This window comes from Streptomyces sp. Wb2n-11, from assembly GCF_001049855.1.
Taxonomy (GTDB): Bacteria; Actinomycetota; Actinomycetes; order Streptomycetales; family Streptomycetaceae; genus Streptomyces; species Streptomyces altiplanensis.
Map to the genome: position 1 here is coordinate 397,521 of NZ_CVPB01000001.1, position 56,451 is coordinate 453,971.

General features: G+C 70.6%; 46 protein-coding genes and 12 pseudogenes (2 of these 58 running past the window's edge). 34 read left to right on the forward strand and 24 right to left on the reverse strand.

Annotated elements, in window-relative coordinates; all coding sequences use genetic code 11:
* The 3 genes from BN1555_RS01585 to BN1555_RS01600 form a co-directional block, all read right to left on the reverse strand.
* Positions 1–1,090 carry the 5' portion of a site-specific integrase gene (locus tag BN1555_RS01585; protein ID WP_218058165.1) on the reverse strand. Its footprint begins 257 nt before the window's first position, so 1,090 of the gene's 1,347 nt are visible here — the first part of the coding sequence; it begins with the start codon at positions 1,088–1,090; the stop codon falls past the left edge of the window.
* A gap of 123 nt (positions 1,091–1,213) precedes the next feature.
* The gene (locus tag BN1555_RS01595) at positions 1,214–1,540 is read right to left on the reverse strand and encodes a helix-turn-helix domain-containing protein (RefSeq protein ID WP_093797192.1); all 327 of its coding nucleotides are present in this window, start codon (positions 1,538–1,540) and stop codon (positions 1,214–1,216) included.
* On the reverse strand, positions 1,540–2,613 hold the full coding sequence (locus BN1555_RS01600; protein ID WP_255305824.1) for a tyrosine-type recombinase/integrase: 1,074 nt from the start codon (positions 2,611–2,613) through the stop codon (positions 1,540–1,542). The genes BN1555_RS01595 and BN1555_RS01600 overlap by 1 nt, the downstream gene beginning before the upstream one ends.
* Positions 2,614–3,446: 833 nt before the next feature.
* Here BN1555_RS01600 and BN1555_RS01605 point away from each other — a divergent pair.
* From BN1555_RS01605 to BN1555_RS01625, 5 genes and pseudogenes are all read left to right on the forward strand, one after another.
* Positions 3,447–4,472, forward strand: coding sequence for a pentapeptide repeat-containing protein (locus tag BN1555_RS01605; protein ID WP_093797196.1), 1,026 nt, complete (start codon positions 3,447–3,449; stop codon positions 4,470–4,472).
* Positions 4,473–4,930: 458 nt separating this feature from the next.
* Positions 4,931–5,116 (forward strand): hypothetical protein, encoded by a 186-nt coding sequence (locus tag BN1555_RS01610; RefSeq protein WP_093797198.1) that lies wholly within the window; start codon positions 4,931–4,933, stop codon positions 5,114–5,116.
* Between the two features lie 257 nt (positions 5,117–5,373).
* Positions 5,374–6,170 (forward strand): annotated as a pseudogene (locus tag BN1555_RS01615) (IS5 family transposase).
* A 231-nt stretch (positions 6,171–6,401) separates the two neighbouring features.
* Positions 6,402–6,749 (forward strand): hypothetical protein, encoded by a 348-nt coding sequence (locus tag BN1555_RS38395; protein WP_141662797.1) that lies wholly within the window; start codon positions 6,402–6,404, stop codon positions 6,747–6,749.
* A 703-nt stretch (positions 6,750–7,452) separates the two neighbouring features.
* Positions 7,453–8,460 (forward strand): recombinase family protein, encoded by a 1,008-nt coding sequence (locus BN1555_RS01625; RefSeq protein ID WP_093797200.1) that lies wholly within the window; start codon positions 7,453–7,455, stop codon positions 8,458–8,460.
* A gap of 307 nt (positions 8,461–8,767) precedes the next feature.
* Here BN1555_RS01625 and BN1555_RS01630 read toward each other — a convergent pair whose 3' ends face one another.
* The gene (locus BN1555_RS01630; protein WP_093797202.1) at positions 8,768–9,493 is read right to left on the reverse strand and encodes a dienelactone hydrolase family protein; all 726 of its coding nucleotides are present in this window, start codon (positions 9,491–9,493) and stop codon (positions 8,768–8,770) included.
* A gap of 686 nt (positions 9,494–10,179) precedes the next feature.
* Between BN1555_RS01630 and BN1555_RS01640 the strand changes: the two are divergent.
* Positions 10,180–11,619: pseudogene (locus BN1555_RS01640) on the forward strand (GMC family oxidoreductase).
* Between the two features lie 177 nt (positions 11,620–11,796).
* Here the strand turns inward: BN1555_RS01640 and BN1555_RS01645 are convergent.
* Positions 11,797–12,210: a DUF4190 domain-containing protein gene (locus BN1555_RS01645; RefSeq protein ID WP_093797206.1), complete on the reverse strand. Its 414-nt coding sequence runs from the start codon at positions 12,208–12,210 to the stop codon at positions 11,797–11,799.
* Between the two features lie 275 nt (positions 12,211–12,485).
* Here BN1555_RS01645 and BN1555_RS39955 point away from each other — a divergent pair, with 275 nt between their 5' ends.
* From BN1555_RS39955 to BN1555_RS01670, 6 genes and pseudogenes are all read left to right on the forward strand, one after another.
* Positions 12,486–13,220 (forward strand): PAS domain-containing protein, encoded by a 735-nt coding sequence (locus tag BN1555_RS39955; RefSeq protein ID WP_255305825.1) that lies wholly within the window; start codon positions 12,486–12,488, stop codon positions 13,218–13,220.
* Positions 13,187–14,583, forward strand: a pseudogene (locus BN1555_RS01650) (PP2C family protein-serine/threonine phosphatase). The gene BN1555_RS39955 and the pseudogene BN1555_RS01650 overlap by 34 nt, the downstream one beginning before the upstream one ends.
* A gap of 190 nt (positions 14,584–14,773) precedes the next feature.
* A complete protein-coding gene (locus BN1555_RS01655) occupies positions 14,774–15,205 on the forward strand; it encodes a VOC family protein (protein WP_093797208.1) in 432 nt (143 codons plus the stop codon).
* Positions 15,206–15,841: 636 nt separating this feature from the next.
* Entirely contained in the window at positions 15,842–16,201 is a 360-nt protein-coding gene (locus tag BN1555_RS01660; RefSeq protein WP_093797210.1) for an STAS domain-containing protein, read from the forward strand.
* Positions 16,201–17,130, forward strand: a complete 930-nt coding sequence (locus BN1555_RS01665; RefSeq protein WP_093797212.1) for an anti-sigma factor RsbA family regulatory protein — start codon at positions 16,201–16,203, stop codon at positions 17,128–17,130. The genes BN1555_RS01660 and BN1555_RS01665 overlap by 1 nt, the downstream gene beginning before the upstream one ends.
* Positions 17,131–17,481: 351 nt before the next feature.
* Positions 17,482–18,011 (forward strand): annotated as a pseudogene (locus tag BN1555_RS01670) (GNAT family N-acetyltransferase).
* Positions 18,012–18,281: 270 nt separating this feature from the next.
* Here BN1555_RS01670 and BN1555_RS01675 read toward each other — a convergent pair.
* From BN1555_RS01675 to BN1555_RS01680, 3 genes are all read right to left on the reverse strand, one after another.
* Complete coding sequence (locus BN1555_RS01675) at positions 18,282–19,085, reverse strand: maleylpyruvate isomerase family mycothiol-dependent enzyme (RefSeq protein ID WP_093797214.1); 804 nt, start codon at positions 19,083–19,085, stop codon at positions 18,282–18,284.
* A 321-nt stretch (positions 19,086–19,406) separates the two neighbouring features.
* A complete protein-coding gene (locus BN1555_RS38765; protein ID WP_176709913.1) occupies positions 19,407–19,562 on the reverse strand; it encodes a hypothetical protein in 156 nt (51 codons plus the stop codon).
* A gap of 47 nt (positions 19,563–19,609) precedes the next feature.
* Positions 19,610–20,218: a CGNR zinc finger domain-containing protein gene (locus BN1555_RS01680; protein ID WP_218058235.1), complete on the reverse strand. Its 609-nt coding sequence runs from the start codon at positions 20,216–20,218 to the stop codon at positions 19,610–19,612.
* 394 nt (positions 20,219–20,612) lie between these two features.
* On the opposite strand from BN1555_RS01680, the gene BN1555_RS01685 reads away from it, so the two are divergent.
* Entirely contained in the window at positions 20,613–21,524 is a 912-nt protein-coding gene (locus BN1555_RS01685; RefSeq protein ID WP_093803101.1) for a helix-turn-helix domain-containing protein, read from the forward strand.
* 530 nt (positions 21,525–22,054) lie between these two features.
* On the opposite strand, the gene BN1555_RS01695 is transcribed toward BN1555_RS01685, so the two are convergent.
* Positions 22,055–24,151 carry a SpoIIE family protein phosphatase gene (locus BN1555_RS01695; protein ID WP_093797218.1) on the reverse strand — a complete coding sequence of 699 codons (2,097 nt, stop codon included), beginning with the start codon at positions 24,149–24,151 and terminating at the stop codon, positions 22,055–22,057.
* Positions 24,152–24,768: 617 nt separating this feature from the next.
* Complete coding sequence (locus tag BN1555_RS01700; protein ID WP_093797220.1) at positions 24,769–25,407, reverse strand: class I SAM-dependent methyltransferase; 639 nt, start codon at positions 25,405–25,407, stop codon at positions 24,769–24,771.
* Between the two features lie 456 nt (positions 25,408–25,863).
* On the opposite strand from BN1555_RS01700, the gene gvpO reads away from it, so the two are divergent.
* The 4 genes and pseudogenes from gvpO to BN1555_RS39965 form a co-directional block, all read left to right on the forward strand.
* The gene (gene gvpO / locus BN1555_RS01705; RefSeq protein WP_093797222.1) at positions 25,864–26,217 is read left to right on the forward strand and encodes a gas vesicle protein GvpO; all 354 of its coding nucleotides are present in this window, start codon (positions 25,864–25,866) and stop codon (positions 26,215–26,217) included.
* 113 nt (positions 26,218–26,330) lie between these two features.
* Positions 26,331–26,771 (forward strand): gas vesicle protein GvpJ, encoded by a 441-nt coding sequence (gene gvpJ / locus BN1555_RS01710; RefSeq protein WP_176709914.1) that lies wholly within the window; start codon positions 26,331–26,333, stop codon positions 26,769–26,771.
* Between the two features lie 3 nt (positions 26,772–26,774).
* Positions 26,775–27,420, forward strand: a pseudogene (locus BN1555_RS01715) (GvpL/GvpF family gas vesicle protein); the annotation flags it as partial.
* 91 nt (positions 27,421–27,511) lie between these two features.
* Positions 27,512–27,745 (forward strand): annotated as a pseudogene (locus BN1555_RS39965) (gas vesicle protein GvpG); the annotation flags it as partial.
* A gap of 12 nt (positions 27,746–27,757) precedes the next feature.
* Here BN1555_RS39965 and BN1555_RS39970 read toward each other — a convergent pair.
* A pseudogene (locus BN1555_RS39970) lies at positions 27,758–28,252 on the reverse strand (GNAT family N-acetyltransferase); the annotation flags it as partial.
* Between the two features lie 688 nt (positions 28,253–28,940).
* Here BN1555_RS39970 and BN1555_RS01725 point away from each other — a divergent pair.
* Positions 28,941–29,858 carry an NADP-dependent oxidoreductase gene (locus BN1555_RS01725; RefSeq protein ID WP_093803104.1) on the forward strand — a complete coding sequence of 306 codons (918 nt, stop codon included), beginning with the start codon at positions 28,941–28,943 and terminating at the stop codon, positions 29,856–29,858.
* A 311-nt stretch (positions 29,859–30,169) separates the two neighbouring features.
* Here the strand turns inward: BN1555_RS01725 and BN1555_RS01730 are convergent, their stop codons facing one another.
* The 5 genes from BN1555_RS01730 to BN1555_RS38400 all read right to left on the reverse strand — a co-directional run bounded on the left by BN1555_RS01730 (position 30,170) and on the right by BN1555_RS38400 (position 34,479).
* On the reverse strand, positions 30,170–30,508 hold the full coding sequence (locus BN1555_RS01730; RefSeq protein ID WP_093797224.1) for a MerR family transcriptional regulator: 339 nt from the start codon (positions 30,506–30,508) through the stop codon (positions 30,170–30,172).
* Positions 30,509–31,193: 685 nt separating this feature from the next.
* Positions 31,194–31,613: a hypothetical protein gene (locus BN1555_RS01735; RefSeq protein WP_093797226.1), complete on the reverse strand. Its 420-nt coding sequence runs from the start codon at positions 31,611–31,613 to the stop codon at positions 31,194–31,196.
* A gap of 282 nt (positions 31,614–31,895) precedes the next feature.
* The gene (locus tag BN1555_RS01740) at positions 31,896–32,171 is read right to left on the reverse strand and encodes a hypothetical protein (protein ID WP_093797228.1); all 276 of its coding nucleotides are present in this window, start codon (positions 32,169–32,171) and stop codon (positions 31,896–31,898) included.
* Positions 32,172–32,645: 474 nt separating this feature from the next.
* Positions 32,646–33,338 carry a GAF and ANTAR domain-containing protein gene (locus BN1555_RS01745; RefSeq protein WP_093797230.1) on the reverse strand — a complete coding sequence of 231 codons (693 nt, stop codon included), beginning with the start codon at positions 33,336–33,338 and terminating at the stop codon, positions 32,646–32,648.
* Positions 33,339–34,278: 940 nt separating this feature from the next.
* Positions 34,279–34,479 carry a hypothetical protein gene (locus BN1555_RS38400; RefSeq protein WP_141662798.1) on the reverse strand — a complete coding sequence of 67 codons (201 nt, stop codon included), beginning with the start codon at positions 34,477–34,479 and terminating at the stop codon, positions 34,279–34,281.
* Positions 34,480–34,881: 402 nt separating this feature from the next.
* On the opposite strand from BN1555_RS38400, the gene BN1555_RS01750 reads away from it, so the two are divergent.
* Both BN1555_RS01750 and BN1555_RS01755 read left to right on the forward strand, forming a co-directional pair.
* Complete coding sequence (locus BN1555_RS01750; RefSeq protein ID WP_093797232.1) at positions 34,882–35,133, forward strand: hypothetical protein; 252 nt, start codon at positions 34,882–34,884, stop codon at positions 35,131–35,133.
* Between the two features lie 365 nt (positions 35,134–35,498).
* Positions 35,499–36,347 carry a DUF2637 domain-containing protein gene (locus tag BN1555_RS01755; protein WP_093797234.1) on the forward strand — a complete coding sequence of 283 codons (849 nt, stop codon included), beginning with the start codon at positions 35,499–35,501 and terminating at the stop codon, positions 36,345–36,347.
* Positions 36,348–36,408: 61 nt separating this feature from the next.
* Here BN1555_RS01755 and BN1555_RS01760 read toward each other — a convergent pair whose 3' ends face one another.
* Both BN1555_RS01760 and BN1555_RS01765 read right to left on the reverse strand, forming a co-directional pair.
* Complete coding sequence (locus tag BN1555_RS01760) at positions 36,409–36,633, reverse strand: hypothetical protein (RefSeq protein WP_093797235.1); 225 nt, start codon at positions 36,631–36,633, stop codon at positions 36,409–36,411.
* 690 nt (positions 36,634–37,323) lie between these two features.
* On the reverse strand, positions 37,324–38,508 hold the full coding sequence (locus BN1555_RS01765; protein WP_093797237.1) for a DUF418 domain-containing protein: 1,185 nt from the start codon (positions 38,506–38,508) through the stop codon (positions 37,324–37,326).
* Between the two features lie 816 nt (positions 38,509–39,324).
* Between BN1555_RS01765 and BN1555_RS01770 the strand changes: the two genes are divergently transcribed.
* The 8 genes and pseudogenes from BN1555_RS01770 to BN1555_RS01805 all read left to right on the forward strand — a co-directional run bounded on the left by BN1555_RS01770 (position 39,325) and on the right by BN1555_RS01805 (position 46,751).
* Positions 39,325–40,731, forward strand: a complete 1,407-nt coding sequence (locus BN1555_RS01770) for an ATP-binding protein (RefSeq protein WP_093797239.1) — start codon at positions 39,325–39,327, stop codon at positions 40,729–40,731.
* Positions 40,728–41,161: pseudogene (locus BN1555_RS01775) on the forward strand (roadblock/LC7 domain-containing protein). The gene BN1555_RS01770 and the pseudogene BN1555_RS01775 overlap by 4 nt, the downstream one beginning before the upstream one ends.
* Positions 41,158–41,517 carry a DUF742 domain-containing protein gene (locus BN1555_RS01780; protein ID WP_093797241.1) on the forward strand — a complete coding sequence of 120 codons (360 nt, stop codon included), beginning with the start codon at positions 41,158–41,160 and terminating at the stop codon, positions 41,515–41,517. The pseudogene BN1555_RS01775 and the gene BN1555_RS01780 overlap by 4 nt, the downstream one beginning before the upstream one ends.
* Positions 41,495–42,094: a GTP-binding protein gene (locus BN1555_RS01785; RefSeq protein ID WP_093797243.1), complete on the forward strand. Its 600-nt coding sequence runs from the start codon at positions 41,495–41,497 to the stop codon at positions 42,092–42,094. Before BN1555_RS01780 ends, BN1555_RS01785 begins: the two co-directional genes overlap by 23 nt.
* Positions 42,091–43,533: a cytochrome P450 gene (locus tag BN1555_RS01790; RefSeq protein WP_255305826.1), complete on the forward strand. Its 1,443-nt coding sequence runs from the start codon at positions 42,091–42,093 to the stop codon at positions 43,531–43,533. Before BN1555_RS01785 ends, BN1555_RS01790 begins: the two co-directional genes overlap by 4 nt.
* On the forward strand, positions 43,515–44,648 hold the full coding sequence (locus tag BN1555_RS01795) for a cytochrome P450 family protein (protein WP_255306349.1): 1,134 nt from the start codon (positions 43,515–43,517) through the stop codon (positions 44,646–44,648). The genes BN1555_RS01790 and BN1555_RS01795 overlap by 19 nt, the downstream gene beginning before the upstream one ends.
* 479 nt (positions 44,649–45,127) lie before the next feature.
* Complete coding sequence (locus BN1555_RS01800) at positions 45,128–45,757, forward strand: histidine phosphatase family protein (protein WP_093797247.1); 630 nt, start codon at positions 45,128–45,130, stop codon at positions 45,755–45,757.
* Between the two features lie 112 nt (positions 45,758–45,869).
* The gene (locus BN1555_RS01805; RefSeq protein WP_093797249.1) at positions 45,870–46,751 is read left to right on the forward strand and encodes an oxygenase MpaB family protein; all 882 of its coding nucleotides are present in this window, start codon (positions 45,870–45,872) and stop codon (positions 46,749–46,751) included.
* Between the two features lie 198 nt (positions 46,752–46,949).
* Here the strand turns inward: BN1555_RS01805 and BN1555_RS41480 are convergent.
* The 3 genes and pseudogenes from BN1555_RS41480 to BN1555_RS01820 all read right to left on the reverse strand — a co-directional run.
* A pseudogene (locus tag BN1555_RS41480) lies at positions 46,950–47,627 on the reverse strand (condensation domain-containing protein); the annotation flags it as partial.
* Positions 47,628–47,676: 49 nt separating this feature from the next.
* A pseudogene (locus tag BN1555_RS41485) lies at positions 47,677–48,321 on the reverse strand (condensation domain-containing protein); the annotation flags it as partial.
* A gap of 166 nt (positions 48,322–48,487) precedes the next feature.
* The gene (locus tag BN1555_RS01820; RefSeq protein WP_093797251.1) at positions 48,488–48,757 is read right to left on the reverse strand and encodes a GlsB/YeaQ/YmgE family stress response membrane protein; all 270 of its coding nucleotides are present in this window, start codon (positions 48,755–48,757) and stop codon (positions 48,488–48,490) included.
* Positions 48,758–48,995: 238 nt separating this feature from the next.
* On the opposite strand from BN1555_RS01820, the gene BN1555_RS01825 reads away from it, so the two are divergent.
* Positions 48,996–49,169, forward strand: a complete 174-nt coding sequence (locus tag BN1555_RS01825) for a CsbD family protein (protein ID WP_093797253.1) — start codon at positions 48,996–48,998, stop codon at positions 49,167–49,169.
* A 274-nt stretch (positions 49,170–49,443) separates the two neighbouring features.
* On the opposite strand, the pseudogene BN1555_RS01830 reads toward BN1555_RS01825, so the two are convergent.
* Positions 49,444–51,276: pseudogene (locus BN1555_RS01830) on the reverse strand (family 20 glycosylhydrolase); the annotation flags it as partial.
* 51 nt (positions 51,277–51,327) lie between these two features.
* On the opposite strand from BN1555_RS01830, the pseudogene BN1555_RS41490 reads away from it, so the two are divergent.
* Positions 51,328–51,576, forward strand: a pseudogene (locus BN1555_RS41490) (ABC transporter ATP-binding protein); the annotation flags it as partial.
* Positions 51,577–51,633: 57 nt separating this feature from the next.
* The gene (locus BN1555_RS41495; protein WP_176709878.1) at positions 51,634–51,954 is read left to right on the forward strand and encodes an ABC transporter ATP-binding protein; all 321 of its coding nucleotides are present in this window, start codon (positions 51,634–51,636) and stop codon (positions 51,952–51,954) included.
* 104 nt (positions 51,955–52,058) lie between these two features.
* On the opposite strand, the gene BN1555_RS01840 is transcribed toward BN1555_RS41495, so the two are convergent.
* Both BN1555_RS01840 and BN1555_RS01845 read right to left on the reverse strand, forming a co-directional pair.
* Positions 52,059–52,616: a TetR/AcrR family transcriptional regulator gene (locus BN1555_RS01840; RefSeq protein ID WP_093797255.1), complete on the reverse strand. Its 558-nt coding sequence runs from the start codon at positions 52,614–52,616 to the stop codon at positions 52,059–52,061.
* A 26-nt stretch (positions 52,617–52,642) separates the two neighbouring features.
* The gene (locus BN1555_RS01845) at positions 52,643–53,221 is read right to left on the reverse strand and encodes a sugar O-acetyltransferase (RefSeq protein WP_093803107.1); all 579 of its coding nucleotides are present in this window, start codon (positions 53,219–53,221) and stop codon (positions 52,643–52,645) included.
* Between the two features lie 75 nt (positions 53,222–53,296).
* Here BN1555_RS01845 and BN1555_RS01850 point away from each other — a divergent pair, with 75 nt between their 5' ends.
* From BN1555_RS01850 to BN1555_RS01860, 3 genes are all read left to right on the forward strand, one after another.
* Positions 53,297–54,514 (forward strand): MFS transporter, encoded by a 1,218-nt coding sequence (locus BN1555_RS01850; RefSeq protein WP_093797257.1) that lies wholly within the window; start codon positions 53,297–53,299, stop codon positions 54,512–54,514.
* 327 nt (positions 54,515–54,841) lie between these two features.
* Complete coding sequence (locus BN1555_RS01855) at positions 54,842–55,327, forward strand: cation:proton antiporter regulatory subunit (RefSeq protein WP_093797259.1); 486 nt, start codon at positions 54,842–54,844, stop codon at positions 55,325–55,327.
* A 6-nt stretch (positions 55,328–55,333) separates the two neighbouring features.
* Positions 55,334–56,451 carry the 5' portion of a cation:proton antiporter gene (locus BN1555_RS01860; RefSeq protein ID WP_093797261.1) on the forward strand. It continues 127 nt past the right edge of the window, so only the first 1,118 of its 1,245 coding nucleotides appear in the window; its start codon is at positions 55,334–55,336; its stop codon lies off the right edge, out of view.

A 56,451-nucleotide genomic window follows, 5' to 3' on the forward strand; every position in this document is an offset into this window, starting at 1 on the left:
TGCTGGCGTAGGGCAGGTGCTGGCGGGACTGGACGTATGCCCGCATGAGGTCAGCGACGGGCTCTGGAAGCGGGGACGGCGGGTCTCCCAGCCGGACGGTGACGGTGGCCCCGTCGTCGATGACGTCGTTGACAGTGAGGCGGACGATGCGGGTGACGGGTTGCGCGTAGAGGAGAACGAGCGCGGCGGCGACCCGGGCCCGCAGGGACAGGGAGTCGTCGTTGAGGGTCCGCCGGAGAATGGCGAGTCGGCGGTGCTGGTGCAGCGGCGCTTGGTCCTGGTTGATGACCTGGGGTGGCAGGGTGAGGCGGGGCATCCGGCTCGTCTTCATGCACCAGCGCAGGAACGTCTGGGCCGGGCGCCGGGTGGCCAGCTTCGCGGTGTGCCAGGCGTCGAGGTCGGCCTGCTGGCAGTGTTCGAGGGCGCGGCCTCGGTCGGCGAGCCAGACGAGGAAGGCGCCTGCCTGGGTGATCTCCTGTTTCGCCTGGCTGGTCTGGGAGCGTCCCAGAGGCCCCTTCTCGGCCTTGCTCCGCAGGCGCCGCATCTGGTGCCAGGTGGCGAAGTGCTGAAGAAGCCGACAGTGTTCGGGGTCCTCAATGACGGCGAGTCGTTCGGTCAGCCAGCGCTGATAGAGCATGAGCTGCCGGTCGACGCGTGGCAGGACGCCGCTGTCCATCAGCAGGTCACGCAGGTGGGCGACGGTTCGCCAGGGTGCTTCCTGGTGCAGTCCGTCGTGGGTGAGCGGGATGGTGCCGGTGGCCAGGCCCCGGAGGAGGCGGACGACGTTGGGGTTGCGGAGCCAGATGAGTCGGCTCTTGGGCCGGTCCATCTTCAGCAGGGTGGTGACCAGTGGTTGCAGCGGAAGCGCGACGTGCCCGGTGCCGTCGTCGAGGAGGCGGGCGAGGGCGTCGGCGAGAGTGCAGCGTTCGCAGAGACGCCCGCCGAGTAGGAGCCCTTCGAAGCCGCAACGGTCGCAGAAGAAGTCGCGGGTGATGCCCGCGCAGTCGCGGCAGATTGAATTACCGGCGGTGTCCAGACCGGGTAGTAGCCGGTCGGTTCGGCAGTTGAGGCAGGAGCCGCGGACGCGCATCGCGCGGTCATAGCAGGTCCGGCAAATTGGGCCGTCCGACCATTCCGCCGACTTCGCCGCCCGACGGCCGCAGCGTGCACAGTTTCGGACATGCCAACGCTCGTACTCTTCCGGCGTCATCGCTCAGCTCTCGGGAGTCAGCCGGACCCGCGTGGGTCGTCGGGCAGCGAGGTTGATCGGTACCTCTTCGCCGGCGGCGCGACGGGCTGGGAGGTTCTGGGCCGAGGTGGCGATCAGATCGGCGGGTGTGCAGTCGAGGATGTCGCAGAGGGTGGCCAGCACCGGCAGGGACAGCCGTTCCGGGGTGCCGGAGACCAGGCGGTGGACCTGGGAGGAGGACAGTGTGATGCCGCGTTCGGTCAGGTGCGGCATGAGCTCGGCGACGGTGAACATGCCGCGGGCGGCCATCAGCTCGCGCAGGCGCCACCGGTAGCTGATCTGGCGTGGCATCAGGAGGTCCTTCCCGGCCGCAGAGCGGCCTCGATGGTGGCGTCCAGGACGCGACGCAGGGAGCGGGTGCGGAAGTCGGAGGAGACGCAGGTGTAGATCGCGGTAGTGGAAGCGTGGTCGTGGCCGACCTGCTGTTGGACGAACAGCGGGTCGTGGCCGTCCTCGATCAGGTGGGTGATGTAGGACCTGCGCAGCGAGTGGAACTCCAGCGCGGGGTCCAAGCCGGCGGCATCCCGGTAGGAGGCGAAGCGGGAGTCCAGCCGCTGGACCCCGATCCGCGGGCCTCTCTCGGACGGCCAGAGGGCTCTGCTGGTCGAATGCCGCATCCCAGGCCGGACCTCGCTGATCCACTCCTCGATCGTGCCGGGTGTCCAGTGCCAGACAGTCAGCACGCTGCGACGCTTGGGCGGTGAGCCCTTCTTGGCCTTGCCGTAGCGGACCAGCAGGGTGCCGTACTCGCCGAACTCCCGGCCTTCCGGATTGCGGCCGAAGTCGGTGAGATCCAGCATCCGGGTCTCGTTGCGGCGCAGGCCGTAGGCGTACGCAACCTTGAACAGGACGGCATCGCGGAAGGCCGGCAACCAGCCCTTGCGGCCCTTGCCGCGAACGCGCACCACCTCCTCGTCGGCATGGTCGAAGAACGCCTCCAGCTCGGGCCGGGTGAAGGCCCGTCGTTCCGGCTCGCCTTCGGCCTCGTCGGCGTGCGCCGCGGCGTTCCAGTCGTAGACCACCTGGACCGGGTGGGTGCCGAAGTGCCGCAGGCACTCGTCGGTCCAGCCGTAGGCGGGGTTGGTCAGGAAGTCGCAGAACTGGCGTACGGAGCCCTGGTAGTTGCGCAGGGTGGAGCGGACGCAGCCGTGCACGGCCCGCAGATCGGCCGACCACTCGTCGACGTGCTGCGGCGTCCACTGCCACGGCATCGCATCGGCGTGCCGGGTGAAGGCCCGGACTGTGCGTTCCTGGTCACCGACGTATCCCATCGACAGGTTCCGGGCGAGTTGCTGGTTGCGCCAGCCTTTGATCATCGCCTCGAAGACCTGCTCGTCCGGCCGCAACAACGGCAGCCCGTCCACCAAGTGCAGCCGAGCAGCCCCTGGAACAAGGCCGTCTCCACCCATCCGCCATCACTGTCCGTCTATCGCATCTGACGCGAGAATTTCGCATCAGATGCGACCGGGGGACGTCTTCGCAGTTCAATCGCTCGATGGAGTGAGACTCGCAGGCGTCCGCCGAGGAGACCGCTACCGTGGTTCCGAGGTCAGCGTCCCTGGTGAGACCACTTCCATGCGGTCGTGGGCCAATCTCCAGGACGGGTGTCGCCTATTCGCATCCGATGCAATTGGCGCCGGTAGGACCAACGGAACAGTGGTTAGCGGTAGCGACAGTTCCGCTTCCGGTCATCGCGCTCGGCGACCTCTACGACTACGTGGAGGTCGCAGGGGTGGCACAGAAGGACCACCCCTAGCACCGGGTTTCGACCAAGGTGAGTTCACCGCACACACGCTAGCGACCAAAGATCATCGTCCACACGACCCCTGCCACCAGGAGTGCAAAGCCCATCACACACCCGATGGCCGATACCCGCTCGGACCTCTGCCGACGCTCTGGGCCTTCAGTCATAGCTCCCTCTGCCCGGTATGCCGCAGAACGTGACGTTCTGCGGCAAGTGCGGCCTGATCGGTCGTGAGATCCATCCGGAAAGTCTCCCAGAAGTGCCTCGCACAACGTGCGGGTTTTGGGGGCTGAGGAACATCCCTGTCAGATCGTGCGCTAGCCTCCGTCGATCCTTGATGGGGGAGGCCGGAGGGTGTCGGCCGTCGGGCCGGCTGTGTGCGGCCCCAATCTCCCGCGCTGCGTCCGACGGAACCGCCACGGCCACCCTGACGGCTACGGTCCAATACTCCTCATGCCTTATCGACGCCGTCAGCAACTGCACCGGGTTGCCCGCCGCGCCACACAGCCCGGCCGACCTAATCCGATCGGGCGCCACCTGAGCACCGCGCCGTTACCGTCGCCCTCACCGGCCGCCGCCCGACCGGTCCCCCCGCGTGCACCCCGCGCCGACGCCGTCGGCGAACCGGAACGGGACGGTGCCACCTCGTCCCGCCAAGGGCTGGACTGGGCCCGCCGCACCGAACTGATCGCCGTCGTGCTAGGCGTTCTCCTCTCGCCCCTCATCGCGGCAGCCGGCATCTGGTACTCCAACAACCAGGTCCGCGACCAGCTCAAAATCAGCAGCCAGGAGCTCAACGTCACCCAGGAAGGACAGATCACCGACCGGTACACCAAGGCCGTGGAAAGCCTCGACAAGAAGGCTATGGATGTCCGCCTGGGCGGCATCTACGCCCTGCAGCGCATCATGGAGGACTCCCCCCGCGATCATCCCACCATCGCCAACGTCCTGGCCACCTACATCCGCACCCACACGGACAAAGCCTCCAAGGACGGAGAGGTGTCTGCCGACGTACACGCCGCCCTCACCGTCCTCGCCTACCGCGACACCACCCGCGACAAGTTCTTCTACCTCGACTTGCGACACACCCACCTGTCCGGCATCGAACTCCAGCCCCGTTTCCGTGACGTGAAGCCCAAGGAGACCATCGGGGTCCTGAGCCGGGAGCCGATCGGTGCGAAACTGACCAACGCGAACCTGACCAAAGCGGACCTGACCGACGCGCACCTGCCCTACGCGGAGCTGTCCGGCGCGAACCTCATTGACGCGGACCTGATCGGTGCGAAGCTCATTGGCGCGGACCTGATCGGTGCGAAGCTCATTGGCGCGGACCTGATCGGTGCGGACCTCACCCACGCGCGGGGTCTGCAAGTGCGTGAGGTCATTTCTGCTGTGATCGACTCAACGACCAAGCTTCCCTCCGCCCTAGCCAAAGACCCCGCCGTCACAGCACGGATTGCCGAGGTGGAAAGCAATTAGCCGAAGGTCGGAGGTAAGGCAGTCACCTTGAGCGCGGTTCAAGCGACTCAGGAAATACAAGCCATCCCATCAGGCTCGGGAGGGCTTAGCGCACGTCCTGACGTTGTTGTTCCTCAACCCCCGTTTTGAGAGGGCTTTCGCGAGTGGCGACCTGCGGAAACGTGATCACCCGGGTGTCATTCTCAGATTTCTCACAGATGGTCGTATCTGCGAGAGCCACAAGCGGAACTGCCGCTACCGCTAACCGCTGTTCCGTTGGTCCCCGACGCCGGTTCAGGCACGTACGGCATGTTCGTTACGTCGACACGGCACGCCGACTTTGGTTCGGGCGAACCGAAGTGTGGTGTCGGGGAATCTGCCCACGGGGCCCGTTCACGTACGGGTGACACAACACATTTCCACGCAGCGGCGGGGGCATACGTCGGGCGACTCATTCGCCATACATGAAAGGCCCACCCATGCGCCGTATCGGTGCCCTCATCCTCGGGACCGGAGCACTCCTCATGCTCACCACCACCACCGCAACAGCCGCACCCACCGACTCCCTCGGCGACCTCATCCGCGTCGCTGGCAGCGCCGACACCCCCCTCTCCGACGTCCTCGACAACATCCCCATCCTGGCCGGCGATCTCTCCGAATCTTGAGCTGACGGCAAGGGCATGGCCTCGCACACGCGCGGCCATGCCAGCCTCGGGGCCACCGTCATCTGTCCGCGTTCGAACCCAGAGCGATGTCCTCCAAGCCAGCGGGTACCGTCCGCCCTCGCTGAACGGGTGTCTAGGAAGTGTTTCGACCGAAATACTTCCTGGACACGTTGCCGAGCTTTGAACATCCGTCGCGGAAACGGTTCGCCTAAGAGGACGTCTCATTTGGATTGATTCGGTAATCTGGTGCCGTGGGGATTGTGGAGCGGTTGGTTCCGGATGAGTTGTGGGTGTTGTTCGAGCGGGTGGTGCCGCCTTCTCCGTCGCGGCCGCAGGGTGGTGGCCGTCGGCGGTACGGGGACCGTGAGGTGCTGGCGGCGATCGTCTTCGTGGCCACGTCGGGGTGTACGTGGCGGCAGCTGCCGCCGTCGTTCGGGCCCTCGGGGCCGACCGCTCACCGGCGGTTCACCGAGTGGAGCAAGGCCCGGGTGTGGGCCAAGCTCCACCGTCTGGTGCTGGATGAACTCGGCGCACGCGGGGAGTTGGACTGGTCGAGGTGCGCGATCGACTCGGTGAGCATGCGGGCCCTGAAAGGGGGGATCTGACGGGTCCGAATCCTGTGGACCGAGGCAAGTCTGGGTCGAAGATCCACTTGATCACCGAACGTTCCGGTCTGCCCATCTCCATCGGCATCTCGGGCGCGAACCTGCACGACAGCCAGGCCCTGGAGCCCATGGTGCGGGGTATCCCGCCCATCCGCTCCCGTCGCGGACCCCGCCGCAGGCGGCCGGCCAAGCTCCACGCCGACAAGGCCTACGACAACCGTCACCCGCGCGGATGGCTCCGATCCCGCGGCATCACCCACCGCATCGCCCGCAAAGGCATCGAGCCCTCGAAGCGTCTTGGCCGCCACCGCTGGACCATCGAGCGCACCATGGCCTGACTCGGAGGGTGCCGCCGCCTCCACCGCCGCTACGAACGCAAAGCCGACCACTTCCTGGCCTTCACCAGCATCGCCTGCACCCTCATCTGCTACCGCAGACTCGCCAAATGAGACGACCTCTTAACCGCCCTCGGCGTCACGAGCGCGGCCCCGAGGCCGTCGTGCTCCATTGTCTGCGACACGATCTGACCAGGCCGGACAGCCCGACGTCTGTCCGGGGCAGCGAAAGTATTGCAGCCACGTGATTCACACCAGCAAGGTTCGAGTGTCAGTCGAGAGATGTGTGATTCGTAATCCGAAATCTCTCGCAAAGGTCATCCAACCAACGAGGAGATACCCGAAGTGAGTTACATAAAGCGGATTACTCTGGGCACGCTTGCGGCCGGTGCTGCTGTCGCCATGTCCGTCGCGCCGTCACACGCTTCCGGCGAAACGCAGACCGTTCCGCGCTCCGCCTCAACCTCGGATGTGTCCATCATGGCCATCCCGTCGGGGTGCAGTGGCTGGATCGACTGGTACGCCGGCCGTGGTCGAGGACACCTCAACTGCGTGGGGAGCGGGCGAGACGTGCGGGTGACCGTCGCATGTGGAAACGGAAGCATCAAACGCAGTGCCACCGGCTACCAGTACGCCAAGGCTGAGTGCCCCACCGGGCTCGGCGCCGTTGGACTGAGCGGCGCCTACATCTGACAGAGAAGCCGGGCCCAAAAGGCCCAGAAGCTGCCACAGCGACAGCTTCTGGGCCTGCGGGAACATCCAAGGCCGTGATCAGCCGACTCGGCGGCGGCGATCCTGCCCGGCGGCCTTCGCAGGCCCCCCTTCACCGCCACGGCAGCGTGCTGGTGAGGTGGTCGAGTCGACGTTCACCTCCCAGGTGATCATGCCTTTCGCGTCCGCCTCGACCTGGAGTTGCGTAAGGAGGTCTGCTGACAGTCACCTGTCCGGCAGATCGCCCCCGTGGAGGACAAGCCTCATCCCGACACGGGACAGCCACGACGGCCCAGCTTCTTCTTCCTCCAGGTACCAGCAGACACCTCCGATGCGTGGAACCACCACATCCACGGGCGACGGAGACGACGCAGGCCCCACACCATCGCCTGCCGGTTCCTCCCACTTTCCCGGCCTCGCGCCGCCCTTCGTCCGGTGGAAGCTGGGAATCATCACACCACCGTACGACGGAGCGGGAGACATCCGGCGGTGTCTCCCCCGAAGCTCTCCGCGACGCGCATCGTAGTTGCCTGTAACTGACGTGACGCAGGGGCATTCTCACAAATGAACAGATGTGAGAGTTCTGCGAGAGACCCGGAAGCGATCACATTTCCGCAGGTCGCCGTTCGCAAAAGTCCTCTCAAAACCCGCATGTTGTGCGAGGCACTTCTGAGAGAATCCCGGCATGGATCTCGCGCCTGATCAGGCCGCATTGGCGGTAGAACATCACAATTGCCCGAACTGTGGCGCACCCGCCGGCAGCGCCTGCCGCACTCGGGGCGGGAAGACCGCCGCGAAGTACCACACCCCGCGCTTCCTCCTCGTCCCCGCACTCCGCGAGGAACTGGAGATCCCGGTGCCCGCAGACCGCGGCCCCGGCCGGGCGTGGAAGCAGGGACCGGCGCTCGCCGTTGTACCCGCGCCCCGTACCGAGCGTCCGGTGAGAATCGGGTACGCCCGTACGTCGACCGCCCGGCAGGAACTGGCGAGCCAGCTCGAAGCCCTCCACCGGGCGGAGTGCCACAAGATCTTCAAGGAGCAGATCAGCACCCGCGTCAAGGTCCGACCTGAGCTGGAGAAGGCGCTCGCGCTGGCCCACCAGTTCAAGGAGGCCGCGCCCGAGACACCGGTCATCGTCACGGTGCACGAGCTCAAGCGCCTCGCGCGCAACGCCGCCGAGCTGATGACGCTGTCCGCCGAGCTCCAAGCCGGCGGCATCCAGCTCGAACTCCTCACCGGCCCGCTCACCGGGATCTACGACCCCAACGGCATGGGTGCCATGTTCTTCGCCGTGCTCGCCGTCGCCGGGCAGATCGAGCGCAACTACATCCGGGAGAAGACCCTCGAAGGCCAGGTCACCGCGGCGTCCAAGGGCAACCACGGCGGACGCCCGAAGGTCATCGACGACGACATGCTCACCTTCGCCGTCGCCCTGAAGGACAAGGGCGTCCCCGTCGCCGAGATCGCCAAGAAGCTCACCATCAAGACCGGGAAGAACGCGGGCAAGTCTCCCTCGGTCGCCTCGCTCTACCGGGCCCTCGCGGAAGCCGAGGGCGCCGCGGTGGACGACGGATTGACGCTCCGGCCCAAGCCCGTACGCATCCGCCGAACCGAGGACCCGCTCACCCCCGAGGAGATCGACCTCCGCGAACGGCTCCAGGCCCAGCCCCACCCGAACGCGGAGACCCGGTAGCGGCCGCCAGTTGTTGTTCGCGAGCACTGTGCTCCCGCAGGGCTGACCTGCGGCTGCCCCGCCACGGCAGAGGACCCCGGCAGCACCGCCGGGGTCCTCTCATTGTTCAAGATCAATCTCACCGATACTGGCTGTTCCGTTGGTCCCCAAGGCCGTTCACGTCCTGCGTGTGCGGGGCTCCCGGTGTGCGGGGAGTTGCCCGCGCAGGACGGTCAGCCGGTGGGAGTGCTCGACGGCACGCGTCCCGTCGAGTGTGGTGAGGGCGGACACCGTCGTGTCATGACGACGGCAGTCCTGACGCTCTGGCTCACTCCGTTACGGGCAGGCACTCGGCGAGCAGGCCGACGACGTCGCGCCAGGCTCGCTGCGCGTGCTGCGGGTGGTAGCCGACACCGGGGACCACGGGGTGGCCGACCGGCGGGTGGTGGAAGGCGTGCAGGGCTCCGCCGTAGACCGCGAGGCGCCAGTCGACGCCCGCGGCCTGCATCTCCGCGGCGAAGGCGTCCCGTTGCGCGGGCGGCATGATCGGGTCTTCCGACCCGACCCCGGCCCAGACCGGGCAGCGGATGCGCGCCGCCTCGCCCGGTCGGCCCGTGGTAGTTGCGTTGACCGTCCCGATCGCGCGCAGGTCGACGCCGTCGCGCCCGAGTTCCAGCCCGACGGCGCCCCCGGTGCCGTAGCCGACGGCGGCGATCCGGTCGGGGTCGGTCCGCGGTTCGGTGCGCAGCACGTCGAGCGCCGCATGGCCGATGCCCCGCATCCGGTCGGGATCGGCGAGCAGCGGCAGGCAACGGGCCAGCATCTCCTCGGGGTCGCCCAAATAGCGCCCGCCGTGAAGATCGAAGGCCAGCGCTACATATCCCAGTTCGGCGAGAGCATCGGCCCGGTGGCGCTCGACGTCGCTGAGCCCCATGCCCTCTGGTCCGAGCAGCACCGCGGGCCGGCGGTCGACCCCGGCCGGGAGCGCGAGGTGTCCGATCATCGTCAGACCGTCGGCCGGGTACTCGACCGTACGCGTCGTAATCGTCGTCATGCGACTGGACTGTAGTGATCGTCGAGCCCGGTCCGGCCGCTCTTCACCGTCGGCGGAACAGCGCGGACGCGGGCCCGCGGGTGGGCGCGGTGGAAGGCCCTGGTTCCGGCGGAGCACACCGACGCCGATGCGCACCGGTCCGCCGGCCATGCCATGCCATGCCATGCCATTGAGGGAGCCCTGCCCGACCGCACTCACTCCGCCTGTGGCGGCCGTGCCGGTCGCAGGTGGAGGAAACGGCACGTCCTCGAGGCAGTACCCCGGCGGCACGACCTGGGACAACCACCCGAAGGGCGGCGGCACATCGCCCTGGGCCAGGGCGAACCCGGCGTGCTCACGGACGGCTTCCAGGAGGCCGAGCGGTTCGACGCGGCGGGCCCGGCGGTGCTGATGCCGCGCGTTCCGGGCGGCATCAGCACCGCCGGGGAGAAAAACGACCGAACCAGCAGGCGGTGTCGGGCTCCGTGGCGGTCGTCACCACTGCGTCCGGGCAGGTGCTCCTGGGCTGCTCCGCCCGGGGCAGGCGGGAGCAACCCGCGGTTCCGGACGCCCGGGTGCAGCGGCACAGGACCTGCGTACTGGACGAGCACCGCTTCGAGGCCGGGGACACACCGCCGCCGCGGGGCACACCCTGAACCCCCTGACCCGATCCGTCGATACACCGACACACCGATCCTGGAGACGCAATGCCCTCAGCACGCCCTCCGCGCCCCCCCCTGCCCGAGTACGACTGTGTCGTGGTCGGCGGCGGAACAGCCGGTGCCGTCGTCGCCGCGCGGCTGACCGAGGACCCGGACGTCACCGTCTGCGTGGTGGAAGCCGGGCCGTCGGACGTCGGTGACGACAGCATCCTGCGGCTGGACCGCTGGATGGCCCTGCTGAAGTCCGGTTACGACTGGGACTATCCGGTGGAGCCCCGGGAGAACGGCAACAGCTTCATGCGGCACGCCCGGGCCAAGGTGCTCGGCGGCTGTTCCTCGCACAACTCGTGCATCGCCTTCTGGGCACCCGCCGAGGACCTCGACGAGTGGGGCGCGCTGGGCTGTACGGGCTGGAGCGCCGCCGCCTGCTTCCCCCTCCACCGGCGCCTGGAGAGCAACGACGCGCCCGGGGACCACCACGGCCGCTCGGGTCCCGTGACGATCCGCACCGTCCCGCCCGAGGACCCGTGCGGCACGGCTCTGCTCGAAGCGTGCGTCGCCGCCGGTATCCCCGCCACGCCGTTCAACACCGGTACCACGGTCGTGCGCGGCGCCCACTGGTTCCAAATCAACTCCCGCCCGGACGGCATCCGCTCCTCCGCGCCGGTCCCGTACCTCCACCCGGTGCTCGGCAAGCGGCCGAATCTGGAGGTACGTACCGGCCTCATGGCGAGACGGCTGTTGTTCGACGACGGCCCCGACGGCGGCACGGGCAGCGCTGCGGGCGGCACGGGCAGCGCTGCGGGCGGCGCTGCCACCGGGCGGTGCCGCACGGGCGTCGAGTACCTGGAGCCCGACACCGTTCACACCGGGGCGGTAGCTCCCCGGCGCGAGGTGATCGTGGCCTGCGGCGCCATCGATTCGCCGAAGCTGCTGGCCGGACCTGATGTTCCACTACGGCTCGGTGCCGTTCGACCTGAACACGTACCGGCACGGCTGCCCGACGACGGACAACGCCTTCTGTCTCACGCCGAACGTCACACGGGCCCGCTCCACGGGAACGGTCCGGCTGCGCACCGGGGACTACCGCGACAAGCCGAAGGTCGATCCGCGCTACTTCACGCACGAGCACGACATCCGCGTGATGACGTACGGCCCGCGGCTCGCCCGCGAGATCGTCGCGCGGGCCCCGATGGCCGACTGGGCCGGCGCCGAGCTGGCACCCGGACCGGAGGCCACGACCGACGACGAGCTGTTCGCGTACATCCGCGACACCCACAACACCGTCTGCCACCCGGCGGGCACCGTGCGCATGGGCGCGGTGGACGACGCCGGCTCGCCGCTCGATCCCCAGCCGCGGGTCAAGGGGTCACGGGGCTGCGGGTGGCCGACGTGTCCGTGATGCCGCTCCTGACGACGGCCAACCCGTGCATCACCACGATGGTGATCGGTGAGAAGTGCGCCGGTCTGATCAGGACGGCCTGAACGGCCGGGCAGCGGGCGGTGCGGGAACGGCCCATCCCGGCCACAGCGCCGCTTCCACCACCGCCCGGCACGGCCGGACACGGCGGCAGCGCGCTCTCACCGTTGCGCGCGGTGCCGCCGTGTCGTCTCCCGTGGGCGCGGTGCGGCCCGTGAGGGCCGACGGGTCACTCGTTGATGTCAGTCGTTGATGTTCTTGTTGAAGTCCCGCTCGCACGCCTCGCGTTCGCTCTGCGTCCCGGCCTGCTGGACACAGTCGTCGAAGTTCTTGAACTCCTCGGAGTTGAGGACCGACGCGCCGATCGCGATGATCACGACGGACGCGATCAGCCCGAGTGCGCCGAGCACCGCGCCGATGATCGCCATCTTGCCGTGGGGCGCCCGGCTCCCGCGTGCCTTGCGCGCGCCGATGATTCCGAGAATCACCGCCAGCAGACCCAGCAGGATCCCGCCGAAGACGGTCCAGAAGAGGAGGATCGCCACGACGCCGAGAACCAGCGCGGCGATCGCCGGGCCGTTGCTCCGCTTCACGCCCGTGTCCGGGGAAGTCTGCCGGTAGTCGTCCGGCGTCTGAGGGTGGTGGGAGAAGGACACGTCATCACACTCATCTCTGCTTCCGTGCCAACGAGTTGCCGTACGTGCCCCCTTGTGCCCCGGCTCCGCCAACGAATGCGCCCCTGACCGTCCCCTCGGCCGTCACGCGGCACGAGACCCGCCGGACACGCCCCTGCGTGTGCTGTCGAAGGGCGGACCGGGGCCGGCAGGGCCAGGATGGGATATGTGGAGTGCCCTCGCGCCCGTGCTGCCGCTGGAACACTCCACCGCCGAAAACTCGTACTCCCGGCCGTTCGAGAGGGGGCGGGTTGCGGATGGACGAGCAGACCCGGATCGGGGAGCTGATCAGCGGGGCGGCCCAGGACGCCGGTGGGTGGCTGGGCGCCCTGGACATCGCGCAGGTGGCCACCGGCGCCGACGGGACGATCGTGCGGTGGAACCACGTCGCACAGGAGCTGCTCGGTTACGCTCCGCCCGAGGTGGTGGGACGGCACATCGCCGAGCTCCTGCACCCCGGGGCCGACCGCAGCCTCGGGCGGTCCCTGTGGGAGACGGCCGCCACCGGGCGGGGCGTGATGGGCACGGTGACCGCCTGGCACCGTGAGGGGCACCCGATGGAGCTGGAGATCTGGGCCTGTCCGGTGCACAGTGGGCGGCTCGGAGCCTCGGCGGTGCTGGTCTTCGCGGCCGAGGCCCATGCGGCACGCCGCATCAGGGGGTCGTCGGCGGTGTGGGACGGGCTGTTCTCCCGCTCACCCGTCGGTATCGCCGTACTCGACACACATCTGCGGTTTCTGCAGGTCAACCCAGCGCTGGAAGCGATGAACGGGCTCCCTGAGTCCGCGCACGTGGGCCGTCGCCTCGCCGAGTTGCTGCCGGAGGTGAACGCGGAGGAGATGGAGGAGGCGATGCGGCAGGTGCTGGACACCGGGGAACCGGTCCTCGACCGGCGCCGCGTCGGGCGGACCCCGCCGATCCGGAGCACGACCGGGTGTGGTCCTGCTCGTACGTACGGGTGGAGGATCCCGGCGGCCGGCCGATCGGTGTGATCGCCTCGCTGCTCGACATCACCGAGCAGCAGCGGGCCCACATCGAGGCCGAGGCGGGCCGGCACAGGCTCGCCCTGCTCAGCGAGGCCAGCGTCCGCATGGGCGCCAGCCTGGAGCTGGAGCGTACCGCCCAGGAGCTGGCCGACCTGGCCGCCCCCGGCCTCGCCGACGCCGTCACCGTCGACATACTGGACACCCTCGCCCACGGCGACGAGCCCGGCACGGGCCTCGGCGGCGGCGTCGCACTGCGGCGCCTGGGCAAGGCTCCGCTGACCGGGTCGGCCATCACCGACATCCTGGCCCCGCTCGGCAGGACCCTCACCTTCCCCGCGGCGGCCCCGTACACCCAGGCGCTCGCCGCCCGTCAGCCGTTCCTGGTCGCCCGCCTCGACGAGCGGGCCATCGCCCCCGCGGCCCGTCACTCCACCGCACCGGCCCAGTTGCTCAGGGCGGGCGTGCACTCGTTCATGATGGTTCCGCTCGTCGCCCGGGACCTGGTGCTCGGCGTCGCCACCTTCCACCGCACCCGGCCCGTCGGCCCCTTCGGATCCGACGACGTCACCCTCGCCGGCGAACTCGCGGCCCGGGCCGCCGTCAGCATCGACAACGCGCGCCTCTACCACCGGGAACACGAGACCGCGGTCGTCCTCCAGCGCAGCATGCTGCCGCAGCACATCACCCCGCCGCCCGGCATCGAAGTGGCCCACCGCTACCTGCCCGCCAGCGACGTCAACGAAGTCGGCGGCGACTGGTACGACGTACTGCACCTCCCCGACGGCAAGACGGCCCTCCTCATCGGCGACGTCATGGGGCACGGCATCGCCGCGGCCGCAGTCATGGGACGGCTGTCCGCCACCGTCCGGGCCCTCGCCCGCCTCGACATGCCCCCGGCCGAACTGCTGCACCAGCTGGAGGCCACCCTCGCCGACCTCTCCGAGCCGATGCTCGCCACCTTCCTGTACGCCGTCTGCGACCCCGCCACAGGCCGTTGCACCCTCACCCGCGCCGGACACCCGCCGCCCGCAGCGGCGGCGCCCGACGGAACCGTCCGCCTGCTCAAGACCCCGCCCGGCGCGCCCCTGGGCGTCGGCGGCATCGACTTCTCCACGACCGACATCGTCCTGCCCCGGGCAGCGTCCTCGTGCTGTACACCGACGGCCTGATCGAGGCCCGCGGCCGCGACATCGACGAACGCCTCGCCGACCTCACCCAGCTGCTCACCGAGCCTCAGCAGCCGCTCGGCCGTCTGTGCGACTCGCTGATCACCCGCCTGGTTCCGGCCTCCGCCGACGACGACATCGCCCTGCTGGCCGCCCGCATCGGCGCCACGCCCCGGCCGGATCCGGCCGACCGCCCCGGTTGACGGGCCGCGGGCGGGCGCCCCCGAGTGGGGCCGTACCGGTGAGGCCGTACTGGCGGGTCGGCGTGCGCGGCGGCTCCCTCATGGGCGACGGTGTACTCGCCCTGGTGTTCGCCGTCGCACCGTAAGGTCCTCGGCTTCACCGGGGTGATCCGTTCGGCAAGACCCGCTGGCGTTCCGGAGGATTTTTCTTATGAACTGGACACTCGAGGTCATTCCGGTCCCTGTCACCGACATGGACCGTGCGAAGGAGTTCTACGCCGACAAGGCAGGTTTCAAGGTGGACCTCGACGACGAGGTCGCCCCCGGTATGCGCATCATCCAGATGACACCGCCCGGCTCCCGGTGTTCGATCGCGATGCTCCACGGGATGCCCACGGCCCCCGGTACAAAGGAGATGGAACCGGGAACGCTTCAGGGCCTTCAGCTCTGCGTGACGGACATCGAGGCGGCCCGCGAGGAGTTGCTGGGCCGGGGCGTGGACGTCTCCCCGGTCCGCCACGTCGGCGCGACGGGCTGGGAGGACGGCAAGGGCGACACCTGGAACTCGTTCATGTCCTTCGAGGACCCGGACGGCAACGGCTGGGTGGTCCAGGAGGCCCCGTCGGAGCTGTCGGAGCGCTGAGCGGCAAGGGCGGGGCGGGAGCCGGCTGTCCGGCTCCCGCCCCGTCTGCCGGCCGCCCTCGGCGCACTCCCCCGAAGCAGGCCCGTCCCGGCGGCCGGCCGGGTGGGTGCCACAGTGGGAGAGGCCAGGACGCCATGCGGGCCTTCGCGTCATGGGGGCGTGCCCGAGAGCCGGCCACCGGCGGCGACCCTTCGGACAGACTCCGCTCCCGGAGCAGGTGGAGCAGCTGCCAAGCTGTGGACCAGTTGGGGTCGCCCGGGTGGCAGCGGCCGCAGAACCTCCCAGGGGCAGCCAGTCGCCGGCTTGGCGTTCAGTGACCATCTTCGGTGGGGTGGGCCAGGGCGCGCCGGACTCGGGTCCGGGCGCGGAAGGTCTCCCTGTCCTTGAGGACGAGCGCCCCCGGCAGCGGACTGCCGCTGTGCAGCCGGTTGCCCAGGTGCGTCCGCAGGGCACCGGCGCCGTCCTGGACGAGGGCACACGGGCCGGCGCCCGCGCACAGCTGAGGAATCGGGGCGGCGGCCCGTCGTCGGCGACGGAGCGGACTCCGGAGGCCGCCTCCACCATGCCGCCGCTTTCACACGACCTCACCGATGAGGGATACTGGGAACTCACTCGGCAGGTGCCCCGGGGGACGGCGTGGACAGTTCAGGGAAGGCGAATGCGCTGCCGGCATCGCCGGCCCGGGCCACGAGCGCTTTGCGCGTACGCCCGTTGGCGGACCGGCCGGGCTGGCAAGCGGCCGGCGAGATCAGTCTGACGACACGCCCGGCCTGGGAACAGACGTTGTACCAGTTTGCCATGAGCGACGAAGAGGTGTTCCACTTGGAGCTTTCCGCGGTCACCTTCGTCGACGTCGCTGGTGTCTCGGCTTTGGCGGTGACCGCCCAGGACCTTCCGGAGGGGCGACGCATCGTGCTCGAAGAGCCGCCCGCCGCCTTGCGGCGCGTGCTGGACATGTTCTGGCCGAACCTGCCCACCGTCGAGGTGGTGGCGTGATGACCGCCCCGGCCATAGAGCCGTTCGTTCATCCCGCCTTGTTCTACCGGGGCGAGAAGGAATACCTGCACGGCACGGTGCCCTTCATCCGCGACGGCCTGAAGGCCGGAGAGCCGGTGGCGGTTGCCGTTCCCGGGCCGAATCTGGCGATCCTCAAGACGGCTTTGGGCGAGGATGCCGCAGACGTGCAGTTCCTCGACATGACCGAGGCGGGGCGCAACCCAGGACGGATCATCCCCAGGGTGCTGCGCGCCTTCGCGGACGCCCACCGGGAGACGCGGGTACGGATCATCGGTGAGCCGATCTGGGCCGGCCGCAGCAGCCTGGAGTACCCGGCGTGCGTCCAGCACGAGGCGCTGATCAACCCGGCGTTCCAAGGCCGGGAAGTCACCATCCTCTGCCCGTACGACGCCGGCCGCCTCGACGAGCAGATACTCACCGACGCTTACGCGACCCACCCCGTGGTCATCTCCGGCGGCCGGGAGCGGCGCAGCCCCGCCTACGCCCCCGAGCATGTGATCGCCCACTACAACCAGCCCCTGGCACACACGGTGACCACCGAGGAACTCGTCTTCGACGCCGACGGCCTGCCGGGCGCCCGGCACTTCGCGGTCGAGCAGGCCGCGCGGTTCGGTCTGTCCGGTATCCGGCTGGAGGACGTGGCCCTGATCGCGGCCGAGCTGACCACCAACAGCGTGGTGCACGGCGGGGGTTCGGGCACCGTACGCATGTGGACCGCCGACGGCCAGGTGGTGTGCGAGGTCCGCGACCGTGGGCACCTGAGCGATCCGCTCGCAGGCCGTCGCCCACCCGCACGGGACCAGCAGGGCGGCCGGGGCCTGCTGCTGGTGCACTACCTCGCCGATCTCGTACGCATCCACACCGGACCCGACGGTACGGCCATCCGCTGCTACCTCGACCGCGGCTGATCCTGCCTCAGCGACTCGGGGCTTCCGCCGTACGGGCCGGTCCTCGAGGGACCCGCTCAGCGGCTCGGGGGCGGACGGCGATGACGTGGTCCCCGGGCCGGGGACCCGGAGACCGCCAGGCAGCCCGGGTCGCCGAGCGAGGCCGCCTCCCCTGCCGTGAAGTTTCCTCGTGTCCAGGCGCACAAAGAAACTCCGACCGTGCCGTCGAAGCCTTCATGAACGAGATCGAAGCCTTCGACGCCCTCCCCCAGGACACCTCAAGCCCCCGCGCCACGGGCTCCGTCCGGCCGTCGTCCAGCGTCGGGTTCACGGCTTCGCCGTGACCTTCCCGACACCGTCTAAGCTTCCTCCGTGAACACCACCGCACATGGCATACGGATCAGGCCGGGCAACCTGGCCGACGCACCAGCCGTGCTGGACATGCTCGACTCCGCGGTGGCCTGGATGAACGATCGCGGCAATACCGAGCAGTGGGGCACGACACCGTATTCGCAGAAGCCCGGCGGAGTGGCGCGGGTCGAGCGGTACATGACCGAGAACGCCCCACACATCGCGGAGCTGGCCGGAACACCCGTCGGAGCCCTCGTACTGGACTCTGGGCCCAGCCCCAGACGCCGATCGCGCCGGCCGAGGAACCTGAGCGCTACGTCCGGCTGCTGGTCTCCGACCGGCGGTACGCCGGCCGGGGCATCGGGGCGACGCTGCTGGCCCATGCCGTCGAGGAGACCCGAGAGGCCGGCGTGGAACTGCTGCGGGTGGACTGCTACGCGGGCGGCGGGGGCGAGCTCGTCGCGTTCTACGAGCGCAGCGGTTTCCTCCCCACCGATCGTTTCCTGTCCGGGACCTGGCCGGGACAGGTGCTGGCCCGACGGGTTCGCTGACGGCGGGGGCAGGACACCCAGCGACGAGGACATCCATCGGGCCCGGAACGGTTTCCCACCGATCGGTTCCGGCGCGGGCCCCTACCCCACTGCCAGGTCGTCCCGGCCCTGGGGGTACCAGCGCCTCCCCCCATCCCGTGATCATCGCAAGCAGCACTGACAGCGCCACCGGAACGCACGGCCGCTGCCACGCTGTTCAGTAACGCGACCCGATGCCCCTCGTGAAGCCACGGGGACGCCGCGACAGGGCGAATCCCTGCGGGAAGCGGGTCAGAAAGGGACCCGGGCTGCAGTGAGGGCCGCCGCCGCCTCCGTGTCGCCCTCGAACACCAGCTCACCGAGGGGCGGACGACCCGAGAGGTGACGGGCGAAAGCGATGGCATCGGCCCGTAGCGTGACCACCGGAGGACCGCTGCCGAGGCGGTAGTGGCCACCGACCGACCCCGAGAGGTCCAGAAGGCAGGAGGGGCCGGCCCAGCCGAGCGCCAGATCCAGCAGCACCTGGTTCATGATCTCGCGATCGTGCGCGTCCAGGACCAGCTCGGTACCGGTGGCATCGCTGATGTCGATGCGGTGCATCCAGGTGTCGCGAGCCAGAAGCACGTTGTTCACGTACTCCATGGAGTCCTCGGGCAGTGCCTTCGCCTCCGGGAAGATCATGCTCGTGCGCGTCCGACGCCGTACCGGAGCCGGCATACGAGCCAATGAGCGGGCTCCCTTCGGGGCGATGCGAGCGAACTCCTCCATCAGCCGCTCTCCCGGCACTTCTCCGCGATCCTCGACCTGGCTCGCGTTGTGGCCGTCGAGTGCGCCCAGCTCGGGGCGTGTACGCCGGGCTCGACGGATGCGCGTGATCATGAGCCAGGGTTTGGGCAGCTCTTCGAACTGGCCCACCTCGTGGGCGACCATGTCCCGGACGGTCCACCCGGTACACGCGGTCGGCCTCGACCACTCCTCGGCGTCCAACGAGCTCATCGTCTCGAGCGAAGCGCGTATCTCGGCCTCGTTGACCGTGCGCGCCCGAGCCGGAGCAGTCCGGGGAATGGCCTCCGCAGAGACACTGGGTCTGGCCATACGGCACCTCCTCGCCCCCTGGATCCGAGGCTAACTCGCTGGGCACCTCCTGCTCAGGGGCGCAGCAGGACGCCTGTGCGGAACATGGGCGACAGCGAGCTGCCCGCCTTCGCCCCCGCGCCACGCCGCACCGCCACGCGCGAGGCCCCCCACACACATCCCGCAGTGGCCTCCGTACGTTTCCGGCCAGCGCCGGCGCGGGGTGCGGACAGCGCGTCGCCCCGGCCGGCCGGCGGTACGGCGCGCGGCAGGCGTCACGGGGTGGGCGACTCCGAGCCGCCGGTCACAGACATCGCACCCACCGGGGATCACCCGGCAGCCTTAGGGGTCGCCGACGTCCGCCCCTTCGAGGAACACCACCGGGTTGTGGTCGCTGCGGGCGGTGCCGGGGGTCTCGTCCCGGCCGTGCGCGTACACGGTGCCCCCTGCGGCCACCGGTGCGGGACGGCCGGTGGCCGGTGATCGACGCGCTCTCACACCCCGGCGCGCTCCTGGCGAGACCGTGCGGCGAGCCGGCTGCGCGCTCAGTCCGCCGTGGGCCGGGTGCGGCGGGCGTAGGCGCGGGCCGCGCGGGCGCGGTCGCCGCAGCGGGTGGAGCACCAGTGGCGGCGGCCGTGCCGCAGCAGGTAGCGGTTGCAGGGAGTGGAGCCGCAGGCGGTGAGGCGTCCGGCGTCGGGAGAGGTGAGCAGGTCGGCCGCGTCGGCGGCGAGGGTCGCCAGAGCGTGGCCGACGATCTCGGTGGTGGGATGCGGCGCCACGCGGTAAGGGCCGTTCTTCTCGTCCCACCGCAGCAGCGGGGCCGTGGGAACCCTGGTCAGGGCGTCGTTGACGGCGGACAGGGCGGCGGGGAGAGCGGGAAGCCCGGCGACGCGCGAGGCGAACAGGGCCCTGATCTGCTCACGCAGCGAGCGCAGCTGTGTCGCGCACACCTCCCGCATGCCGACGTCCACCGGAGCGAGGCCTCGCTCGGTCAGCCACTGATTCGCCCCTGCGGGGGTCCCGAGGAAGTCGACGAAGTGCCCGCCGGGCAGCGCGACGACGCTGTTGGCGAGGGCCAGAGAGGGGTACTGCTCCGCGCCCGGCGCGGGCGGCGGGCCGGGCGCGGCACTCACGGTCTCACTCATGAACCTCATGGTACGGGTTGCGTGCATCCATGAGGAGCACCCATGGTCGCATCACGAACAACACCCTACTCATCCGTGAGGTAATCCTTCATGTCTTCCGCCGCCGAAGAGGGACACGCCGGCTTCCCCAGGGGTGAGGCGTGCGCGCGTCCCGGTCAGGAACTGCTGCACGTCGCGGCCGAGTCCGTGCTTCGCACGTAACGCTCACGTTCCCTGCGCGGGGTCCGCGTGGGGCCGAACGGCTCACCGCGCTCAGCGCCTCGACACCGGAGTACGCGGCGGACCCGAACCGGCCGACATCGCCCCCAGAACTCCGGCGTAGAAATTCCCGAGGCGCAGGAGGCGCCGGTTCACGGCAATACGCGCTTGAGTGTCCAGCGGCTGGAAGGTCCATGATCTCGCCATGGACGACGAACGCCCCGACGTGCTCACCATCGGCCGGCTCGCGCACCGCACCGGACTTCCGGTGCGCACCCTGCGCTTCTGGTCGGACAGGGGAGCAGTGCCGCCCGTGGCCCGCTCCGCGAGCGGCTACCGGCTGTACGACACCGAGTCCGTGGCCCGCGTCGAGCTGGTCCGCACCCTGCGGGAGCTCGGCCTCGGGCTCGACGACGTGTGCCGCGTCCTGAGCGGCCGCACCACGGTTGCCGAGGTCGCCGACGCACACGTGGCCGCGCTCGACGCGCAGATCCGTTCCCTCAAGGTGAGCCGGGCCGTTCTGTCCACCGTATCGAAACGTGGTTCGACCGCTGAGGAGACAGCACTGATGAACCGGTTGGCACGGCTTTCCGCCGCTGAACGCAAGCAGATCATCGACGAGTTCAAGGAGGAGGTGTTCGGCGGTCTCGACATCGACCCGCGCCTGCACGACCGCATGCGCGCCTTCAGCATCGAACTGCCCGACGACCCCTCGCCCGAGCAGGTCGACGCCTGGATCGAACTGGCCGAGCTGGTCCAGGACCCCGGCTTCCGCGCCCGGATGCGCACCGTGCTGGAGCTGAGCTCCCCGACCCCGGGGCGGAGCCGTCCCCCCGGGGCGTCCATCTGGTGGGCCAGGCAGGTCGTGCAGACCGTCGCGGAGGTCAGGGAACGCGGGATCGCTCCGGAGGGACGGGCAGCGGCCGAAGTGTTGTCCGAGCTGTTCGGCGATGCCGATCGGGCCGCCGTGCTGGTGTGCCTGGAAGCCGGGATCGAGGCAGGGATGGAGCACTACCGCGGGCTCGTCGCCCGCGTACGCGGACAGTACTCGGCTCCCGACGCGACCGGGGAGCTGGAGTGGCTGGCGCGAGCCCTGCGTACTGTGGAGCAGGCCTGACCGGCCGTACCTCCCCCGCCTCGCATGACTGGGTGCCCTTATGTGACCTGTGCGGGCCCGTCTCAGCCGGTCGGTGTCCCACGCAGCGAGGTGCGGGCAGGAGGTTTCCGCTCACTCGTACACGCGGCCCCGACCGGGTCCCCCGTTCCCTGGCCGCCCGGTCGATCAGCAGCCACATTGCCCTCGCGGCCCTGACCGCCGTGCGGGGTCCGCCGGCCCCTGTCACCGGCCCCCGCACCGCGATCGCGGTCGCCGGCGTCCTCCTCCTGGCCACCCCGCCGCTGCTTCCGCGCCGCGAGAACGCGCCCCAGAACGCGAGGGAACAGGGCGCAAGTCTCACCTGACACACCGCGGGGCGCACCGCCATACCGCCTCCGGCCGCCTCGGCGATGCGCGCCGCCGGCCCGTGGCCGGACGGCGCGAGAGCGGGCCCGTGCCGCGTTGCACGGGGCCGCTGTGAGGCGTTGCCACTCCTTTGGGGCCGGTCGGCGCGCGATGGCGTCGAAGCAGTCGGGCGGAGCTGTCGGTGATCATGTCCCCGTCGGTCGTGCCGGCGAAGACGGAGCCGGCTGGGGACTGATGAGGAGCAGGGCGATGTCGTCGGCGGGAGTGGGGGCGTGCCGGATGAGGGTGTCGGCCATGGCGTCGAGGTCGTCCGGGTCCGCGTGTTCGAGGAGTCCGGCGAGGGCTGCGGTGGCGTCGTCGAGGTCGACTCCGGGTGCTTCGATGAGCCCGTCGGTGTAGAGGGCGAGGACGCAGCCGGGCGGCAGGGGAAAGTCCAGTGTGGGGTAGTCGGCATCCGGGTCGATGCCGAGGAGGAGGCCGGGTGGGACGTGGAGGAGCTCGGTGTGCCCGTCCGTGTGGCGCAGCAGGGGCGGTGGGTGGCCGGCGGTGGCGAGACGGGCGCGGTGCTGGGCCAGGTCGAGGTGGGCGTAGAGGCAGCTGGTGAACAGGCCGGGGTCGAGGTCGGTGAGCAGGCGGTTGGTGGCGGCCAGGACGTGGTCCGGGGACGCTCCCCCGGTGGCATGGGCATGGACGGCGGTACGGACCTGTCCCATGAGTGCGGCGGCGTCGACGTTGTGGCCTTGTACGTCGCCGATGGTGGCGGCCGCGGTCTGTTCGTCGAGGCGGATGAGGTCGTAGAAGTCGCCGCCGACGCCCAGTCCCCGGGCGGCCGGAAGGTAGCGGGCGGCGACCTTCAGGCTGGGGAGATCGGGGAGGCTGTGGGGCAGGAGGCTGGCCTGCAGTCGGTGGGCGAAGTGTTGTTTCGTGTCGTAGAGACGGGCGCGGTCCAGGGCCTGGCCGACGAGACCGGCCAGTGAGGTGAGTACGGCGCGTTCGCTGGGCGGGAAGACGTGGGGCCGGTCGTAGGCGAGTACGAGGCAGCCGATGGGACGGCCGGAGGCGATCAGGGGCAGGAACGCCCATGCGGCCATCTGGTCCTGGCGTACGGCGGCAGGGTAGGTGTCCTGGAAGTCGGCGAAGGTGGCGAAGAAGCTCGGGTCGCCCGTGGACAGGACCCTGGCGCCGGGGGTGTCCGAGTTCAAGGGGACGGCGTCGAAGCGGCGCATGAGTGCGGCGCTGTAACCGCGGTGTCCGAGGATCTTCAGCCGGCCGTCCTCGGCGGCCATCAGCGCCATGGCCTTGGCACCGAGGGCCGGCAGGAGCTGGTCGGCGGTCTGCTCGACCACGTCCTTGACTCCGACGGCTTCGGTGAGCGTGGACGCCAGATGCATCAGGTGATAGAGCACGGTGGCGCGGCCGGGGCCGGCGGCGGTCACCGGCTTCGGGACATGAGCGCCCTCGGACGGGGTGCTGGGAGTGATGCGGACGCTGATGCCGGAGGAGTCGGGGTAGAGGTCGAAGGACAGCCACGTGTCCGGCGGGCGCAGGACCGTGAAGGACTGGGGTCGGCGGCTGACCAGTGCGGCCCGGTAGCGGTCCTCGACGTGGGGGACGTCCATCCACGGCAGTGCCTCCCAGGGCAGGGCGCCGAGCAGGCCGGCCTGGTCGGCGCCGACGAGTTCGGCCGCCGACGGGGTGATGAAGGTGATGCGGCCGTGCAGGTCCAGGCCGCAGGACCCTTCCGGCAGGCGGTCGAGGAACGCCGCTATCGCTGTCGCCTCGGCGGGTGAGGGCGTGCGCCCGGCCGGTGGGGGCAGGGTCCGCGGCCGGCCGGCGGGCAGCAGCGGATCACCGCGGTCGGCGGCCTGTTGCAGGAGCCTGCCCAGGCGGCGGCAGCCTGCCTCGACGACGGCGTGCTCTTCAGGGCTGAGCTGCGGTGGGTGGGTACCCGGCCACAGGAGCACCAGCCCGCCCCGGACCGTTGCGCCGCTGGTGACCGGGGCGGCCGCCAGCGCGAAGTCGTAGGGCAGCGCAAGCGCCGGACGCGGGTAGCGGCGCGCCATCTCCTCCTGCCCGCTGATCCATACCGGGCGCCGCTCGCGGACGGCGTCCGCCACCGGCACCGGGTCGGTCAGCGCCACCCGCCGCCACAGAGCGGTGATCTCATGCGGGACCCCGGTCACCAGGACCAGCCACAGAGCGTTCCCGTCCGGCGGCAGCACGTACAGCAGCCCCCCGAAGGCGCGGCTCCCGCGCACCACATCGGCCATTGCGGCGTCCATCAGTTGCTCGCCTCGACCCGTGTCAGCAGGGAGGCCGTGCCGGCCGGCACCATCTGCCGGCGTGCGTCGGCCGCGACCTGCGGGCGGCGCCGCGCCCACCGGGCCGCCTGGCGGTGAGCCTGACGGCGGTATCGGCGGCTACGGTCCGCCGACTCCGGCAGGGCCGCACCACACCAGCCATACCCAACACCGCGCATAAATGGACAATACGGCCATTCTGTCGTGGCGGCGCCCCGCCGGCACCGAGAGGGCGGGACCGCACCGAAAGGACCAGGCGACTCATCGAGCGGCATTCGGTGGATTCCACCGCGCCGGCGAGCCACCGGAAGGCAGGTACGGCACGCGATCAGCCGCGGCCGCGATCAGCCCCGGCCAGGGCGGACCGCGGCGCTTCGCCGCGGATCAGCTCTTCCCCACCCCGATCGAGCAGGGCCGGACGCCGGGGCCGCCTCCCCCGCAGGGGACCGGCGGCAGGAGGCCGACTGCGGCCCTGGGGGCCGGCATCGGCGTACAGGGTGACCTTCCGGTCAGAAGGCACCCGTACCGAGTTGATGGTGTCGTCGCCCGCGCGAGTGCGGGCAACGAGGAGGCGGGGCCTCGTTGCGTGACGTGGCGGCTCAGGCGGTACGGGTCAGTCGCCACACGTTGTCCGCCCGCGTGCCGGGCTTGCCGTCGGGCGAGGACGAGGGCCGTTCCACGGCCTCCAGAGTCTCCACCCGCCAGGCGCGCGGCAGAGCAAGCATCGCGAGCAGGCCCTGGAGCGTGGGGAAGACGACATCGAACGGGTGCTCGTGTTCTTCCATCCAGGACGGCCATCCGGCGTGCATGACGACCAGGAGGGTGCCACCCGGCGCGACCGCTTCGGCAGCACGTTTGAGCACGCCGTCCTGGTCCAGCGCGACAGGCGACTGAAGGAACTGGGCGCTGACCAGATCGAAGCTTCCCTCGGGGAAGGTCACTCCGAGTTCGTGCTGTTCGAACGCCACCTGCTCGGCGAGACCGGCCTCCGCGGCACGGGTCGCCGCCCGCTCCAGCGCTGTGGCGGAGATGTCCACGCCGGTCACCCGCCATCCGCGCGAGGCCAGCCACAGGGCGTCACCGCCTTCACCACAGCCCAGATCCAGAGCATCGCCCGACTCCAGGGCGTCGGCCTCACGCACGAGCAGTGGGTTCGGGTCACCGCTCCAGACCCGTTCGCTGGTGCGGTAGCGCTCTTCCCAGAACTGCGCCGGGGCATTGGGCTGCGGTGTCGACATCGGGGCTCCTTCGGGACGACTGCGCGGCGCCGGCGGGCACCTGGGCCCAGGGTGGCCGAACGGAAAGAAGCACGTCAAACATAGTTGCCGGTTCGGCAAAAAGAGGCACAGCGCAGGACCGGATCGTCCGCATCCCGAGCGAACCGATGGGAAAAGACCTCTGAGCCGGCCGATTCCGGAGGCGTTCACCGGAGGCCTCCGCCGGAGGCATTCAACAGGGAGGTGGGAAACGACGGGCGGCGCCGGTTCCCCGGCCCGCCGGCCGGAAGCCGCCAGCCAGAAGCCACCGTCCGGGCCGGGGGCGATACCGTCCGGGCGCCTGAACTCCCGGCGGCGAAGCGGGAAACAACGCCACGGCTTCCCATAGGGCAGCTCCGACCACGCGCCCGACAGACCACGCGTCCGATAGGAGCAAATTTAACGTTTATGCACCTCCTCAAGCCTTTTGGGTAGAGCATGGCCTCGGATCGAGACAGCGACGAAGCACGGCCTCCCAAGCGCCGGCAGCGTGACCGGCACGAACAGCGTGAGCGGGACGGGCGTCCGCAGCGGCTTTCGGCGCCCCGAGCCATGCGTTCGGCGACGCAGCAGCTGAGGGACTTGCCGGGAAAGACGCCGGAGTCCGTCTCCGCGGTACGGCCCACCGATGGCGGGTGGGAGGCCGAGGTGGAAGTGCTGGAGCTGGAGCGCATCCCCGAGACGACGAGCGTCATGGCCAGTTACCGGGCGAAGCTCGACGCCGAAGGCGAGTTCATGGCGTACGAGCGGATCCGCCGGTACACACGCGGCCAGATCGACCGGCGCTCCTGAGGGCGTGCCCCGGCTCGGCCGGGATCTGCGCCGCCACTGACAGCTGGACACCGTGGAGACAGCAGCCGGACCGGGGCGACGCGCCTGCGGTGTCGCCCACGAAGGGAGGCGCCATGACCGTGGTGCCGCGAAGTGGCGGAGGCGGCGTAGCCCAGGGCGGTGGCGGCTCGGGCTCGCTGTACGGCGTCCTGGAACTGATCCTGGACCGCGGACTGGTCATCGACGTATTCGTCCGCCTCTCGCTGGCCGGTATCGAGATCCTGAAAATCGACGCCCGTGTCGTGGTGGCCAGCGTCGACACCTACCTGCGGTTCGCCGAAGCCTGCAACCGGCTCGGCCTCGAGGCGGGCCGCAAGGCGCCGAGCCAGTTGACCGACGTCGTCGGCGAGGTCATACAGGGCGGAGCCAAGGACAAGGACAAGGGCGCTCTCACGGGCGCGGTGGAGGCGTTCACGGACTCGCTCCACCAGGGCCCCGAGGAAGAGCCCGAGCCGGCAGAGGAGCGGGAGAGGTCCCGGCCGTCACGCCGCCCTTCCCGGCACCGGGAAGAGTGAGCCATGGCGGTCGATGTCTACGCGATCACAGCCGCGGCCCACCCTCGGCGCCTGGACGGCGTCAACGGTGCGGGAGACCCGCCGGAGCGGCTGCGCGCGGTCGACGGCCGGTCACTGGTCGCCGTGGTCAGCGACGTGCCCGAAGGGCTCAAGGCCAAGCGGCGCGACGTACTGGCGCACCAGTCGGTGCTGGAGCTGACGGCCGACGGCAGCGTGCTGCCGCTGCGTTTCGGGGCGCTGGCGCCCGACGACGGGGCGGTGCGGCAAGTGCTGGACGAGAGACGATGAGTACCGCGAGCGGCTGGCGGCGCTCGACGGCTGTGTGGAGTTCCACCTGAAGGCGTCGTGCGCGGGGGAAGCGCTGCTCCGCGACATCCTGCTCCAGTCCGAAGAGGCGCGCAGGCTCAACGAGGAGATCCGCAGCGACCGCGGTGGCCAGGACCTGCGCATCGCGCTCAAAGAGCTGGTCGCCGCGGAAGTCCAGCGGCGGCACGGGTCCCTCGCGGCGGAGACCGTGGAAGCGCTGCGGCCGCGGGCCCGCGACATACGCGCCTCGGACCCGACGGGCGACGACTTCGTCAGCGCCTCGTTCCTGGTGGAGCAGTCCCGGCGGAACGAGTTCATGACCACGGAGAAGGACCTCGCCGACCGGCGCGGTGAGGACTTCGCCTTCCGCCTCCACGGGCCGCTTCCGCCGTACAGCTTCGTCTGGACACCTCAATCGCTCCGGAGGTGCGGTCATGGGTTTGTCCACCCAGCTCCTCACCCTTCCGCTCGCCCCTGTGCGGGGCGTCGGGTGGGTGGTGCAGCAGGTGGTACGGACCGCCGAGGACCAGTACTACGACCCCGGCCCCGTAATGAGGAAACTCGCCGAGCTGGAAAAGGCGTTGGAGTCCGGCCAGATCGACGAGGAGACGTTCGACCGGCGTGAGGACGAGCTGCTGGACCGGCTGGAGGAGATCCGCAGCTTCAGGGAAAACCCACGGGTTGGACGGCTTGGAGGACTCCAGACAGGCGGGCAGACCCGCCGCGTCGGCCTTGGCCAGCCCCGAGCGCAGCAGAGCGGCCCCGTGTCCCCGGCCCTGCCCGGCCGGGTCGGCCCCGATCACCGCGAGGTACCAGTGCGGTTCCTGGGGCGCGTGCTCGGCGGCCATCTCGGCAGCGCCCCTCAACAGTGGAGCCCGGTCGCCGAGGATGTTCCGGAGCTCCTGGATGGTCACCGGGCCGGGAACGGCCTTGGCCTGGGCCTCCGGCGGTACCCAGAAGGCGGCCGCCGCCTCGGTGTACTCACACACCCCGTGGTGGACGTACTGCCGGGTGAAGATCGTGGTGAAGCAACGGCCCAGTCCTGCCTCACGAGAGGCATCACCGGGGAAGAACCAGCGCATCATCGGGTCGCCGTCGAAGGCACGGGCCAAGGCGCGACTGATCGACGGAGCGTCGTCGACCGTTGCTGTCTTCGGCGTGTTCGTTATCGGCATATAGATCATTCTGCACTCCTGTGATCCTCGGTGTCGTGGTGGGTCCTGGCCCGCTCCCGGAGCCGAAGGAGCATTCTCCTGACGGGAGTTGGCGCATGGGATGGCGAAAGGACCGGCCGGCAGGAGGGCCGGGAGGAGAGACGGAGTGCGCATGTCATCGACTCCCGGAGCGTCAAGGCCTCCACCACCGTCCCCGCCATGGAGCAGGGCGTCGACACGGACAAGAAGACCGTCCGCCGCGACCCCACCACCAAGGGGTGTGCGGCCCTCTGGCCCCCTCCCCCAGCGACCTCTGACACCCGGCCGGAGGCACACGCCCGCCGGAGCAGTCCATCGCGGAGCGGCACCGCGCGCCCGGGACCGGGCAGCTGGCCGGGCAAGCATGCGGAGCGGCCGGCCACGGCCTGGGACGCGGCCGACACCCCGTTCAAGAAGTACCTTGCCGCGCCCCGGGTGTACTACGAGCGGAACTGCTCGTGCGCGGCGGCCCCGGGGTGTCATGGCAGATCCCAGAGGGCTCAGCAGTGCTGTGTCCCGGTCGCAGGTCTTTCTTTCCCCTGCCCCCGTTTCACCATCGCTCTCCCCGGCAACCCATGAACAGCGATCAACCGGGCGAGACCCGGAAACCACTGAGGAAAGGCATGCCATGGGACACGACGGCGCCGGCACCCCCGACAGCGGCAGTGACATGAGGGCGATGACGTACTCGGCCTTCGGCGGTCCGGAAGTCCTCGCGGAGACACGGCAACCGCGCCCCAAGGTCGCGCCCGGCGAGATCCGCGTGCGCGTGCGGTGCGCGGCGGTCAACCCGGTCGACTGGAAGATCATGGCCGGGGGCCTGAAGGACCTGATGGACACGGTCTTCCCCGTGGTCCCCGGCTGGGACGTCGCCGGAGTGGTCGAGCAAGTGGGTATCGACGCGCCCGAGTTCGCGGTGGGCGACGAGGTTGTCGCCTACGCGCGCAAGGACTACGTGCACGGTGGCACCTTCGCCGAGTTCGTCACCGTCCCCGTGCGGGCCCTCGCCCGCCGGCCCGCGTCACTGACCTGGGAACAGGCCGCGGGTCTGCCGCTGGCCGGTCTCACGGCGTACCAGGTGCTGACGCGCCTGGGCACCGGTCCGGGTGACACCGTACTCATCCATGGCGCCGCCGGCGGAGTGGGGTCCCTCGGGGTGCAGATCGCACGTGCCCTCGGCGCCCGGGTCATCGGTACCGCCTCCCCCGCCAATCACGACCGGCTCCGTGAACTCGGCGCGGAGCCCGCGGCGTACGGCGAGGGAACCGTCGAGCGCGTCCGGGCGCTCGCGCCGGACGGAGTCGACGTCGTCGCGGACTTCGTCGGCGGGGTCCTGGACACGACGCTGGCCGTCCTGCGCGAAGGCGGCCGGCACGCGTCGATCGCGGACAACTCCGTCATCGACGCCGGCGGGCAGTGGATGTGGGTACGGCCGAACGGCGCCGACCTGGCCGAGCTGGGGTCTCTCGCCGACGCGGGGAAGCTGACCGTGCCGGTGGCACGGACCTTCCCCCTGGAGGAGCTGGCGGACGCCTTCGCGTTGAGCCAGTCCGGGCATGTGCACGGGAAGATCGTCGTGACCGTCTGACCTCGCGCCGACAGGGGAGCGCGGCTGACCCGGGAAGCGGTGAACCGTACACCGGCCCATGAATGGCCGCACTTAGGTCCGGATCAGGGCGGTTCCGAGACGGCCTCCGCCTCCGCCATGAACGGCGGAGCACCGGTCGAGGCCACAGGAGAACCGATCCTGAATGGAGGGGCTCCGGCAAGCGCCGGAACCCCTCCGCTGCGGGCTCTGGAAGTGGACCAGGCAGACCAGGCAGTCCGGAGGGAAGCGGATCTCCTCCGGCACGGGGCGCGAGGAGACCCGGCCGATCCCCGGCAGGCGTTCCGACGCCGTCAGGCTGCGGCGGGAGGATGTGACGAGTTGGCAGCCCGGCGGTATTCGGCGTTGATGCGCTGGGCTTCCTCGAGTTGGTCCTCGAGGATGACGATGCGGCAGGCGGCGTCGATGGGGGTGCCCCGGTCAACGAGTTCACGGGCCCGGGCGGCGACACGGAGCTGGTAGCGGGAGTAGCGGCGGTGGCCGCCCTCGGAGCGCAGGGGTGTGATCAGACGGGCTTCGCCGACGGCGCGGAGGAAGCCGGGGGTGGTGCCGATCATTTCGGCGGCGCGGCCCATGGTGTAGGCGGGGTAGTCGTCGTCGTCGAGACGGTCGAAGGAGTTGTCTGCTGTCATTTCACCTCGCTGGTGAGTGCAGGGAGCAAAAACGAGTGGAGGGGCCTTGGTGCCGTACGGCACCAAGGCCCCGAAGGAATTTCAACACCATCTGCCGGCCCTAGCGCTGCGCCGGCCTTCTGTGTCCGCATGCCTGCCCGAGAAGCTGGTGGGCGGGGGTGCGGGGATCGCGGTGCGTGACCGGAGACCACCTGCCTGTCCGAGGTCTTGCGGCACCCGGGTCGTGCTGTCGCCCGGGCGATCCTGATGGCGCTCGACTCCTCCGTTCTTCCCTCTGGGAATCAACTGCATTTCATGCCGGTACTGCTTACTGCGTTACCACTCGTGGCGGCCCCTGATCACTGCGGGCCCCCCGGTCCGGCCGTCAGTCCCGTCGCCGTCCTGCGAAAATCCTGGCTTCGGAACTCCACCACCGAACCGTCCTGCGAACTGCGTACCACTGCCCGGCAGTTCATCTCTGCCAGGCCCTGCTCGATCTCGACTACGAGAGAAACCATAACCACACCACCATCGAATGTCTACTGCCACCACCATAGATTTGCGCACGGGGAAGGCAGGAGAAGCCTGCGCTCACCGGCATCGGTCGCGGCCCCCGTACATCCCCCTGGGGATCGCGGCGCTGTACTCACCCACCGAACCGGCCGCCGGCACCTGACGGCGACCGCCGGAGCGGCGCCCCGTACCGTCAATCTCCGCTCTGTCCCGCGTCGCGCCGTCGTCCGTTTCGTGTCACAGCGGCGACCACGGCGGGAACGGCGGCGGTCACGACGAGGCTCCCCACCGCGACCATCACCACGCCGACCGCGAAAAGGCCGCTGCCGTCGTCCGGCCAGTCGTAAGAGGCGGCAACGGTCAGGCCGGCCGTGGTGCCGAGCACAGCGGCTGCGACGTAGCGCCGGGACGCCGCCCAGTACAGCGGTGCCGGCAGAGTCAGCACCAGCCCGATCACCTGCCACGCCTCGTACGGGCCGGTCGACGTCCCGTCAGGCTGTACGTCGCGATGCTGGTCCCAGCCGAGCCAGGAAGCCCACGCCGCTGACGTCACCACGGCCAGCACGAGGACCGGCAACAGCTGGAGAGCAAGTCTCAGTAGTTTCTGGCGCATGGCCCAAGCGCTCCGGCTCGCCCCCCCCTCACCGGCCAGAGGGCAAGCACTCGCCTCTGTCCGAGTACGTCAGCCACGGGCAGATCGTGATCTCTTCGGTGATCCCGCCGCTGTCGCCTCCGCGGGCCGGATCGTCCTACCGACGGGTGGCCGGCAGAGCTTCTGCGGGCGCCTGCGCGCAGGACCGTGCACGGGGCCGGTCGACGGAGCACATGTGGCAGAGCCGGATCTGGTGGTGGAGGTCGCGGCCCGCGACGACCGGACCGCGTTCCGGGCAGCGGCTCAGGGAGTGTCGCCGGACCAGTCGAAGCGGCGCGGGTCGCCGGGGCGCGGGTCGTACACCGTCCGGCCGCCGGCGCCGAACCGGCCGAGCTCTGTCTGGAGGACGACGCCGGCGGCTGTCTCGTCAGCCGTCCAGCCCGTGACGTCCAGCAGCAGGCCGTCCAGCGGCCCGCCGACCAGTTCGACGTATTCCTGTCCCGGCCGCGGGCCCGGATGGGGGTTGTCGTGGTCCTGGCCGTAGACCCGGCCGCGCAGCAGTTCCTCGTCCCTGTCCATGCGTCCCAGCCTCCCAGCCACCACTGACAACGCGGGCTCGCCCGGGGTTGACGGCGATATCCGACGCGGGGCGGCGCCATCGGCCCGCCGGAAAAGTGGAGCGAATCGTACTGGGACACAGGAGTGCTCCGCACATGCCCGCGATCTGCTGCTCGCCGCGGTCGCCCTTCCGCCGGGGCGCGAGACCCATGAAGGGTTCGCCACGGTGCCACCTCCCTCAAGTCCGGCGTCGTCCTGCTCACCTCCGCGCCCGGGTGGACGCGGGCACGCCGTGCGTGAGCGGTCCTGAACGCGGCTCCATCGGGCTCGTGCGACCGCTGGTCGGTACTGGTCGCGCATCTCGTTCTCCCTGTCGATACAGCACCGGCGAGTTCTTTCACGGAATGTGTGCGCCAGAGCCAGAACCACACCCCGCAGACAAGGGACAAGCGGACAAAGAGACGAACCGGGAAAACCGTGCTGCCGGCACCGGGATCAGTCGGCGAGCCGGCCGGTCTCACAGACCCGGCGGGCGACCTCGCGCAGCTTGGTGTTCGTTTCCTGGGAGTACTTGCGCAGAACGTCGAAAGCCTGCTCCTCCTCCAGGCCGTGGCGCCCCATCAGGATGCCCATGGCTTCGCCGATGACGTGCCGGGTGGTGAGTGCCTCGCGCATCTGGGCTTCGGCCCGGGCGCTGGAGAAGGCGACCGCAGCGTGGGAGGACAGCAGCCATCCGGCGGCCTCGCTGGCCTCGGTGAAGGCGCCGGGCTTGCGGGAGTAGAGGTCCAGCGCGCCCAGCTCTTCCTCATCGGTGTAGAGCAGGAAACCCATCATGCTGCCCAGTCCCAGCCCCCGGGCCCGGGGCACATAGTCGGGCCAGCGGTCGGCATGCTGGGTGAAGTCGTGAACGCGCATGATCCGCTCGTGCCCGGCGCGGCGGGCCACGTCGAAGCACGGGCCCTGCCTCAGACGCTCCTGCAACCGGTCGCTGTCGATGACCATCTGCTCGGTCGGCGCCAGGGACTGCACCCGGTCGCCGTGGACCAGGAGGATGCCGGCCGCCTCGCAGCCCTCCACAAGTTCCACCGCGCCGCTGGTGATCCGCTCCAGCGTGGCATCCACGCTTTCCTGCGCCAGCAGGTCCCGGGCCATGAAGGCCATCTGCTGCGCGAACGCCTGCCAGTCCATCCCGTCCTCCTCCGCACCACGCCCCGCCCCTCATCAGCAGAACACACCTGTTCCCGATCGCACCGGTACGGCATGCACCCCGCGGGGAACGCCCACCCGCCCAGGGGCGACCGTCGGCAGCCGGGACGGGTCGGCCGGCGAACGCGCAGCCGGCAGTCATGCTGTCCGCGACCGAGCACGGAAAGGGGCCGGCGCCCGGCAGCCTGGCGCAGGGCGTGGCGCGTGCCCTGGTACGCACCGGTCGTTCCGCTTCCAGTCGGAAACCCTGGGTCCGGTCAACGGCGCCACCCGGTGGGTGAATCCGGTGCCGCCGTGCTCCGCCCCACCGGACCCGCGATCCGTTCGGGCCCCGCCTCGGCTCACATGTCAGCACGCTGCGAGCGCCATCACCCGAACGGAGGACAGAGCGGCGAACTTCGAAATCGCCGACGGGGGAACACGGCAGCACATGATCGAGCCCTACGCACTGTCCGCCGATGCCCGCGAGTTTCACTGCCTGCCGCCGACAGCCCGAGCCCATCGGTGCGCCCTGTGCGGCGAAATCCGCCTCCACGAACCCGCAGCCGGCTTCGACGCGTGGAAGGACCACGCCGCCCACTGCCCGGACGATCCCGCTACCGCCCCCGCCCCCACGGACAGCGAAGCCCGGGCCGGCCGGCCCGTTCCCAGCTGATGATCCGGGCGTGCCCCTGGTGAAGCGGGGACAGGGCCCCGCGTCTGAGATTCCTTGGGAATCCCCGTGAGCATCCGGCCGGATCGAAATCCGCCCGGCTCCCGCTTCGCCCGGTCTCAAAACGCCCGAGGCCCGAGGCCGACGGTTACCGACCGGCCGGAGAACTTCCGACTCGGGGCACCGGCCCGTCGGAAGCCGGTCCCGGCGGAGTTCGGCCCGCCCGGCCCCGGCGCTCCGGGGCCGGGCGGATGCGACGGCGCCCTGTCGTCAGGGCCGGGCGAGGCCGGCCAGCACCGCGGCGAAGCTCAGGACAACGGCAAGGACAGCGAGGGTCAGCAGCAGGAGCTGCAGATACTTCAGGGCAATCGCCACCCTGCCCTTTTTGTTCACCGGCGTTTCGGGATGGCGGGTGTGTCCTGGCCAGTTGTTGACTGACTCGACGGGGTCCGTGGCGTCATCTTGATTCATTGTCTGAAAACGTGCCGACAGCGGCAGGGGAACGGCGGCACGGGGCACTGTCACGGAATCAGTACGAGAGACGGTGGGGCATGACTACGCACCGCAGTACGTTGCCTTGCCGGAAAGAGATCTCCTGCGTGCGGCGTTCGGTTCCTCTTCAGCCTCTGCCGACAAGGAAGTCGCCGAGCGGGGCGTACCGGCCGCAGGCGAGGGCCGGTGTACGCGGCAGGAGGGTTTCACCGGTTTTCCTTTTATGTCTTTTGCCGGCCCTGAGGGTTCAGTCGGCGCAGCTTACGTAACCTGGCATGTGTCGATGCGTTATGCGGATGCTATCGCGCGCTTGATGGGCGACCACTTCACGGAAGCCCGACTCGTTTGCCGCCACGGGTTGGTGGCGGAACAGGGATTCTCATGGCGGACACCGTGCTGTGGATCACTATTGCCTCCGCTTTGGCATGCACCGTGCTGTGGTCGGTCGTCCCGTCGTCGGCCGGCCGGACGCGACACGTCGACGCCATCGAACTGCGGCGCCACCGCGAGTTCGGAGCGGCCCTGACCGGACCCCGGCCGACAGGCCGGCCATCCGGGCAGACGGCACCGGAAAGCGATCCTCCCGCACCGGCCGCGGCCCACCACCACGACGCTCCCGGCGAACACGGCTGAGCCCTCCGTCCCGGTGCCGGGGAAGCGCGCCGGTCGCCGCGAGCAGACACCGAACATCGGCGCGCGTGATCTTCCCCCGCCGCCCGCACCAGGAGGCGCCCGTATACCTCAGCGCCTGCAGAACCGATAAAACACCAGGCTGAATTACTCCATATGCGACAAGGCGGCCACCCGTTTGCCGCACATCCTGTCCAATCCGCGCAGCGTTGGGCCGGGTATGACGAAAGCGAGTCCGCTCCTTGCCCCAGGTGTGCGCCTGAGGGGTGCACAGAACACCACACCTGCCGTCCGGGCAGGAGACCGGGGGTTTCCCCCGGTTGCCGGTCATGCCCTCTGGGGGCCGACCGCGACCCCGCAGCCTGTTCATGGGTGAGTCCCGCGGCCGCCACAGCCGCGTCGGTCCGCCCTCCCCCTCCCATTCCCCCGGCGGCTGGTCCCACCCGACCGACGGTCAGCCGCAGGCCGGGGTCTGGGGCCGTCCCGCGCCCCTGGCCGACCAGCTGGACGTGTGCTGGGATCCGGCGGAGGAACTTGCCCGCCTCCTGCACGAAGCCGTCCGTACCCAAAGGGCCGCCGGGCCGCCGTCCGCGGAGATCGGTGACCTGCCGGCCGTCGATGAGCCCCCGGCCGCCGAGGGTGCCGGTGCCCCTCTCGCGGGCCTGGCCGAGATCACGGCCGAGCTGCCGCCCCTGCGCCCAGCTCCCTCCCGGCGCCGCCGCGCTCCCTCCCGGGAGAAGCGCGCGGCGGGGAAGCTGCAGACGACGAGTTTCTTCCTCGCCGCGCTCGCCGCCGTCGTGGTGTCCATGGTGTGTGTCTTCGGCGGCATGGTCGCCTACGACCCCCTGCGCCGCCTCGCCCAGTACCGCGCGTCCGGCGGGACGGTCAGGTGGTGGCCCCTGCTGGTGTACGGGCCGTGGATGGCCGCCTCGTTGTCGATCCTGCGCGCCGCCCTGCACCGGCGCCGGGCCGTCCACTCCTGGGCCGTTGTGCTGCTGTTCTCCACCGTCTCGATGCTCCTGTGCGTAGCCCAGGCACCCCGAACGCCGGTCGACACGGCAGCCGCGGCGCTTCCCTCGCTGGCCGCTTTGGCCTGCTTCCAGCAGCTGGTCCGGCAGATCACCCTCACCCGGCCGCCCCGTCAGACCACTCCACGCCACCGCACCCGGCAGTCACCGCAGCGGTACCCGGCCGACCGGGCCCGGACCACGACCTGACCGGGCCGCCTTCGGGCCACGTCGGTCACGGCGTTCCCTCGTGCCGGACGAGCGGTGCGGATCAGGTGGCGGTCGGCCGCCGCAGGTTGCGTTCGACAACCGAACCGACGGCGGTCATGCAGGAGGAGCAGTAACGTTCCTCGGCTGCTTCTCCCTTGGGCGGGGCAGCCGGGGCCGACGGCGCCAGAAGGCGTCCGCACAGGGCGCTGGTCCTCGTCTCCTTGCTGATCACATGCCAGACCAGTCCGTCCTGGCCCGGTGTCGGCTCCGCGTGCATCTCGTACATTGGTCGCCCTCCAGCGATCGCAACCAGCCGGGGGCCCACTCACCCCCGCTTCCGATGAGAAGCCACCAAGCCCGGACAGGCGAATCGGCATAGGCCGGCAGAAGGAAAACAGGGCGCCACGGGCTTGCCGGACGCCCCGCCCGTCCGTGCGCGGCCGGCTCGCCGGATCTTCGGCAGGCCGGAGCACGATGCTCGTGGCGGTGGCCGACAAGCACCGTCCTGACCAAGGCCGCCTGGACGGACGCGGGCTCAGAGGCGTCCACCATGCGATCACCCTGCGCCGGGGCACCGAAGAGGGGGTTCGGCCGAGCCGGCCCAGGGAACGGGAACCTGTGCGCCCAAACGGACGCTGTCACTCCCCTGCCACACCGCCGGACGGCGCGGTACTCCTGGGAACAGCTCTCCCGCCGTCGGCGGCGGGAGAGCACGGGGACCTGGTCGGTCTGCGCACACCGGTCGAAGCACGCGTGGCTCTGCGCACCGGTTGCGGTTCTGGCCCGCCTCCTGCGGGGTGGGCTGCTGTGAAGTCCCCGGGCGGCCACTTCCCCGACGAGCAGGCCGTACTGAAACGCCTCCGCACGGCGGTCGTCTCCTGGCGGCCCGCCAGTGATCCCAACCATCCAGACGGAAGCCCGCAGGCGGGAGCGCGGAGTCCGGGTTACGAGCTCCCGCACCGAGAGCGGACCACGTTCAGCGTCGCAGGACCCACCGCTGCACCGACTCCACAGGGCCGTACGGGAAGCGCCGTAGCCACAGTGTGGCGCCCACCATCAGCACCACACACACCGCGGCCCACAGCCCCACCACCCACCACGGGTGGGCCGCACCGGTGAACCGGGTCGCGAGGCCCAGTCCGAAGCCGTACGAAACCACACCGCACAGCACGTTCTGCAGCACATAGCCGGACAGGGCCGTCCGGCCGACCGAGGTGAGGCCGGTGGTCAGCGGGCCGGCACGCCGCACCCGGTCCACCACCGCACCGATCAGCCCGATGTAGCCGACCGCGACCAGCGGCGCGGCGCAGTAGCGGCCCAGCAGGAACCAGTCCTGGCCCGCCATCGCGAAGGCCGCGGTGAGAGGGATTCCCAGCCCCAGCCCCCAGCGGAGCATGCGGGTGCGGAGCCGTCGCCCCGTTTCGTCCGCGCCGAACGCGCCTGCCCGCAGCAGCCGCACCCCGAGCAGGAAGAGAAAGACCAGCAGCCCGAAGGAAAGGACCGGCTCCAGCCGCAGCACGACTGCGTTCTCCAACCGGAAGGACACCTGGTCCAGGTAACCACCGTGCGCGTACAGGTCCACGACCTCACGCGAGACACCGCCCCCGCTCTCCTGGCCGGCGCCGGCCGACACCAGCGCGGCCGTGAGCAGGCCCATGACGGCCAGGTGCAGTCCGGCCGCCCACCACATGGCCCGTAGCCGCGCCCGCTCCGACCGGGTCAGCAGCCATGCCACGAGCAGGGCGGTGACCGCGTACCCCATGAGTACGTCCCACGCGAAGACGAGAACGAAGTGCAGAGTCCCCTCGGCGAACAGGAACAGCGCCCGCCGGCGGTAGCGGCCCGGCCAGGGCAGGCCGCGCCGTGCCGCGGAGTCGAACTGGATCGCCAGTCCCACTCCGAACAGCATCGTCAGCATCGACAGGAACTTCCCGTCCGCCGCGACGCGGAACAGCCTCTCGACGACTGCCGGTATGGTTCCCCGGCCGCTTCCGCCGGTCCCGCTCTGCAGGATTCCCCACTCGGCGCCGGGAGCCGTGAAGATCCACACGTTGGTCATCAGCGTGCCCAGGACCGCGGCTCCGCGCAGTACGTCGAGCAGGGCGAGGCGACCGCCGCCGACGTCGGGCGTCGGGACGGGTAAGGGGAGAGTTTCGGTCATGTCCCCATGGTCGGGGCCTCTCGCCCGGCCCTCGTCGTGAGCAAGGACGAATCCGGGCTACATCGAAAGATGCACCGGGCCGTGCGCGGAACACTTCCCCGGCGGGGCGCGGACCGGACGCCTCTGGGCCTGTGGCCCCCTCCACACGGCGACGGCCGCCGGCCCGCCCGGTCCCGCCGCGAACTCTCCGACCGCCGGGCCGGCCACCACGCATGACTCCCCGTTCACGGGGCACCAGCACCGTGGTCCCCCGATCGGACGGCTCCCCCCGCCGTCCGGACCCGAGACGGCCCCGCGAACCCGCCCCCAGGTCGCGGGGCCGTCCCCTTCCCCCGCCACTTCCGAAGAACCTCACCGGCCGGGGCCTCGAACCGGGCATATGTGTGCCCACAACGCAAACGGGTCGAGCGACCGGATACTTTTTGGCCGGCGACGCGCCCATCAGGAAATTCGCCTTTTTCGCGCCCTGCCCGCGCACACCGACCTTCCGTGGGTTCCACCAGGCCGGAAAGGGCTCATTGCGTGTATTCCCAAGCGTCTTCCCACTGTGCTCCCCGGCCCTCCTCCTTGGGAAAGCCCGGCAGCGAGCGGCCGATATGGCTCGTCCTGTCTCAGCAACTTGAAGCCGCCTGCCATACCTAGGATGATCAGCCATTCCAACGTCCCTGGTGGACACGGGAGTTCGGACATCACCCCATCAGTGGGCCGATTTCCGGATTGCTCTCCGCCGGAGTCCGGTGGAACCCCCGGGTGCTTTCTCCCGCTCACCTCGCACTGCTGCCCTGCTTCGCCTCGCCCCCCGTTCATGAGGAACTGATGACACAACACATACTGGAGGCGGTGATCTGGTGCCTCGCGGCCATCGTGCTCGCGGGCTTGGTCCTGCTGGTACGCCAACGCCGGCTCACCGCCTCCCTGCGCCGACGCCTGACGGCGCTGGAAGCCGACCTGCGCGCTCGTGACGAGGAGGCCCGGCATCTGGTCGAGGTCCGTCTTCCCGTGTTGGCGGAGGCTCCTCATCAGCCCGTACCCGTGCCCGGTCTGCTCGACCCGCAACTGGGTCCGACGGCGTACGGACAGAGCCTGCAGCGGATCGAGGAACTGTTCACCGGAGTCGCCGACACGGCACGGTCCCGGGCCGACCAGTCGGCGAGAGCGACGCTCAAGGCGGCGATGCGCGCGCTCCAGGCCCTGGCGAACGAACAGCAGCTGTCGATCTCGGACATGCAGGACCGGCACGACAGTCCGGAGGTGCTCCAGGACCTGCTGGAGATCGACCATGCGAATTCACAGTTCGGCCGGAGGGCCCAGGCCATCGCCGTACTCTGTGGGTCGTGGCCGGGCCGGCAGCGGGTCGCCTCACCGCTGATCGACGTCGTACGCGGCGCGACGTCCCGGATCCGGGACTACCGGCGCGTCGAGATCCATTCGCGGGTCGACATGGAAGTGGTGAGCCGGGCGGTCGAGCCAGTGGTGCTCGCGGTCGCCGAACTGCTGGACAACGCGGCGCGGCACTCGCAGCCCAACACCAAGGTCGAGGTCAGTATCCAGCCCGCGCACAACGGCGTCTGTGTGGTCATCGACGATGCCGGAGTCGGCATGGACGCACGCGAGACCGAGGAAGCGGGCCGGCGCCTGACGGGCCGCCAGGACATCGACATCAACCGGCTCGGCGATCCGCCCCAGTTCGGCTTCGCCGCCATTGGGGTGCTGGCCGCCCGGTACGGGTTCACCGTCTCGGTCGACACCCGGTCGCCCTACGGGGGCGTACGCGCCGTGGTGTTCCTCCCCCACGCACTCCTCAATCGCGTACGCACCGCCAAGGCGGCGGTCGCGCAGGAGGCAGAGCAGGTCCCCGTGACACCGTCCGCCCCGATCACCCCGGCCGCGGCCTCCCGGTCCGGCTCCACCTCCGATGCCCCGCAGGCCCTGCCGAGCCGTGCGGAGTCCGCGCCCGCGGCTCCGGCGCCCGCGGAGCAGGCACTGCCTTCCGCAGCCGCAGATGCCCCTCGGACCTCCACGGCAGGCGGCCTCCCCAAGCGCCGGCGCCGGTCCGCCCAGGACCAGGCAGTGGGACAGCAGGCGTCCGCCACACCGTCCGGCGACGGGCACACCCCGGTCCGCCCGGCCGCCGAGACCGCGTTCCGCATGGGTGCGTTCGCCCGCGGCACCCGCTTCGGGCGTGCCGCCTCTCAAGACGACGAAGGGAACACGCAGGAATGAACGACCACATGGCCAACGAACTGGGCTGGATGCTCGACGAGGTCCTCAGGGTCCCGAAGCCCGCCATGCGATCCTGCTGTCCGCGGACGGCATGCTCCGGGCGCACTCCCAGGGGATCGGGCGCGACGAGGCGGAGCGGCAGGCCGCCGCACTGTCCGGTCTCCAGTCGATCAGCCGCAGCACCGCCGAGTTCTGTGCCGAGGAGTCCTCCCCCTGGCAGCAGACACTGGTCGAATTCGTCGACGGGTACGTCTTCCTGGTAGCCGCCGGCGCCGGGGCCTACCTGGCCGTCTCCGCCACCCAGAACGTGGACATGGAGGCGGTCACCTACGGCATGCACAAGCTCGTCGACCGGCTGGGCAAGGAACTGACCAGTCCGCCCCGGCAGGACGCCGTACCTGCCCGGCCGGGCATCAGCCGTCCGGCATGAGCCCACCCCACAGGCGCGAACGGGGCCTGGTGCGCCCCTATGTCGTGACGGACGGCCGCGCCCACCCGACCCGCAACACGCTCGACCTGGTGACGCTCGTGGTGGCCGTGGGCAGCCTGCCGCTCAGTGGCCTGAGTCCGGAGAAGCGCCGCGTCATGGAGCTCTGCCGAGGAGGAGCGCTGTCGGTCGCCGAAGTGGCAGGGCACCTGGCACTGGCGATCAGCGTCACCAAGGTCCTGCTCAGCGATCTGATCGACAGCGGTCACATCACCGCCCGGCCCCCCGTCCCCAGGGCTCAGCTCCCCGACGACCAGCTTCTCCAGGAGGTGCTTGATGGACTCCGCGCCCGGCTCTGACCAGGTCTACGTCCCGGACACGGTCAGAACCGCGGTCAAAATTCTGGTCGTGGGTCACTTCGCGGTCGGCAAGACCACGTTCGTCGGCACCCTGTCCGAGATCCGGCCGCTGCGTACCGAAGAGACCATGACGCAGGCCAGTGAACTGATCGACGACCTGGCCGGGAGCCCGGACAAGACGACGACCACCGTGGCCATGGACTTCGGCCGTCTCACGCTCAGCGAGCGACTGGTGCTGTACCTGTTCGGCGCTCCCGGCCAGAAGCGCTTCACCAAGCTCTGGGAGGACATGCTGAACGGGGCGCTGGGAGCTCTGGTGCTGGCGGACACCCGGCGGCTCGACCAGTCCTTCGACATCATGGGCCTGCTGGAGGAGCACGGCATGCCGTACGCGGTCGCCGTCAACCAGTTCGACGACGCACCGGTGTTTCCCGAAGCGGAGATACGCGAAGCACTCGACCTCCTCCCGGAAACCCCCCTCGTGCTCTGCGACGCACGCAGCACCGCGTCCTCCACCGAGGCGCTGATCTCCCTTGTCGCGTACCTCCAGACCCGTACCTCCCAGGAGCTTCGATGACCACCCTCCAGCCCGGCTCGGACGCGGTACCGCCACCCGGCTGTCCGGCACACGCCGGACACAGGGAAGGCCCGGCCGGCCCGGCCCTTCGTACGGCCGAGTCCCTGTACGGGCCGGAGTTCGCCGCCGATCCGGCCGCGGTCTACGCACGGCTGCGTAGGTACGGCTCCATCGCGCCGGTGGAGATAGCCCCCGGCGTCCACGCGTCCCTCGTCACCGGCTACGAGACCGCTCTCGAGGTGCTGCGCAGCCCGGAGCGGTTCTCCAAGGACCCGCGCCGGTGGCGGGGCCTCGCGGACGGGACGGTCCCCGCGGACAGCCCCGTCGTTCCGATGATGATGTACCGGCCGAACGCCCTGTGGACCGACGGTGACGAGCACGCGCGGCTGCGCGGTGCGATCACCGACAGTCTGAGCCGCGTGGACCCGAACGCGCTGCGCGGTTACGTCGAGCACGGCGCCGACACCCTCATCGACCGGTTCGGCCCCAAGGGGCGGGCCGATCTTCTCGGCGAGTACGGGGCGATCCTGCCGCTGCTCGTCTTCAACCAGCTCTTCGGCTGCCCGCCGGAGACCGGGGACAAGCTGGTCGAGGGCATGTCGGGAATCTTCGATGCCAACGCCGACTCCGAGAAGGCCAACGCGGTCCTCGCCGAGGGCGTGGCCGAGCTGGTGGCTCTCAAGCGGGAGCGGCCCGGGGCGGATGTGACCTCCTGGCTGATGGCCCATCCCGCGCGGCTCACCGACGAGGAGATGATGCACCAGCTCGTGGTCCTCATGGGCGCGGGCACCGAGCCCCAGCAGAACCTCATCTGCAACGGTCTGCGGCTGCTGCTGTCCGACGACCGGTTCGGCGGCGATCTCGCGGGGGGCAGCCTGCCCGTCGAGGACGCGCTCGACGAGGTGCTGTGGACGGACCCGCCGATGGCGAACTACGCCGTCCACTACCCGCTCCACGACCTGGAGCTCGACGGAACCCTGCTGCGCGAGGGCGAGCCCATCCTGGTCAGCCTGGCCGCCGCGAACACCGACCCCGCCCTGGCGGGCGACCGGCGCGGCGGCAACCGCGCGCACCTGGCGTGGAGCGCCGGCGCGCACACCTGCCCGGCGAAGTCCCCTGCCCGGCTGATCGCCGCCGTTGCCGTGGAGAAACTCCTCGACCGGCTCCCGGATACCGAACTGGCGGTCGGGGTAGGCCGGTTGGAATGGCGACAGGGTCCCTTCCACCGGGCTCTGGTCGCTCTGCCTGTGCGTTTCCCTCCCATCACCGTGCCGGTCGCTACGGACGAACCCTCTGGAGCCAGTACATGGAACACGAACCCCGCCCCCTCGTCATCGACGTCTCCGGCGCAGACATCCACGGAGAGGGAGCCCGCGTACGGGAACGGGGGCCGGCAGCGCTGGTGGAACTCCCTGGCCAGGTGGTGGCGTGGGCAGTAAGTGACCACGCGCTCCTCAAGGAACTGCTCACCGACGCCCGCGTGTCCAAGGACCCCCGCCGGCACTGGCCCGCGTGGATCAACGGGGAGATCACCCCGGAGTGGCCGTTGTTCACGTGGGTCGCCGTGACGAACATGTTCACCGCCTACGGAAGCGACCACAGGCGCCTGCGCAAGCTCGTCTCCACGGCGTTCTCCGCGCGCGCCACGGAGACCCTGCGCCCGCGTATCGAGCGTATGACCGCCGATCTGCTCGACGGTCTCGCCGCCACCCCTCAGGGGCAGGTGGTGGACCTGCGTGAGGAGTACTGCTACCCGATCCCCATCCAGGTGATCTGCGAACTGTTCGGTGTGAACGACGAGGGCACGCGCAAGGAACTGCGCCGCCTGGTGGACAGCATCTTCAACACCGCTGCCGCCCCCGAGGAGGTCGCGGCCACCTTCCAGGGCATGCACACCGTCCTGTCCGACCTCGTCGCGCTCAAGCGGCGGGAGCCGGGCGACGACATGACCAGCGTCCTGATCGCGGCCCGGGAGGAGGACGGCACGCGACTCACGGAAGCGGAACTGGTCGACACCCTGCTCCTGGTGATCAGCGCCGGGCACGAGACCACGGTCAACCTGCTGGACAACGCGATCCACGCCCTGCTGACCCGTCCGGACCAGCTCGAACTGGTCCGGACGGGCAGGGCCTCCTGGAACGACGTGATCGAGGAAACCCTGCGCGTCCAGGCGCCGGTGGCGAATCTTCCCCTGCGCTACGCCGTGGAGGACATCGAGACCACGGGGGTGACCATCAGGAAGGGCGACGCGATCCTCGCCGCCTACGCCGCCGCCGGGCGCAACCCCGCGCTCCACGGCGAGGACGCGGACCGCTTCGACGTCACCCGGATGAACAAAGAACACCTCGCGTTCGGACACGGCGTCCACTTCTGCCTCGGAGCGCCGTTGGCCCGGATGGAGGCCGCGATCGCCCTGCCCGCCCTCTTCGAGCGCTTCCCGGACCTGAAGCCGGCCGTCCCGGCGTCCGGTCTGCGGCCCGTGGAGTCGTTCATCTCCAACGGCCACCGCAGCCTGCCCGCCCGCCTGTCCGGCGGGACACAGCCGACGGGCTGATCTCTCCGCAGGTGGCACAGGACCGTGGAGGAGGGACGGCGTACGAAGCGGCCCTCCTCCCACCGAGGGCCGGCGGGACCCGGACGTCCCTTCAGCCTCCCGCGCGGCCAGGGCCTACCCGGACGTCACGTTTTCCCTTCTTCCCGGACGGCAACGCCCGCCTCGCCCTGCTCGCCCCCGCCCATGTCCTGGAACCGCAGGGGTCCGGCTCGACCGAGCCGGACCCCTGCGGACCACGCGCTGCGCGGACGACCTGGCGGTCCTGGTCGCGGTCCCCATCCGCACAGCCCGTCACCGGGCCGCCGCACACCACTGCCGACAGCGCGAACGGCGAGGCCCTCACACGGCTGTGGCCGGCCGCCCGCAGCCAGGCCGGCACCGCCTGCGGCGTACGGACCCGGCCAGCCGGCTCACCGGGCGTCCCCGCAGGCGGCGTCTCGCCCGGCGAGCATCTCCGTCTACGCGGAAGGAGCACGCTGATGCGCAGCGTTTACGTCATCACTCACCCGGAGGCGACGCACCACGTCGAGGGGGTGGTCGGCGGGTGGCACGCTTCTCGGCTCACGTCCGCCGGCAGGCGCGCGGCGGCCTCCGTGGCCCGGGCGCAGCGGGCCCGGATCCCTGACGGCACAGAGGTGGAGCTGTTCTCCTCGGATCTGCGGCGCGCCCGGCGGACGGCCGAGGAGGCAGCCGTGCTGTTCGGCGTGAAGCCGGTCCTGGATCGCAGACTGCGGGAGAAGTCCTACGGAGAGGCGGAGGGAGGACCGCAGGAGTGGCTGGACCGGCGGTTCGTCCCGCCGCCGGCTGTCGGGGAGCGGCTGGAACACGACGAGGGCGTGGAGGGTGCCGAGACCAGGGCGGCGTGGGCGCAGCGCGTCTACGCCGCCCTGGAGGAGGTCCTGCGGCGCTCGTGCGAACACCAGATCATCGTGACGCACGGCGGCTCTCCGGCGCTCGTCGTGGCGGCCTGGATCAGGATGCCGGTCGAGTCGGTCGGCCATGCCTGTTTCCGGGCGCCTTCCGGCAGCATCACCACGCTGCGCGAAGACGGCTCCTTCCACAACCGCCAGGTCGTCAGCCTGGGTGACACCCGCCACCTCGACTCGTGACCAGGTTGCGGCACGCCCCTGTCCGAGCCCTCGTCTGCGCCCGCACGGACGGGGGCGGGCACGGCGGACGACAGGGGCTCCACGGGGCGCGGGCCGGGCGGACAATGAACGTATGGACGTGCACGCACCAGCCGTCTTCCGCCTGCGCGAGCGACTCGGCGAGAGCCTGTTCACCCGGGTCGCGGGGCCTTCCGGTGCCCGGACGCGGGCCCGTATCCACGGCACGCCGGGGCCTCGCTGGTTCGGTCCGGACAGTGCGATACGGATCGTCCACGGCGACGCCTCGATGTTCATCGGCGGCCTCCGGGCCCTGCTGCTCCAGTCACTGCACCCGTTGGCCATGGCCGCCGTGGCGGCCCACTCCGGGTACCGGGGCGACCCGTGGGGACGGCTCCAGCGCACCAGCACGTTCCTCGCCGTGACGACGTACGGCACCGCCGAGGACGCCCAGGAGGCGGTCGACCGGGTCCGGGCCGTGCACGAGCGGGTGAGGGGGACCACCGCGGCCGGCGAGAGCTATCACGCCGCCGACCCCCACCTGCTGTCCTGGGTGCACGTCGCCGAGGTCGGCAGCTTCCTGTACGCGCACCAGGTGTACGGGGCGCGCCCCCTCGACGGCGACGGGTGCGACGCGTACATCGCCGACACGGCGCGCGTGGCCGCCGCGCTGGGTGTACCCGACCCACCGCGCGACCGGGCCGGGCTGGCGGAACAGACGGACGCCTACCGGAGTGAGCTGCGTGCCACCCGGGAGGCGCGCGAGGCCGCGCGTTTCATCCTGCTCCACCCGCCCCTGCCGCGGGCCGCCCGCGCCCCCTACGCCGTTCTCGCGGCCAATGCCGTCGCGGCGCTGCCGCCCTGGGCCCGCGAGCCGCTCGGCCTGCCGCACCTGCCCCGGATCGAGCGGCACTGCGTACGGTGGACCGGCCACGCGCTGACCGGGACGATCCGCTGGGCCATGGCGCCTCCCCCGCCCACCGCGTCCGGCGACTGACCCGCGCCCGTGCCCGGGGCGGCCGGGGGCCGTCCCCGGCCGCATGGACGTCACGGCCTCGTGCGGTGCCCTCCGGCAGCCGGTGCGGTCCCGGAAGCGAGCTCCTCCAGCCGGGCCGCCAGGACGGCGCCGACCTCGGCGAGGGGGCCGGGCCGCGGACTCCGGCAGCCGCACCAGGTGCGCCGCCATCCGCTCGACCGCCGTCGCCTCGAAGAGGTCGCTGTCGTACTCGAAGTACGCGCGTACGGCACCTGCCTCTTCGACGAAGCTGAGCATGACGTCGAAGGCCGCCGTGGGGTTGGGCAGCGGACGGCGGTCCATGGTGAGGCCGCCCGACACGGTGCCTCCGGGGCGGTGTTCCCAGTGGTTGACCACCATCTGGAACAACGGATGGCGATCCGTGGCCCGCGGCGGGTTCAGCTCGCGCACCGGCCGGCCGAAGGAGGTGCCCTGGTTGCGCAGGGACTTCAGGAGCTTCCCGCGTACCTGCTGGACCAGTTCGCCGAAGGACGTTCCGGTGGTGACGCGCGCCCGTACCGGCATCGTGTTCACCAGGAGACCGGCGACCTCGTCGGTACCCGGTGCCAGACGGCTGGACAGCGGTACGCCCAGGACGAGATCTGTTTCCGAGGTGTAGCGGTGCAGCAGCGCGAACGCGCCCGCCGCCAGGGTCACGAACACCGTCGTGGAGTGGTCCTGGGCGGGCTGCCTCAGCAGCGTGACGAGGTGCGCCGGCAGGTCCTGGCGGCGGGTGACCGCTCGGCGGTCGCGGGCGGGAGGCGGTGTCCGCACGAACGGGAGCCGCAACGGCTCGGGGGGTGAACGGAATTCCTCGGTCCAGTACTCCGGTGCCCGTTGCGCGCCTCCCGGCGGCACGCTCGCGCTCCTGCTCTATGTACTGCGCGTAACCCAGGCTCGGAGCGGGCACGGAAGCCGCGTCGGCGCCGGCCTCGTACAGGACGCCGAGGTCGCGCGCCGGAAGGTCGCAGGACGCGCCGTCCGAGACGATGTGGTGCATCACGAAGAGGAGTACGTGCCGCCGCTCGGCCAGCCGGAGGAGCGTCACGCGGAACAGCGGCCCCTCGTCGAGCCGGAACGGCTTCTCCTGTTCCGCCGTGATCCACCGGTCCAGCGTCTCGTCCTCGGCCCCGGCGGCAGGTCCGGCGGCAATGCCGACCTCGGTGAGGTACGGGGTCACCGACGGGGCGACGAGCTGGACGGGGATGCCGGACTCCGCCACCACCCGGCACGGCAGAGCGGCATGACGGCCTACCAGCTCCCGCAGCGCCCCCGACAGGCGTGACCGGTCCAGGGGCCCCCGAGGTCCAGGGCGAAGGACACGTTGTGGGCGCTGGGCCGTCCGCCTTCGACGAACCACAGGCCCTCCTGCGCGGGCAGCAACGGCAGCCGCTCCTCGCCGGCGTCCGCGGCGTCGCCCGGTTCCGGATACGGGAAACGACAGATGAGCCGTTCCGCCGGCACCTTGCACCTCGGAGGCCGAACCGGTCCGGCTCGCACACTCACGGGGCACTCGAATGGCCATTTCTGCGCTGACAGGCACGGGCAGCATCAGTGGTACGGGCGTCCCGGCCACCGGGAACACGGCTTCGGTCTCCCTGAGCAGGGCGCCCCGGTCTCCGCAGGCCGGATCCCACCGGGGAACCACGGGGAGGTACAGCCCAGCGGGCACCGGAAGGAATTCCGGTGCCCGCTGCGGGTTCGGTTCGGTGCTGTGGTCAGGCGTGGTGACGCTTGCCCGCGACCGCCCGGTAGATCACGAGCAGGATGAGCGAGCCGATGATCGCCGACAGCCAGGAGGAGATCTCGAAGAAACCGTCCATCGGGTCGACGTCGAAGAGTGCCTGGGCGAGGAAGCCGCCCAGCAGCGCGCCCAGGACACCGAGAATCATGGTGATGAGGATGCCGCCCGGGTCGCGGCCGGGCAGCAGGAACTTCGCGATCGCACCGGCCAGCAGACCCAGGATGATCCAGGAAATGATTCCCATGCGTACGCACTCCAAAAATCAGGACCACGGCCTCGGTTACGGCCGCGGCATCAGGTTGTGAATTTCCGTTTGCCCCCGTCCGACGGTGACAAACAATCGTTCGCGCGCACCGGTTCCGGCGGAGTTCGGCCCGCGGCAGCCCGGTGGCCCGGTTATGTGCCGAACTATGTTCCGAACGCGCATAACAGCGCTGACGCGGGGCACCGGATTGTCAGAACCGCAATGTGAGGAGAGCGTGATGAGTGCTGCTGACAAGGCTGAGAACACCGCCGACAAGCTCAAGGGCCAGGCCAAGGAAACCGCGGGCAAGGCCGTCGGCAACGAGCGTCTCCAGGGCGAGGGCAAGGCAGAGCAGGCCAAGAGCGACGTGAAGCAGGCCGGCGAGCACGCCAAGGACGCCTTCAAGCACTGAGTTCCCTCCCGGGCCGATGCCGTTACAGGGGGGTGGGCCGCAACGTGTGGTTGCGGCCCACCCCCCTTTCCACTTGCGGAATCCGGAATGGGACAGCAAGACATCGGCGGTCTTCCCGTGAGGAAAACGCTGTCGTCGGGGAGGCCGAGCCGGTGCCGGTGCCGGCGGAGCTGGGCATGGGTCCCGGGCACCGAGGTGAGGCGGGGCGAGCCCGCCCACCGGCAGGTGGTGCCGGGCGCCTACGGTCACAGGAGGCCGGAGGGCTGCTCCCCGGTCACGGCCAGAGGGTTTCCGTGGAGGCCGGATAGGCCAGTCCCCGCTCCCGCCAGAGCCGGCCGTGGCGGGCGACGTGGTCCCGGTGGTCCTTCCATTCCGGTGCCCGGCCGGTCCACGCGGTCTCCGCGACGGACGCAAGGCGTGGCAGCAGCAGCGTGGTCAGGTCGTCGAGCCCTTCGACCGACTCGCCGAAGAGCGTCGCCTCGATTCCGGCGATCCGCGCCTCGGAGATTCCGTGGGAGGCCGGCTCCCACGCGGCGGTGTGACGGACACCGCGGGGCCGGTAGGTGGCGAACCCCAGGTGGGTGGCGTTCGCGGCCCGGCCGGGTGGCATCACGTCTGGGGCATAGGGGCGGTCCAGGTGGAGGTGGGACTGCGGGGACAGCAGGACGCGTCCGCCCCCGTCGACGATGCGGACGACGTCATGGCAGGCGGGGGCGAAGAACGTCTTGAGGGCCCTGATGAGTTCGGGGGTGTGACCGGCCGCGAGCAGCTCGGGCCGGCGGGCGAGTTCCTCCTCCGTGTCGGGCAGGTCCATCATCGGTACGTCCACCCAGAACTGGGCGATGTCCTCCTGGGTGATCCCGGCGCGCGAGGACTCCTGCCAGGCCAGTGGCCGCTTGCCCGACGCCCGTACGAGGACGCGCAGTTCGCGTATCGCCAGGATGAAGCTGTCCTCGGTCGTCCCGACGGTCTCGTCCCCGCCGATGTGCACGAAGGGGCCGGCGGTCAGCCGGCACACGTCGGCGAGGACCGAGGCGACGGTGTCCCGTGTGGCCGGGTCGGCGAGGTCGAGTGGAGGTACGAACGGGAAACGCCCCGCCAGACCCTCCGGCGCGGATGCGGCCGGCAGTCCCGGCAGGGCCTCGCGCAGGGCGGCGCAGTGGCCCGGCAGGTCGATCTCGGGGACGACGGTCACGAAGCGCTCGGCCGCGTACTCCTGGAGGGCGCGGTAGTCCTCGGTGGTGTAGAACTCCCGCGGCGTGCCGTCCTCCCCGGCCGCGGTCAGCTCGGGAGTGGCCGGCAATTGCAGCCGCCAGCCCTCGTTGTCCGTCAGGTGCAGGTGCAGCACGTTCAGTTTGCAGAGCGACGCGAGGTCGACGACGCGACGCACTTCGTCCGGAGTGAGCCAACCGCGCGCCGGGTCGATCATCAGGCCGCGCCACGCGTAGTGCGGGGCGTCCGCCAGCTCCTGGCAGGAGAGCCGGGCAGCGGATGCCGTGATCAGCTGGACCGCCGTGGTGGCGGCGCGGAACACGCCCTCGGCGGTGGCGGCCCGGCAGGTGATGCCGTGCTCGGTGACCGCCCCGAACAGCACCCGGGCGAGCGCGCCCCCGCCGGCCTGGCCGAGCAGCCAGCCCTCGACCAGGGCGGGCACCGCCGCCTGCCAGGGGGCGGTCCGCACCACACCACCGTTGGAGAGCACCACGCACACCCGTGGATTGGCGGCCCGGACCCGCTCCAGCAGGCGCAGTTGTACGGCCGGCAGGTCGATGGGGTCGCGGTCGAAGCCCTCCGACTCGTCCTGGGCCGCGAGCCCGAGGAACAGCACCACGGTGTCGCTCGCGGACGCGAGCCGTACGGCTTCGTCGGCCAGCGCCTCTTCCGGGTCCGCCGGCGTGGTGTCCGGGAGCGCGTAGCCCGCGGCGAAGTCCACGCGGGCTCCGTCGGCGAGCTCGCGCAGGCTGTCCAGAGGGATGTCGAGTCGGGTCGGTGTCACCTGGGAGCTGCCCGCTCCCTGGTAGCGCGGGGTGCGGGCCAGTTCGCCGATGACCGCCACCGTGCCGGAGGCGGGGTCGAGGGGCAGCAGCTCCGAGTCGTTCTTCAGGACCTCGGTCTCGTACCGGTCCGGTCGGGAACCGTCACCTTCGCCGGAGAACGCATCGATCAGGCGGGCGTCGCCCGCCGCCGCGGGCTGAACCGCGACCTCCAGGTCATCTTCCAGGATCCCTACACCTCCCTGAACCCCTCCCTCACCATCGGGGACACCCTGGCCGAACCCCTGCTCGGCCACGGCGTCAGCGCCAGGGAGGCACGCGGCAGGGTCGGCGACCTGCTCGCCCGCGTCCGCCTTCCCTCCGACGCCGCGGCCCGCCTGCCCCGCGAGTTCTCCGGCGACCAGCGCCAACGCGTCGCCATCGCCCGCGCGCTGGCCCTGCGGCCCCGGCTCGTCATCTGCGACGAGCCGGTGTCCGCGCTCGACCTCACCACTCAGCGGACCGTCCTCGACCTCCTCCTGGAGATCCAGGAGGAGACCGGTGTCTCCTACCTCTTCGTCACGCACGACCTGTCGGTCGTACGTTTCATGAGCCACCGGGTGGCGGTGATCCGCCACGGGAACATCGTCGAGACGGGCGACGCCCGCACGGTCACGACCGGGCCGCGGCACCCCTGCACCCGGGCTCTGATGCTCTCCGCACCCGTGGCGGACATCGCCGAGCAGCGCCGTCGCGGGGAGATCGCGCAACGCCTCGGCCGGGAGGACCGTTCAGCCGCTGGAGACGGGTGAGTGACACGCGCATCCGGCCGGCGCCGGGCCGGTACAAGGCCGGTACGGGGAGAACCTGGCCGGCACCTCGGTCAGGTGGGGTGCCGGCCAGGGGCTTCAGGGGGTCAGGCGGCCGCGCCGCCGCCCTGCGTGATGCGGGTGATCGCTTCCAGGGTGAGGGCCCGGTCGTGGGGTTCGGTCTCCAGGGCACGGTGGATGGACAGGCCCTCGATGAGCGCGTCGAGCTGACGGGCCGTCGCCGGGTCGAAGTGCCACCTCAGGGCACGGCGGCTGCGGCTCATCCATTCCCGGGTCAGCTCGCGGTAGGCGGGTTTGCGGGCGGCGAGGGTGTACAGCTCGTGGGTGAGCACCAGTTCGCGCTGGTTGCCGCTGGACAGGTGGTGGACCAGGTCGGCGATCGCCTCACGGGCCTCGTTGGGTGTCGTGGCGGCCCCGAGACGCTCCTCGAAGACGGCGACGATGCTGCTGGAGAAGCGGGTGAACGCCTCGCGCAGCAGCTCGTCCATGCTGCCGAAGTGGTACGTCATCGATCCGAGCGGTACTCCGGCGCGGGCGGCGACCTTGCGGTGCGAGGTGCCGGCGACCCCTTCTTCGGCGATCAGGTCGAGCGCGGCGGTGATGATGCGCTCCCGCCGCTCGGGGTCGTTCTGTCCGGTCGCCACGGTGTGCTCCTCCACTGGAACCTGTACTAGATCGAACGGATCACCCGGGCCGGATTGCCCACAGCGACCACATTGGCGGGTACGTCCCTGGTGACGACGGCTCCGGCGCCGATGACGCTGTTGTCCCCGATGGTCACCCCGGCCAGGACGATCGCCCCGCCGCCGAGCCAGACATTGTCGCCGATCACGATCGGCTCGGCCGCCTCCAGCTTGTCCCGGCGCGGTTCCGGATCCACGGGGTGGGTGGGGGTGAGCAGCTGCACGTTCGGGCCGATCTGGCAGTCGCGGCCGATGGTGATGGGGGCCACGTCCAGAGCGGTGAGGCTGTAGTTGATGAACGTGTCCTCGCCGACCGTGATGTACGTGCCGTAGTCGACGAAGAGCGGCGGCCGGATGTGGGCGCCGGCGCCGAGACCGCCGAGGAGCTCGGTGAGGACGGGCCGGGCGGCGTCGGCGTCCTCGGCGTACGCCGCCTGGTACCGGGAGGTCAGGCGCACGGCGCGCTGCTGGGCCTCGGCGATGTCGGGGTCGTCGGCGATGTAGAGGTCTCCGGCGAGCATCCGCTCCTGGTTGGTGCGGGGGTCTCCCGCGAAGTGGTCCGTCATGCGTACGATCGTACACTCCAAGGCGTACGATCGTACGCTCCTGGTCCCCTATTCGTCTGCCGAGGCCCCGACGCCATGGATTCCGCCACCCGCCGCCGGCGTGCCGGCCTGTTCCTCTTCATGCTGGCCGCCGGCACCGGCATGGCCTCCTGGGTGGCCCGCACCCCCGCGGTCCGGGACGTGCTGGACGCGTCCACCGGCACGATGGGGCTGGTGCTGTTCGGGCTCTCCACCGGTTCGATGGCCGGGGTCACGGCCTCCGGTCCCCTGGTGCGCCGTTACGGGTGCAAAGTGACGATCGGCGCGGGTGCGGCGCTGATCGTCACCGGTCTCCTGGTCACCGCCGTCGGCACGAGTCTGTCGCTGGCGAGCGGCGTCTTCTGCGGGCTGGCTCTCTTCGGTTCCGGAATGGGGCTGGCCGAGGTCGCGTCCAACATCGAGGGCGCGGCCGTCGAGAGCATCGCCGGCCGCCCCGTCCTGCCGGTACTGCACGGCTGCTTCAGCCTGGGCACGGTGGCCGGGGCGCTGCTGGGCATGGGGCTGACCGCGGCGCGGTTCCCCGTCGGCCCGCACCTGTCGGCCGTCGCGGTGCTCGTCGCCGCCGCCGGCGTCCGGGCCGTGCTGTCCCTTCCGCACGGCGTGGGGAGGGAAGCGGCCGACACCGTGGGCGATACGCCCGGACACGGCGGCCTGCGCGGGCAGATACGGGTGTGGCGGGACCGGCGGCTGGTGTTCATCGGAGTGATCGTCCTGGCCATGGCCTTCGCGGAAGGAGCCGCCAACGACTGGCTGCCCCTGCTCATGGTCGACGGCTACCACGTGAGCGCCACCGCCGGTTCGCTGACCTTCCTGGCCTTCGCCTCGTCGATGACGCTCGGCCGGTTCGCCGGTGGCCCTCTCCTGGAACGCTTCGGCCGGGTCCGTGTCGTGCGGTTCGGCGCGGTGACCGCCGCGGCCGGGCTGCTGCTGGTGATCGTCTCGCCCAGTCCGCTCGTGGCGGGGGGAGCCACCGTGCTGTGGGGGCTGGGCGCCTCGCTCGGGTTCCCGGTCACCCTCTCCGCGGCGGGCGACCATCCGCACGACGCGGCGGCACGGGTCGGCGCCGTCGCCACCGCGGGCTACGTCGCCTTCCTCGTCGGCCCGCCCGCCCTGGGGTTCCTCGCCGACCACATCGGCCTCCGGCTCACGATGACCGTCGTCCTCGCCCTGCTGATCGCCGCCACCGCGCTCGCCGGAGCGCTCGGCACCCCGGACCGGTGCCCGGAGAAGCCGCGCGAACGTGCCCGGCCGTGAAACCTGCCGGGAATCCGTGACCCCGGAGTCCGGCTGAAGCCGGCACCGGAGAAGCCGTCCGGCAGGCAAGCGTGGGACGCGTGGTGCCGGTGCCGTCCATCGACACGGCGTGCCGGCAGCGGACCGGCGGGCCATGGGCTCCTGGGCGCACCGCCCCGTCACAGCCCGGTTGCGCGCGGCACCTCCCGTCCATCCGTGCCGACACCCGTATTCCGGTTCTGTTCGCACCTGGCAACATGAGCCTTCGCCGCGCTCGGTCGCCTGTCCGGTCCCGCCGCGCGACGCACCACCATTGCGAAGAACGAACAGACAGAGGGGGAATGGGCTGTGCCTGCTCCACGGATGCGTACGACACCGCTGCCCGGAATCGGGGTCCAGTACGACCTCACCACCCGCGAACACTGCCACCTGTCGGTGATAGCGCACCGGGACGGCACCCGGACGGTGAACGTCTACCGGGCCGACGATCCGGATGCGTGTGCACAGTCTCTGCATCTGACGGGTGCGGAGACGGCGTCGCTGATCGACGCGTTGACGCCGGCCCATCACAGCCCGAACCTGCTGCACACCACCGACCTGGGCCTGGTCGCCGAGCGGATCGAGCTGTCCGCGCACTCCCACTGGAACGGCCGGGTGCTGGGTGAGACCCGGATGCGCACCGAGACCGGTGTATCGGTGGTGGCGGTCCTGCGCCGTGCGGAGGCACGCCCCTCACCCGCTCCGGACTTCCGCCTCGCCGGCGGGGACACCCTCATCGTGATCGGCACCCGCGAGGGCGTCGACGCGGCCGCCGCGATACTGGGACGGGAGTGATCGCCTGTGCACTCCGCAGTCTTCCTGATCGAGTTCGGCGCGATCATCCTGGGCCTGGGCCTGCTGGGCCGGGTCGCGGGCCGCTTTCACTTCTCCCCCATACCTCTCTACCTGCTGGCCGGACTCGCCTTCGGCACCGGCGGCTTCGTTCCGCTCGGCGCGAGTGAGGAGTTCGTCGCGATCGGCGCCGAGATCGGCGTCATCCTCCTGCTGCTGATGCTCGGGCTGGAGTACACCGCCAGCGACCTCGTCTCCAACCTCAAGACCCAGTACTCCGCCGGGCTGGTCGACTTCGCCCTCAACGCCGTACCCGGCGCCCTGGCCGCGCTGCTGATGGGCTGGGGCCCGGTCGCCGCGGTCGTGCTGGCCGGAGTCACCTGGATCTCCTCGTCCGGCGTCATCGCCAAGGTGATGGGAGACCTGGGCCGGCTCGGCAACCGCGAGACCCCGGTGATCCTCAGCATCCTGGTCCTCGAAGACCTGGCCATGGCCGTGTACCTGCCCATCATCACCGCCCTGCTGGCCGGGGTGAGCCTGGCCGCCGGCAGCGTGACGCTGGCCATCGCCCTGGGCGTCGCCGGCGCGGTGCTGTTCGTCGCCGTCCGCTACGGCCGGCTGATCTCGCGCTTCGTCTCCAGCGACGACCCGGAGAAGCTGCTGCTGGTCGTCCTCGGCCTGACCCTGCTGGTCGCCGGGATCGCGCAGCAGCTCCAGGTGTCGGCCGCGGTCGGTGCGTTCCTGGTGGGCATCGCCCTGTCCGGCGAGGTCGCCGAAGGCGCCCATACGCTGCTGAGTCCGCTGCGGGACCTGTTCGCGGCGGTGTTCTTCGTCTTCTTCGGCCTGCACACCGACCCCGCGAGCATCCCGCCGGTGCTGCTGCCCGCGCTCGCGCTCGCGGTGGTGACCGCGTGCACGAAGATCGCCACCGGTTACTGGGCGGCGAAGCGGGCCGGCGTCGGGGCCAAGGGGCGCTGGCGCGCGGGCGGCACGCTGGTCGCCCGCGGTGAGTTCTCCATCGTCATCGCCGGCCTCGCGGTGACCGCCGGGATCGAGCCCGCCATGGGACCGCTGGCCACCGCCTACGTCCTCATCCTGGTCGTGATCGGTCCGCTCACCGCCCGCTA

Bases quoted from the DNA above. Each gene is read 5' to 3' on its own strand.
- BN1555_RS01850 (WP_093797257.1), top strand. From the start codon at position 53,297: ATGGATTCCGCCACCCGCCGCCGGCGTGCCGGCCTGTTCCTCTTCATG.
- BN1555_RS01665 (WP_093797212.1), top strand. From the start codon at position 16,201: ATGACCGCCCCGGCCATAGAGCCGTTCGTTCATCCCGCCTTGTTCTAC.
- BN1555_RS01770 (WP_093797239.1), top strand. From the start codon at position 39,325: ATGACACAACACATACTGGAGGCGGTGATCTGGTGCCTCGCGGCCATC.
- BN1555_RS01825 (WP_093797253.1), top strand. From the start codon at position 48,996: ATGAGTGCTGCTGACAAGGCTGAGAACACCGCCGACAAGCTCAAGGGC.
- BN1555_RS01765 (WP_093797237.1), bottom strand. From the start codon at position 38,508: ATGACCGAAACTCTCCCCTTACCCGTCCCGACGCCCGACGTCGGCGGC.
- BN1555_RS01755 (WP_093797234.1), top strand. From the start codon at position 35,499: ATGGGTGAGTCCCGCGGCCGCCACAGCCGCGTCGGTCCGCCCTCCCCC.
- BN1555_RS01655 (WP_093797208.1), top strand. From the start codon at position 14,774: ATGAACTGGACACTCGAGGTCATTCCGGTCCCTGTCACCGACATGGAC.
- BN1555_RS01745 (WP_093797230.1), bottom strand. From the start codon at position 33,338: ATGGACTGGCAGGCGTTCGCGCAGCAGATGGCCTTCATGGCCCGGGAC.
- BN1555_RS01595 (WP_093797192.1), bottom strand. From the start codon at position 1,540: ATGCCACGCCAGATCAGCTACCGGTGGCGCCTGCGCGAGCTGATGGCC.
- BN1555_RS01610 (WP_093797198.1), top strand. From the start codon at position 4,931: ATGCGCCGTATCGGTGCCCTCATCCTCGGGACCGGAGCACTCCTCATG.
- BN1555_RS01700 (WP_093797220.1), bottom strand. From the start codon at position 25,407: ATGTCGACACCGCAGCCCAATGCCCCGGCGCAGTTCTGGGAAGAGCGC.
- BN1555_RS01680 (WP_218058235.1), bottom strand. From the start codon at position 20,218: ATGAGGTTCATGAGTGAGACCGTGAGTGCCGCGCCCGGCCCGCCGCCC.
- BN1555_RS01625 (WP_093797200.1), top strand. From the start codon at position 7,453: ATGGATCTCGCGCCTGATCAGGCCGCATTGGCGGTAGAACATCACAAT.
- BN1555_RS01760 (WP_093797235.1), bottom strand. From the start codon at position 36,633: ATGTACGAGATGCACGCGGAGCCGACACCGGGCCAGGACGGACTGGTC.
- BN1555_RS01820 (WP_093797251.1), bottom strand. From the start codon at position 48,757: ATGGGAATCATTTCCTGGATCATCCTGGGTCTGCTGGCCGGTGCGATC.
- BN1555_RS01800 (WP_093797247.1), top strand. From the start codon at position 45,128: ATGCGCAGCGTTTACGTCATCACTCACCCGGAGGCGACGCACCACGTC.
- BN1555_RS01740 (WP_093797228.1), bottom strand. From the start codon at position 32,171: ATGGACAGGGACGAGGAACTGCTGCGCGGCCGGGTCTACGGCCAGGAC.
- BN1555_RS01845 (WP_093803107.1), bottom strand. From the start codon at position 53,221: ATGACGGACCACTTCGCGGGAGACCCCCGCACCAACCAGGAGCGGATG.
- BN1555_RS01725 (WP_093803104.1), top strand. From the start codon at position 28,941: ATGAGGGCGATGACGTACTCGGCCTTCGGCGGTCCGGAAGTCCTCGCG.
- BN1555_RS01780 (WP_093797241.1), top strand. From the start codon at position 41,158: ATGAGCCCACCCCACAGGCGCGAACGGGGCCTGGTGCGCCCCTATGTC.
- BN1555_RS39955 (WP_255305825.1), top strand. From the start codon at position 12,486: ATGGACGAGCAGACCCGGATCGGGGAGCTGATCAGCGGGGCGGCCCAG.
- BN1555_RS01785 (WP_093797243.1), top strand. From the start codon at position 41,495: ATGGACTCCGCGCCCGGCTCTGACCAGGTCTACGTCCCGGACACGGTC.
- BN1555_RS01735 (WP_093797226.1), bottom strand. From the start codon at position 31,613: ATGCGCCAGAAACTACTGAGACTTGCTCTCCAGCTGTTGCCGGTCCTC.
- gvpJ (WP_176709914.1), top strand. From the start codon at position 26,331: ATGACCGTGGTGCCGCGAAGTGGCGGAGGCGGCGTAGCCCAGGGCGGT.
- BN1555_RS01685 (WP_093803101.1), top strand. From the start codon at position 20,613: ATGGACGACGAACGCCCCGACGTGCTCACCATCGGCCGGCTCGCGCAC.
- BN1555_RS01630 (WP_093797202.1), bottom strand. From the start codon at position 9,493: ATGACGACGATTACGACGCGTACGGTCGAGTACCCGGCCGACGGTCTG.
- BN1555_RS01695 (WP_093797218.1), bottom strand. From the start codon at position 24,151: ATGGACGCCGCAATGGCCGATGTGGTGCGCGGGAGCCGCGCCTTCGGG.
- BN1555_RS38400 (WP_141662798.1), bottom strand. From the start codon at position 34,479: ATGAATCAAGATGACGCCACGGACCCCGTCGAGTCAGTCAACAACTGG.
- BN1555_RS01730 (WP_093797224.1), bottom strand. From the start codon at position 30,508: ATGACAGCAGACAACTCCTTCGACCGTCTCGACGACGACGACTACCCC.
- BN1555_RS01805 (WP_093797249.1), top strand. From the start codon at position 45,870: ATGGACGTGCACGCACCAGCCGTCTTCCGCCTGCGCGAGCGACTCGGC.
- BN1555_RS01790 (WP_255305826.1), top strand. From the start codon at position 42,091: ATGACCACCCTCCAGCCCGGCTCGGACGCGGTACCGCCACCCGGCTGT.
- BN1555_RS01605 (WP_093797196.1), top strand. From the start codon at position 3,447: ATGCCTTATCGACGCCGTCAGCAACTGCACCGGGTTGCCCGCCGCGCC.
- gvpO (WP_093797222.1), top strand. From the start codon at position 25,864: ATGGCCTCGGATCGAGACAGCGACGAAGCACGGCCTCCCAAGCGCCGG.
- BN1555_RS01750 (WP_093797232.1), top strand. From the start codon at position 34,882: ATGGCGGACACCGTGCTGTGGATCACTATTGCCTCCGCTTTGGCATGC.
- BN1555_RS01675 (WP_093797214.1), bottom strand. From the start codon at position 19,085: ATGGCCAGACCCAGTGTCTCTGCGGAGGCCATTCCCCGGACTGCTCCG.